47 protein-coding genes and 1 tRNA gene (1 of these 48 only partly in view) are annotated in these 57671 nt (G+C 50.2%); 33 read left to right on the top strand and 15 right to left on the bottom strand.

The window, feature by feature from the left end:
• The first annotated feature begins 4 nt into the window (after positions 1–4).
• Together AB1757_16440 and AB1757_16435 are read left to right on the top strand one after the other, a co-directional pair.
• Complete coding sequence (locus AB1757_16440) at positions 5–451, top strand: group 1 truncated hemoglobin (GenBank protein ID MEW6128629.1); 447 nt, start codon at positions 5–7, stop codon at positions 449–451.
• Positions 452–728: 277 nt separating this feature from the next.
• Positions 729–1697 (top strand): DUF5700 domain-containing putative Zn-dependent protease, encoded by a 969-nt coding sequence (locus AB1757_16435; protein MEW6128628.1) that lies wholly within the window; start codon positions 729–731, stop codon positions 1695–1697.
• Positions 1698–1813: 116 nt separating this feature from the next.
• Here the strand turns inward: AB1757_16435 and AB1757_16430 are convergent, their stop codons facing one another.
• Entirely contained in the window at positions 1814–2557 is a 744-nt protein-coding gene (locus AB1757_16430; protein ID MEW6128627.1) for a DUF420 domain-containing protein, read from the bottom strand.
• Between the two features lie 145 nt (positions 2558–2702).
• On the opposite strand from AB1757_16430, the gene AB1757_16425 reads away from it, so the two are divergent.
• Positions 2703–3536, top strand: a complete 834-nt coding sequence (locus AB1757_16425) for a lysophospholipase (GenBank protein MEW6128626.1) — start codon at positions 2703–2705, stop codon at positions 3534–3536.
• Positions 3537–3888: 352 nt separating this feature from the next.
• On the opposite strand, the gene AB1757_16420 is transcribed toward AB1757_16425, so the two are convergent.
• The 11 genes from AB1757_16420 to AB1757_16370 all read right to left on the bottom strand — a co-directional run bounded on the left by AB1757_16420 (position 3889) and on the right by AB1757_16370 (position 15838).
• Positions 3889–6606 (bottom strand): hypothetical protein, encoded by a 2718-nt coding sequence (locus AB1757_16420; GenBank protein ID MEW6128625.1) that lies wholly within the window; start codon positions 6604–6606, stop codon positions 3889–3891.
• 337 nt (positions 6607–6943) lie between these two features.
• Positions 6944–7315 carry a roadblock/LC7 domain-containing protein gene (locus AB1757_16415; protein ID MEW6128624.1) on the bottom strand — a complete coding sequence of 124 codons (372 nt, stop codon included), beginning with the start codon at positions 7313–7315 and terminating at the stop codon, positions 6944–6946.
• Between the two features lie 141 nt (positions 7316–7456).
• Positions 7457–8038, bottom strand: a complete 582-nt coding sequence (locus tag AB1757_16410) for a 4-vinyl reductase (protein MEW6128623.1) — start codon at positions 8036–8038, stop codon at positions 7457–7459.
• 616 nt (positions 8039–8654) lie between these two features.
• Positions 8655–9173 carry a DUF1877 family protein gene (locus tag AB1757_16405; protein ID MEW6128622.1) on the bottom strand — a complete coding sequence of 173 codons (519 nt, stop codon included), beginning with the start codon at positions 9171–9173 and terminating at the stop codon, positions 8655–8657.
• Between the two features lie 62 nt (positions 9174–9235).
• Positions 9236–9775, bottom strand: a complete 540-nt coding sequence (locus AB1757_16400; GenBank protein ID MEW6128621.1) for a DUF1801 domain-containing protein — start codon at positions 9773–9775, stop codon at positions 9236–9238.
• Positions 9756–10109: a hypothetical protein gene (locus tag AB1757_16395; GenBank protein ID MEW6128620.1), complete on the bottom strand. Its 354-nt coding sequence runs from the start codon at positions 10107–10109 to the stop codon at positions 9756–9758. The genes AB1757_16400 and AB1757_16395 overlap by 20 nt, the downstream gene beginning before the upstream one ends.
• A gap of 143 nt (positions 10110–10252) precedes the next feature.
• On the bottom strand, positions 10253–10669 hold the full coding sequence (locus AB1757_16390; GenBank protein ID MEW6128619.1) for a hypothetical protein: 417 nt from the start codon (positions 10667–10669) through the stop codon (positions 10253–10255).
• A gap of 186 nt (positions 10670–10855) precedes the next feature.
• Entirely contained in the window at positions 10856–11287 is a 432-nt protein-coding gene (locus AB1757_16385; GenBank protein MEW6128618.1) for an ester cyclase, read from the bottom strand.
• A 28-nt stretch (positions 11288–11315) separates the two neighbouring features.
• Positions 11316–13046 (bottom strand): sulfite exporter TauE/SafE family protein, encoded by a 1731-nt coding sequence (locus AB1757_16380; GenBank protein MEW6128617.1) that lies wholly within the window; start codon positions 13044–13046, stop codon positions 11316–11318.
• Positions 13047–13122: 76 nt separating this feature from the next.
• Positions 13123–14454: a tetratricopeptide repeat protein gene (locus AB1757_16375; protein ID MEW6128616.1), complete on the bottom strand. Its 1332-nt coding sequence runs from the start codon at positions 14452–14454 to the stop codon at positions 13123–13125.
• A 154-nt stretch (positions 14455–14608) separates the two neighbouring features.
• The gene (locus AB1757_16370; GenBank protein ID MEW6128615.1) at positions 14609–15838 is read right to left on the bottom strand and encodes a DUF4331 family protein; all 1230 of its coding nucleotides are present in this window, start codon (positions 15836–15838) and stop codon (positions 14609–14611) included.
• Between the two features lie 768 nt (positions 15839–16606).
• Here AB1757_16370 and rpsL point away from each other — a divergent pair.
• The 14 genes from rpsL to rpoC all read left to right on the top strand — a co-directional run bounded on the left by rpsL (position 16607) and on the right by rpoC (position 34303).
• A complete protein-coding gene (gene rpsL / locus AB1757_16365) occupies positions 16607–17005 on the top strand; it encodes a 30S ribosomal protein S12 (protein MEW6128614.1) in 399 nt (132 codons plus the stop codon).
• A gap of 48 nt (positions 17006–17053) precedes the next feature.
• The gene (gene rpsG / locus AB1757_16360) at positions 17054–17527 is read left to right on the top strand and encodes a 30S ribosomal protein S7 (protein MEW6128613.1); all 474 of its coding nucleotides are present in this window, start codon (positions 17054–17056) and stop codon (positions 17525–17527) included.
• 88 nt (positions 17528–17615) lie between these two features.
• Positions 17616–19715, top strand: coding sequence for an elongation factor G (fusA, locus tag AB1757_16355; protein MEW6128612.1), 2100 nt, complete (start codon positions 17616–17618; stop codon positions 19713–19715).
• A gap of 158 nt (positions 19716–19873) precedes the next feature.
• Positions 19874–21061: an elongation factor Tu gene (tuf, locus tag AB1757_16350; GenBank protein MEW6128611.1), complete on the top strand. Its 1188-nt coding sequence runs from the start codon at positions 19874–19876 to the stop codon at positions 21059–21061.
• 82 nt (positions 21062–21143) lie between these two features.
• The gene (gene rpmG / locus AB1757_16345; GenBank protein MEW6128610.1) at positions 21144–21296 is read left to right on the top strand and encodes a 50S ribosomal protein L33; all 153 of its coding nucleotides are present in this window, start codon (positions 21144–21146) and stop codon (positions 21294–21296) included.
• A 5-nt stretch (positions 21297–21301) separates the two neighbouring features.
• Positions 21302–21377 (top strand) — tRNA-Trp (locus AB1757_16340).
• Positions 21378–21439: 62 nt separating this feature from the next.
• A complete protein-coding gene (gene secE / locus AB1757_16335; GenBank protein ID MEW6128609.1) occupies positions 21440–21730 on the top strand; it encodes a preprotein translocase subunit SecE in 291 nt (96 codons plus the stop codon).
• 9 nt (positions 21731–21739) lie between these two features.
• Complete coding sequence (gene nusG / locus AB1757_16330; protein MEW6128608.1) at positions 21740–22306, top strand: transcription termination/antitermination protein NusG; 567 nt, start codon at positions 21740–21742, stop codon at positions 22304–22306.
• A gap of 150 nt (positions 22307–22456) precedes the next feature.
• On the top strand, positions 22457–22882 hold the full coding sequence (rplK, locus tag AB1757_16325; GenBank protein MEW6128607.1) for a 50S ribosomal protein L11: 426 nt from the start codon (positions 22457–22459) through the stop codon (positions 22880–22882).
• Between the two features lie 176 nt (positions 22883–23058).
• On the top strand, positions 23059–23742 hold the full coding sequence (rplA, locus tag AB1757_16320) for a 50S ribosomal protein L1 (GenBank protein ID MEW6128606.1): 684 nt from the start codon (positions 23059–23061) through the stop codon (positions 23740–23742).
• 94 nt (positions 23743–23836) lie between these two features.
• Positions 23837–24361 (top strand): 50S ribosomal protein L10, encoded by a 525-nt coding sequence (gene rplJ / locus AB1757_16315; protein ID MEW6128605.1) that lies wholly within the window; start codon positions 23837–23839, stop codon positions 24359–24361.
• A 212-nt stretch (positions 24362–24573) separates the two neighbouring features.
• Positions 24574–24966 (top strand): 50S ribosomal protein L7/L12, encoded by a 393-nt coding sequence (gene rplL, locus AB1757_16310; GenBank protein MEW6128604.1) that lies wholly within the window; start codon positions 24574–24576, stop codon positions 24964–24966.
• 496 nt (positions 24967–25462) lie between these two features.
• Positions 25463–29992 (top strand): DNA-directed RNA polymerase subunit beta, encoded by a 4530-nt coding sequence (rpoB, locus tag AB1757_16305; protein ID MEW6128603.1) that lies wholly within the window; start codon positions 25463–25465, stop codon positions 29990–29992.
• An 84-nt stretch (positions 29993–30076) separates the two neighbouring features.
• Positions 30077–34303 carry a DNA-directed RNA polymerase subunit beta' gene (rpoC, locus tag AB1757_16300; GenBank protein ID MEW6128602.1) on the top strand — a complete coding sequence of 1409 codons (4227 nt, stop codon included), beginning with the start codon at positions 30077–30079 and terminating at the stop codon, positions 34301–34303.
• A 70-nt stretch (positions 34304–34373) separates the two neighbouring features.
• Here the strand turns inward: rpoC and AB1757_16295 are convergent, their stop codons facing one another.
• Positions 34374–35252, bottom strand: a complete 879-nt coding sequence (locus tag AB1757_16295) for a hypothetical protein (GenBank protein MEW6128601.1) — start codon at positions 35250–35252, stop codon at positions 34374–34376.
• Complete coding sequence (locus tag AB1757_16290) at positions 35185–36312, bottom strand: hypothetical protein (GenBank protein MEW6128600.1); 1128 nt, start codon at positions 36310–36312, stop codon at positions 35185–35187. Before AB1757_16290 ends, AB1757_16295 begins: the two co-directional genes overlap by 68 nt.
• Before the next feature lie 146 nt (positions 36313–36458).
• On the opposite strand from AB1757_16290, the gene AB1757_16285 reads away from it, so the two are divergent.
• On the top strand, positions 36459–36758 hold the full coding sequence (locus AB1757_16285) for a hypothetical protein (protein MEW6128599.1): 300 nt from the start codon (positions 36459–36461) through the stop codon (positions 36756–36758).
• Here AB1757_16285 and AB1757_16280 read toward each other — a convergent pair.
• Positions 36742–41769 (bottom strand): BACON domain-containing carbohydrate-binding protein, encoded by a 5028-nt coding sequence (locus tag AB1757_16280; protein ID MEW6128598.1) that lies wholly within the window; start codon positions 41767–41769, stop codon positions 36742–36744. The two genes, AB1757_16285 and AB1757_16280, sit on opposite strands and share 17 nt — an antisense overlap.
• A gap of 546 nt (positions 41770–42315) precedes the next feature.
• Between AB1757_16280 and AB1757_16275 the strand changes: the two genes are divergently transcribed.
• From AB1757_16275 to AB1757_16205, 15 genes are all read left to right on the top strand, one after another.
• Entirely contained in the window at positions 42316–42504 is a 189-nt protein-coding gene (locus tag AB1757_16275; GenBank protein ID MEW6128597.1) for a hypothetical protein, read from the top strand.
• Positions 42491–42985, top strand: a complete 495-nt coding sequence (locus AB1757_16270; GenBank protein MEW6128596.1) for a Rieske (2Fe-2S) protein — start codon at positions 42491–42493, stop codon at positions 42983–42985. Before AB1757_16275 ends, AB1757_16270 begins: the two co-directional genes overlap by 14 nt.
• 5 nt (positions 42986–42990) lie before the next feature.
• The gene (locus AB1757_16265) at positions 42991–44310 is read left to right on the top strand and encodes a cytochrome b N-terminal domain-containing protein (protein ID MEW6128595.1); all 1320 of its coding nucleotides are present in this window, start codon (positions 42991–42993) and stop codon (positions 44308–44310) included.
• A 124-nt stretch (positions 44311–44434) separates the two neighbouring features.
• Positions 44435–46234, top strand: a complete 1800-nt coding sequence (locus AB1757_16260) for a c-type cytochrome (GenBank protein ID MEW6128594.1) — start codon at positions 44435–44437, stop codon at positions 46232–46234.
• 85 nt (positions 46235–46319) lie between these two features.
• Complete coding sequence (locus AB1757_16255) at positions 46320–47750, top strand: cbb3-type cytochrome c oxidase subunit I (GenBank protein ID MEW6128593.1); 1431 nt, start codon at positions 46320–46322, stop codon at positions 47748–47750.
• A gap of 18 nt (positions 47751–47768) precedes the next feature.
• Positions 47769–48338 carry a cbb3-type cytochrome c oxidase subunit II gene (locus tag AB1757_16250; protein MEW6128592.1) on the top strand — a complete coding sequence of 190 codons (570 nt, stop codon included), beginning with the start codon at positions 47769–47771 and terminating at the stop codon, positions 48336–48338.
• A 77-nt stretch (positions 48339–48415) separates the two neighbouring features.
• Positions 48416–48598: a hypothetical protein gene (locus tag AB1757_16245; GenBank protein ID MEW6128591.1), complete on the top strand. Its 183-nt coding sequence runs from the start codon at positions 48416–48418 to the stop codon at positions 48596–48598.
• A 14-nt stretch (positions 48599–48612) separates the two neighbouring features.
• Complete coding sequence (locus AB1757_16240) at positions 48613–48918, top strand: hypothetical protein (GenBank protein ID MEW6128590.1); 306 nt, start codon at positions 48613–48615, stop codon at positions 48916–48918.
• A gap of 65 nt (positions 48919–48983) precedes the next feature.
• Positions 48984–49469, top strand: coding sequence for a hypothetical protein (locus AB1757_16235; protein MEW6128589.1), 486 nt, complete (start codon positions 48984–48986; stop codon positions 49467–49469).
• Positions 49470–49488: 19 nt separating this feature from the next.
• Positions 49489–51444 (top strand): FAD-dependent oxidoreductase, encoded by a 1956-nt coding sequence (locus AB1757_16230; GenBank protein MEW6128588.1) that lies wholly within the window; start codon positions 49489–49491, stop codon positions 51442–51444.
• A 231-nt stretch (positions 51445–51675) separates the two neighbouring features.
• On the top strand, positions 51676–52383 hold the full coding sequence (locus AB1757_16225; protein ID MEW6128587.1) for a sulfite exporter TauE/SafE family protein: 708 nt from the start codon (positions 51676–51678) through the stop codon (positions 52381–52383).
• Between the two features lie 79 nt (positions 52384–52462).
• Positions 52463–53833: a 4Fe-4S dicluster domain-containing protein gene (locus AB1757_16220; GenBank protein ID MEW6128586.1), complete on the top strand. Its 1371-nt coding sequence runs from the start codon at positions 52463–52465 to the stop codon at positions 53831–53833.
• Between the two features lie 159 nt (positions 53834–53992).
• Positions 53993–54904: a hypothetical protein gene (locus tag AB1757_16215; protein ID MEW6128585.1), complete on the top strand. Its 912-nt coding sequence runs from the start codon at positions 53993–53995 to the stop codon at positions 54902–54904.
• Between the two features lie 71 nt (positions 54905–54975).
• Positions 54976–55161 carry a hypothetical protein gene (locus AB1757_16210; GenBank protein MEW6128584.1) on the top strand — a complete coding sequence of 62 codons (186 nt, stop codon included), beginning with the start codon at positions 54976–54978 and terminating at the stop codon, positions 55159–55161.
• A gap of 13 nt (positions 55162–55174) precedes the next feature.
• Positions 55175–57671 carry the 5' portion of a cation-translocating P-type ATPase gene (locus AB1757_16205; protein MEW6128583.1) on the top strand. It continues 53 nt past the right edge of the window, so the window shows 2497 of its 2550 coding nt (coding positions 1–2497); it begins with the start codon at positions 55175–55177; its stop codon lies off the right edge, out of view.

Below are 57671 nucleotides of genomic sequence, written 5' to 3'. Positions count from 1 at the left end.
GAATATGAAAAGAATATTGACAGTGATGATGGTTGTGTGTGCCTTGGCGATTGGTTCGGTGTTTGCAGAAGACGGAATGAAAAAATCGTTGTATGAGCGTCTGGGCAAGAAAGAAGCGATTACCGCAGTGGTCGATGAATTCCTCAAAAATGTTGTCGGGGATGATCGCATCAACAAATTTTTCGCCGATACGGTTAAGGATCAGAAACAGGTTGCCAAATTGCGCAACAACCTGATTGACCAGATTTGCGAAGCCACCGGCGGACCCTGCAAATACAAAGGCAAAAACATGGAAAAAGCTCACAAAGGCATGAATATCAGCGATGCCGATTTCGGCGCACTGGTTGAAGACCTGGTGAAAGCTTTAGACAAATTCAACGTTCCGGCAGCCGAAAAGAATGAATTGCTCGGCGCGCTCGCTTCATTGAAAGGCGACATCGTCGGCAAATAGTTCGCAAAGCAAATAACTTTAAACTCGGTTCTTCAGCCTGAAGGGTAAAAGCCTTTCAGGCTTTTTTATTTGACTAGCGAATAACTCAACCGTTCCAACTAACGTCTCGTCTCAATTTTTAAGGGAACAAAGATTCGCGCAAACCAGTTTGTGGTTGCGAGGTGAATGTATGAAGGTCAGAGCTTTTCTATTTAACAAATTATTTGCAAGTTTTTGCCTGTTTCTTGCATTAAGCTTACAAGTTTTTGCAAATGCCCGGAGCCAGACGAAGGTCAATGTGAAAATCGATACAGCGGAAGCCGAAGCGGCGCTTGCCATCATCGAAAAAAAACAACGGAATCAACCGCTAAGCGAAAGCGATTGGTCGAGACTGTTTAACAGTGAAGGTTATGTGCGGTTGAAAAAACGTGAAGCGCAATTCAAACGTCCGTTTACCGACGAAGAGTTCAAAGAGTTTATGCTCTCGGATGCGCTCGCGCAAAAAGCGACGGCGCTTGCTGAAACCTTAAAGAGTTGGCAAGGCGCAGACGTGCAGGCGGTTGCCGGTCGCGCGCTCGCCTATTTGCCTAAAAATGCCCGAATTCAAGCGAAAATTTATCCGATGATTAAACCGCAGGAAAACAGTTTCGTTTTCGAGGTCAATAGCGACCCGGCGATTTTTCTTTATCTTGACCCAATGGTGAGTCAAAGCCGCTTTGAAAACACCCTGGCGCATGAACTCCATCACATCGGTTATGGCAGCAGTTGTCCGACCCAGCAAATGAAAGCGGTGAATGCCAAACTCCCAGCGAAAACCCAAGCGGTTGTGCAATGGCTGGGGGCATTCGGTGAAGGTTTTGCGATGATTGCGGCAGCCGGTGGCGCGGACGTTCACCCGCATGCGGTGAGTAACGATGAAGAACGAATTCGTTGGGATAAAGATGTCGCGAATTTTAATCAGGACTTGCGAACGGTTGAAAAATTTTTCTTCGATGTTCTGGAAAATCGCTTGAATGAAGAGGAAGAAAATAAGATGGGCTTTTCGTTTTTCGGTGTGCAGGGTGCCTGGTACACCGTCGGCTGGAAAATGTGTGTGGTGATTGAAAAGACCTTGGGGCGGGAAAAATTGATTGAGGCATTCTGCGACCAGAAATTATTGCTGCCGACCTATAACGCGGCGGTTAAAAAATATAATCAAGCGCATAACCAATCGCTGGTTGAATGGTCGCCAAAACTGATTCAGGCAATAAACGGCGCAATAAAGTAGCGGGTAAATGAATTGTTTGAATGATTCGAGTGGTAGAACCTTTTAGGTGAATTGAAAAAAGCGGCACGAAAGGATGCCGCTTTTCATTAGAAACAATTGGTTGTTGCGCTGATTTTTTAAGGCTCGACTTTCACTACGCCTGCCATGTCGTGCCCGCCTTTTTCGCCGTGCAATCCGCAGAAATAAGGAAAGGTTCCCGGCGCGTTGAAGGTATGTTCAAAACGCCCGCCCACCGGAAGCACCTCGGATTTGAAGGCATCGTCATCGGCTTCAATGGTGTGTTTGCCGATTTCATCTATCCATTCAACCGTGGTTCCCGCTTTGACGGTTATCTCTTTCGGTTCAAATTTGAAATTGGTGAGTTTAATGGTGACTTTATTGGGCGCAGTTTTTTGCGTCTCGGTGGTTGTCATCGACGTTGTCGGTTGAACCGGGGCTTGATGAACATACCAGTAATAATAAACCCCGAAGCCGAACAGCAGGACAGCCCACCACAAAGCGAGTTCGGTGCGCATCCAGGGTTTGTAATTATCGAAGCGTAATTTTTTCGGCACCAGATTGGTCGCCGCAACCAGCACGATGTAAAGCCCCAGCAGTTCGGCAATCGTTCCCAATCCCGCGTGAATCAACGCGACCAGATAATAGGGGTCATTCAAGCCTTGCGGAATTTGCGGTTGCACCTGCCGATGAAACGAAGGTGACATCACCAGAAAAATCATCACCAGATTCAGCAGCATCACCGACGATTGGCAATATTTATGCGCCGTATAATTTTTTTTGCGCGCCAGCGCCCAACCGACGAGCAGCGCCAGCCCCATCACGATCTGCACAACGAGATTGAGATTCGGGTAATTCATCATTCGCTCCTGATTATGGTTATTGAATAAATATTTGTGAAATACCGCACATCAATACGCGAAAACTCATCTGCGCGGATTGATGTTGCAAAAAAATCAGCTGGCGCATAACCTGTGCGACACTTTGAAAATTTACTGAGGGGAATCAATGAACTACATCGAAGAACAGAGAGTCGTTGCGGATAAGACTAAACTCTACCTGCGGCGTTATGCATCGGCTAACTCACCAACCGAAATTGTCATTGTGCATGGATTCGGCGAACATTCGGGAAGATATGAACTGCTGGTTGAACATCTGTTGGCGCAGGGATTTTCGGTCACTACTTATGACCATCGCGGGCATGGTAAATCCGCAGGGCTTTACGGGCATGTGGATGGGTTCGCGGATTACGAAGATGACCTCGAATTCATCGTCTCGGCGATTTACGCTGAACAGCAACCGAAAAAACTTTTTCTCGTCGGGCACAGTATGGGAGGACTTGTGGCGCTCAGGTATTTAATGAAGCCGCGCGCCAACATTAGCGGCGCAGTGATTTCCGCGCCGCTAGTCGAGATTGCCGCCAAGGTTCCGGCAAGCAAATTACTGATTGCCAAAATCAGCGCCAAATTATTGCCGCGAATGCGTATGCAAAATGAAATCAATCCGGCGGTCTTGAGCCGCGATGCCAGCATCGGCAAGGCTTACGCGGCAGACCCGCTGGTTGGCAAAATGGTCAGTTCGCGATGGTTCGTCGAAGCGGTAAAAGCCATGAATGAACTGCAATATCAGGCTTCACAGATTACTTTGCCACTACTGGTCATGCATGGGACAGAAGATAAGCTGGCAAGTTGTGAAGCGACGAAAAAACTATTTTCACAAATTCGTTCGGCGGATAAAGAGTTGAAAATCTACGAAGGCTACTACCACGAGTTGTTCAATGAACCCGAAAAGCAGGAGGTTTATGAGCGGGTTTCCGAGTGGCTCAATTCACGGTCAGGTTGAGCGACAGGCGGGAATTTCAATGGCGCATTTGCAACCTCGCCAAAAATCGAGCCTTCGACTTATCTTGGGTTGCATCGTTTGGCGCTGTGCAACTCAGGAATAAAAAATGGTGGTTTGCAAAACGATTTACTGAGGTTGAGAGAGCAGTCTCTGACCGCGATAAAGACCTTAAAGTAAACGCCATCGCAAATTGCTCTGGAGGCTCACATTGATTTTATTTTTATATAGCGCCAGACATCAGGGAAATTGCTTATCACCGCAAAAAACACAAACAGCAACAAGATTCCTGATACGATATACCATATGTTCATTATGAAAATCTCCTTCACAAGTCCTCAGGTTTAAGGACAGGTTAATCACCGTTTGCCATCCGGGTCACCGGCAGAGTTTTTAAATTTGAAATTTCGTCGCCCAGGCGATGGCTCAGAAATATCTGGTTAATAATAATCATTGTGCCAACGATGACTAAAAACAAATTCACCGGTTCGCCCGATTCGCCAAATATCAACAGGTAGACAGCTCCTTGAACAAAAATCAGGCAGACGAGATAAATCAGCAACGCCGGTTGCCGCGATACCATGAACAGGTAGAGCAACAGAATGGTGGCAGCGCCGAGGTAATACACATGTCCGTTGTGTAAGCTTTCGGCGAACGCCCAGACCGGGTAGCCCAACATCATCACCATAATGGTGATGGGCAATAAATTTTTCCACACGAAACGAATCCCACGTTTGAACCGTCCGCTTGCGGGCGCTTGGCGATTGACGGTGGTTGATTGGTGAGCGGGCGTTTGCGCTTTACGCAACAGCCTGAAACATAAATAGAGTCCAAACAGACTCAGGTAATATTCGGTCATCGCAATTTTTAAATGCATGCCGAGCAGATAAAAGGCTGCGATGAAAGCGAAAGCGGTTATGTCCTGTAATAATCTTCGCTTGTGAATAAAGTACAGAAACAGGTAAAGCGCGGCGACCAGAAACGCCGCAATAACCGGCAAGGAATTTTCCAGGCGATTGATGATTGCCAGCAATAGCGATAGCAATGCCAGACCGTGAATGATTTGTCGCAAAGCGGTTCGCGCGAGTTGTTCGGATGGTCGATTCGGCAGCAGAAAATTGCCGCCAAGATGTAACCAAGCCCAGAGCGCCAAGGTGAGGGCTTCATAGCCAACCGGTAAGCCTAGCGGTTGAAGCGCAGCAATCACAAAGGCTGCGCCCGCCAGATGTGCTACCCAGTAACCGACCATCTTCAAGCGTTTGAATTGTATGATGACTTGTCTGTCAATCACCTCTCTGCCCGGCTCCCAGGCGACGGGCGATTGATTTTCTCCAAGCCCGATGAGCAACCCCAACCAGAGCGGCAGAAAAACGACAGGCGAAAATTGTCCCCATCCCCAATCGACAACGGCTACGGTGACGCTGAGGGCAAATCCCCAGAACAGCGTCAAGCGAGCTTCAAAATGCATCTTGGTGGCAAATCGCAACCAGCGATAGATGCCGACCAAACCGACGGAAAGCAGGCTGAGCAACAACAGGCTGATTCGTTCAGGAAGCCGGACGGTCGCCAGGCTTGCGGCGGCAGTGACCATAAAGAGAAAACTCAGATGCATCCAGGATGAACGTTCACTAACTGACCGCCACAAAAACAGCAGCGCGCTACAGAAGATAATCATCATTGCGAGGTCTAGGCTGTAAACTGCCGTGAATGCCGAAAGCAAGAGCGCGATATAACCCGCTACTTTGAGGGTCACCATCGGATAAAGCGGGTTGGGGTTTTTGCTGATGATTAAATAAATGACCGCGAAAATAAACGGCACCAGCGCCGCGCCATACACAGTTGCCGACATCGCCAACCAGAATCCTGTGCCGGCGGCGACCAACAATAAAAGCGGCAGATAAGCAGTAATGGTGATGAATGAAACATTGAATACCAGCCCGAATTGAGTAAAGGCAATGCTTGGATGGCGACGCTTCCAATAACTCCCGCTTAAAAAGGCGACGCTCACGCCAATCAGCGAGATTGGCGCAAGTAAAGAGATTTGATGGGGGAATTGAAACGTAAATGGCAATGCCAGTGGTTGCGTAACCGGCAATTGAAAATGGATGTGGGTCAAGACCAACCAGAAAGGCGTCCAGAAAAATATCAGAGCCAATCCGAGAAATACGGATAGCCAGTGAGCGGCTTCCTGGAAGGGATAGAATCGATAGGCTCTCAGATAAATTCCCATCAGGGTCAGCAGGCAAACCCAAAGCGTCGTGGCGACGATATAACCGGCGATGGGTGAGTTAAAGTAATAAAGGCAAGCTGTGAAAAATGTGGTCAACGCCAGGAAAAATGCCAAGCCGAAAAAGCGATTGGCGTGACCGAAAGCTTTGGTCGTCCAGGCAAGCCGGAAAAGAATGACCGCGATGATAAAAAGCGCCAGCAGGTATTCACCTCTGGGTTCGGCGCTGAAAGCCATGACCGTCACAAGCGTATTGGCGAGCAGCACGCCGACCGTAGAAAAAGAAAAATGGTTGTCGGGTTGCAGTTTGCCATAGGTCGTGATGGCTTGATACGCAAGCGCAAATCCGATAAGTAACCAGACAATCGTGTTGGAAGACCAGTTCAAGGTGAAGCGCGTCAGGTAAAGTAATGTCGCAATCGAGCCGGCGAAAAAGTATGGATAAAACACTACGGAAAATCGCCTTCGTTCGCGACGCAAATATCCCATCAGGTGATAGGTCACGCCGACCAATAACACCGTCGATGCGCTGTGAAAAATGTTCCCTTTGAGCAACACGGTATAGAGAAAGAAGGGTGCATAGAGGTTGAGCGGAAAGATGACATCTCCGAGAACCAGCAAGGTTGTGCCGAATGCAAAGGTTTGCGGGTTTCGACGGGCAAAATGACCGGTCGTCCAAGCCACGACGTTGATGGCGCAAAAGGTCAGCGCGAGTACGCCGGTTGCCGCATTGGGATTTAGGGTGACTTGAATCGAATAGGCGGCGCTGGATAGAAAAACAATGGCTACGCCGATATACCCGACGATGGCGGTAAGTTTACTGAAGCGCAATTGGTAAATCTCCATAACTTTTTCCTCTTCATCCCCAGCCGTCAAAGTTTGTGCGTTGCTGAGTAAGCCCTGGCTTTTAGGTTATCGGGGTTACACAAAATTGTTTGTAATTTCGCTGGGGGACAGAGGCGGCTCAAAGAAAATCCTGAGCGGTCGTTGTTAATCGAAGGGCGCGTATTGACAATTATCTGAAAGCTCATCAAGGCAAAGTCACCGGTTTAAATCTGAAGCGACAATTGGCTGCGACCTGGTGTGCGAGTTGGCAAAGCCCCGATATTTTCAAATGCAGACTTCCGACAATCGGAACTGGCGGTTATAACGGTCATCGACGTTTGCTTAACAAACCACACCTTTACACGAGAACCGATAAGCGGCTTGCCAGACGAAAAGCTTCTGCGGATATCGCTTCAAGTTTTGTCTCTCCATTAATGATGACTGCGAGAATGGCGCTTTTTCCGACGCGAAACAATAGAACCGCGCCGGTATCGCCTTTCAATTGGATTTGTTTGGCGTCACCCAGCCGCATGTAGGTACACATCTTGTTTGCAATCGCCAGCAGTGCGGCGCTGGTCGACCCTACCTGTACTTTTTCGACCATTGAAAGTGACGTGCTTTCCAGGACACTGCCTTCGATTCTGGCGAGCGCGACCGCCTGAATGTTGGGGTTGGTTTCCTGTAAAGATTGGAGCGCATGAACGATTTCGGTATTCGATGAACTAAGCATTTTCACCCCTCTCCCTTGACAATCTTGTTTTAAGAATTGCCTGCAAAAACCTGTCTGCCAAAAATAAAAAACCAGGAACTCGCAACCTGGTGCGCCCGACCAATGGGAGGTTGAATCAGCGGGCAGGGGAAATTGATTTGACTACAGCAAGCTGACTTCGACTTCACACCACTTATCGCCCATCGCGATACATTTTGTCTCTTGAGTCTTCACCCGCAGTCCCATAAAAATGTCGGCAAATTCGGTGAGCAACCCTTGATTGAGATAACAAAACGGCGTGTTGCGCCTGAGTTCCCGACACTCCGGGCAGTTGTCGATGGTGATGACCAGCAAGGATTCGCCGCGCATGGTCGCCCGCACCACGCCCGGATTATCTTTGGCTGCCAGCACTGCCGCCTGTCCGATAGCCGGTAATTTGTTTGCTGCATATTGAAATTGTTCAATCAGGCGTTTGATCTGACCGGCTTTCTCCTCATTCATTTTTTTCATTAATATCTGCCCGGTTTGAAAAGCCACCATGCTGAAGCTTTCTTGTAAAAACTCCAACAAGGTATCGCGATAACGCAGATATTCATTAAGCGGAATCTGTTCCGGCAAGGTTTCCGGGTGGGTGAAATCCATCATTCCGGGCTGCCCCAAAAGCACCTGTACGAGCGTCTCCCCGCCGATTTGCTTTAAGGATTCCAACCCGGCAACCACCAGACTTTTTTCTAAAGTTTCCATGTCCTCCACGATTCACTTTCTCCTTACAAAGTTGGAACAATTAATGTCCGGCAATTTGTCTGTGCCGAAAGGGCTGAATTTAATTAGGCTGGGTGCTGATACCGGTTGCTCTCTGCCATCGCGATTGAGCGATCATCGGACTGACTACAGCTTTGCTGCAACCTCCAATCAACCGAATCCCCAGGTGAATTTAAGTGCGGTGTGAGTTGAATTCGGATTAATCGGGTGCTCGCCTTGAGGAGTTGCGTTTGCGAGAGCAGGTATTGAAGAACAGACAGGCGAACATCGTAAGCATCCGGTCATTAATAAATTCGCAATTTATTCAAATAAAAAAACTGTCATTTGACAATTTATTACGATTTTCTCTGGTTCGTCATTCTTATATTGAGGAAAGATCCAGAGACTTTGTCGTCAATTTAATGGTTCCCCTATATGTTTATCAACTTCGTAGTTTAACGCCGAGCCTATTATCTGCCGCTCAAAGCGGAAGTCAACAGTTTTTTAGGTTGGATTCCGCTGCCGGTGCAGACTCCCTCGCCTATAAAAAACTCAAGATTGCCAGAGACGAACGGCGCTGTGAAAGAAGCCTTTGGCGCATTTTCGTGAGCCTCTCGGGTTAATCCTCATCCTCAAAATAAAGCTCGGTATTTTGATAAGCGATGACTGCGCCTTTGCCTTGCTCGGCGGTGCGCTTGATGAAGAGTTGAAGATAAAAATACAGCTCGCGAATATTGCTGAGCAGGTCGTTATCTTCGCCGTCCGCTTGCCAGCGTTCAGGGTAGATATGATTTGCGTCAAGCGTTTTGAGGTCATATAACTCTTCGCCGAAATCATCAGGGCTGATGTTGGCGATGGCGGCATTGAAGCGAGCCACCTGTTCGGGATTGAGATAGCGCACCTCTCCCATTTCGTTCTGACCGATGGTTTCACCGCCTTTAAACAAATAGCAGAGCGGTTCAGCGCCACCATCGCTTATGCCTGTGAGCAGATAGGTCAGGGCCTGCCAGTAGAAATGAATATCGACTTGCGAAGGCGCAGCTAAAAAAACCTTTAACGCCTGCGGGTCGACTCGTAGTTCGGCGACATCGCTTACCGACCTGAGACTACAGGTTTTGCCATACACCGATTTTCGCATCGCATTCTCCACAGGTGATTTTTATAGGTGGTCGTAGAGCAGAACATACCTGATAGCAGCTATCATTTTTTGCCTTTTGCCGCAGCTTTTTCAAGATTTTCTTTTACTCTGAATTTCACCATTTTGCTGATCAGAGCGAAAGGTATCGGTTTATTCAAAGGAAATCTCACTGCGCCTTTTGAATTTTCGTAAGCCGATAATTCCGCTTTGAATTGCTCAATCGCGCCTGGCGTTGGATAAAACCCGATATGATTTTTGAACGCCGCAAAATGCACCAGATTGCCGTTTAAAGTAAAAGTCGGCATACGATATTTAATGGCTTCTTGGGCTTTCGGCGCAGCTTTGCGAATAGTCTGTCTGATGTTTTCGAGAAGCCGCTGAATATCATCAGGGAAGCCGGCAATATACTCATCAATGTTTTTAGGCGTTGTTTGATTCGTTTTCATCATAATTCCCCATAATTCCGAGCAATACTTGAACCATTCAACCAGACAATCAAAGATGGTGTGAGCTACTTCAATTCCTTGTTGTAGTAGCCCACAAAATCGAAGTAAGTTAGCCCATCTATAGATAGATTGTCTTCTATTTCCTGAACTCGCCAATAATGCTTTGAATAATCATCAGAAGCCAACCGTCAAATTGCTTGAGTAATTCGATTATAAAAAGCTTAACTTCCGTAATTCCAGGAACTCTTCCACTGACATCTGCGACTATGGTTATAGAGGGTTTGTTGCCAAGCTTACTTAAAAGGTTTTGATAATCCTCGGATTCAAATTCCGTTTGATAGTCATGGTAAAACTCAATATAAAGAACGGGAGTTTTTTCATTTGGATAGCGCCACATTCCATCAGCACTACGCATACCAACAAACGAGGTTAGCCACTCAATAACTTCTTCTTCAGGTGCATTCTTGAGATGTCCGAAAACTGATCTCATCTGTTTGTGTATAGAGACTGAATGGCTAATGGGTGTTTAACAGCTATTCCGTAAGTCGGGATTGTTGATTTGGAGTAAACCACAATTCCCACTAACCCCATGTCTGAGAGGTGATGTTCGATCCCTCTAGCTCCGGAATATCTTCAATCCTCAGTCAAAGATTCGTCAGGAACCCAATTGAAATAGCCGAATGGTTCAAGCTTGCCACCGCAAAAGCACCTTTGCTCTGCATTGTAAGCACAAGGAGTCTGACACGATTGGCACAACAGGCTATCTCTATTCGGTGTCAGTGCTCCGTAGCGGCGTTGATTAAATATTGCAATGGAAAAAATGATGAGAAAGAAAAATACAAAAATGATTAGTGCCCTTATCCCGGAAGTTGAAGACTCTGAATAAAATATGAATCCTCTGAAACTGCCGCGATAGCCTAATAAATAAACAATAAAACTCGCCGTTGAGATACCAAGCGAGACTAGAAATGGTCGAAGCTTATCATTGCATTTTTGCGCTTGAAGTTTCTGCCAATTTTCAATCTCTTTTTCTGATTTGCGAACCCACATATTTATCTGGAGAAAAAGGAAAATAAGTCCTCTAATAAAACAGCCTTATGCTAAGCGAATCAATTTTTAATTTCAAGCAAATGAGTTTATCGCATAACGGCTTTTATATCCTGCAACCGATGGCAGGATGAAATCGGCTGCATAGGATGAACGGATTTGCTGAGCAATGCTTATGAAATGAAATATCTATAATTTTGCGAAATGCGTATCAGGGGCGGAGATGGCACCGAGTTGTTGCATTAAACCTAAGAAATCGGACTGGCTCCAACGCTCGACGCATTTGCCGTTGGCAAAACGCAAAATGGTAATGCCCGGAAGCGCAATGGCTTTGTCGGTTGCCGCCAAGCCGTTGAAATCGCCTTGATGCGTCGCGTACATCACGAACCGGCAGGCTACTTTGTCGCCGCTTGCAAACACCTCTTCGACTTCGACACGCGCATCCGGGAAAGCCAACCACAACTGTTGATAGAACTGTTTGATACTTGCAAGTCCCGGTTCGACTTCCGCATAGCTTTGCAACACGGCGTTGTCGTCGTAAAGCGCAAAATAGCTTTCGCGGGTTGCCGGATTGTTGAATTGTTCCAGTGCGCGATGAAGAACTTCAATATTTTTTTTCAACTGACATGACAGTTACCCTTTCCAATTTTTATAAAGTGAATCCGTTGCTTGCGAGGGCTTGGTAACAAATCACTGCGCCAAGTGTGGCGATAACTAAAGAACTGATGACCGGCAACACATAAACCAGTTTGCTTTGTTGTACGGGGCGTTTTAATAAACGTCCGGCGTAAAGGAAAATCAAACCGACCGCGGTCAAGGTTGCCGCCAGTCCCGCGCTGAACGCCATCACTAAAAACAACCCATATCCGACGCGACCAAGTGAAATCGCGGTGAGCAAGACGACCAGCGCCGAAGGGCAGGGAAGCAAACCGCCCGAAATGCCAAGCGCCAGGAGACTCCGCCAGGTGATGGGCGACCCATCGGTTCCCGGCGGCAGATGCGTATGGGTGTGCCCGTCGTGCGTGTGGGTAAAAGTCTGGAGTCTGGAGTCTGGAGTCCGGAGTCCGTGCGCCAAGTGTTCGTGATGGTGTGGTTGTTGTTCGCGGGTATGTGAATGGGTGTGTGGTTCATGAGAATGATGTGAATGCGCGTGTGCGAGCGCCGGTTCGTGATGATGCTCATTATGCGAATGCTGGTGATGTGAATGATGATGGTCGTGATGCCGTCCGTCGATTGAATGCGAATGGTGATGATGTCCATCATGCGAATGCGTGTGTTGCTCATCGTGTGAGTGATGGTGCGAGTCGGATTTGTAGCCGAGCGCGACCGCCAGACGTTTGAAAAAAAGATTCAAGCCTAAAAACAGCACCATCACCCCGGAAATTAAACTGATAATCGGAAATAATTTTTCCGGCAGAATGTATTTTGAGGCAAACAGGGTGACAAGCCCCAGAGCGAATACGCCTAAGGTATGGGTGATGGTAACCGTCATTCCCAAAAACATGGCGTGGCGCGCGGTGCCGCGTGAGCCAACCAGATAAGCCCCAACCACGGTCTTGCCATGACCCGGCGACAAGGCGTGAATGGCTCCGAGTCCTGTGGCAATGAGTAAGCCAAATAGCGCAACCGGCAGCGTCAATTCCTTCACGGTAATCAATTCAACCAGGTGGTCGCGATTCGGTTTGATGGCGCGACCTTCGCGGGTCATCAAGATTTGCGCGTTTGCAGGCACGGCGGTTGTCGTGAAAGCGAGTTCGGCGCTGCGTTCATCGAGCGGCGCTGCAAGCCGGTCTTCGGGATAGGCTCTGAGTTCATCGGTAATGCCATTGGCAAATGCCGTGCTATCGAAAACTGCCAGCCCCGCGTCAGGCGCGATGACGATTTCATGCCACCCTGAGCGTTCGGTGTGGTTGCTATCTCGATAAACTAATCGTTGTGTGTCATTGGTGGTTTTAATGTTTGATGAAAACTCGCATTCAATCCTTAACGTCGGTAGTCCACCATTACCGTCGGGCGTTGAAACCGTTTGCGAAAGCGTTTTGAGTTCAAGCGGTTCACCATCAAGCAAGAGACTCAGCCCCTTGGCATAAAGCTTTGCGGTTTGCTCGCCGTAAGCCGTCAATGCCGCTTGCGAAGGCTTGCCGTTATTATCCGTGTCGAGGGTTGCGAGCGTTTGAAATGCCGGGATTTCCGCCATATCGACAACGTAACGAATATTGATGCGGTCGCGATGTATCTGAATGCGCGAATAGTGATTGACCGTGAAATTGCCGAGCGGGTGGGCTGATAAGCTTTGATTGAACACCGAGAAAACCAGAATCAATAAAATCCCTGTGAAATAAAATGGTTGAATGCTGGTGAATAATTTTTTTTTCATCATAAACCTTCGATTTTTAAACTGAAAACCAACCTGCGCTTTCCCTACAGCGCATTTCGTTTATATGGATTGGCGCAGGCTAACGGATTTCGGCAAGCGCGCGCTTCGCCTGCAAAGCCTGTAGCGCGTCGAATTCAGGATTAAGGATGAGGGCGCGATTTAAAAAATCACGCGCCGCCGCCAAATCGCCCGCCGCTTTGGCAATCATACCCGCGTGATAAAAAAGCCTGGCGTCGCGTGTGCCTAAGTTTAAAGCCGCTTGGATGGCGCTTTGCGCTTCGGCAATTTTCCCGGCTTTCAACGCCGTCCACGCCAAGGCATCTGCGCCATAAATATCGCGGCGCGTTTCATATTCCAATTTTGCTTGCTGGTACGCCGCTTCGACATGCAAATCGTGGTCAGCATAAAAGAGCGCGATTTGCCGATTGTAAAGCGTCCCCTGGGCTTGATTGAGTTTGTTGATTTGTTCGACCAGCGCGTACTGCGCTGTGGCTTCTTTGTCGCGCCCCGCGAGTTTGTATAAATCGCCAAGCGTCGCCACAAAACCGGGGTCGGGCAAAATCCGGGTTGCCTGTTCGAGATTTAAAATCGCACTGGCGAAATCGCCTTTAGCGGCAAGCGCGCGACCGAGTGCGGCAAGGGCGCGAAAATAATTGGGGAAGGTGATGAGCGATTCGCGAAACTGTTGTTCTGCGGCGTCATAATCGCCGGTTGAAAAATAGACTTCGCCGAGTTGCCAGCGATTCCAGGCAATCGCTTCACGCGAAGGCGAGGGCTGATTTTGAGCAAAGATAATTGCATTGGTGAAATGGATTTTTGCGGCTTCGGTATTGCCTGCAAGCCAGGCGAGTTTTGCCAGGCGGCTTTCAATACTTGCGCCATCCGTGCGTTTATCAAGTTGGTGAAAGACGGCTTTGGCTTTTTCGTATTCGCCGAGTTCGATGAGCGTATCGCCAAGCAAGAGATGGGGAGAACTTTTTTTCGCGTCGAGTTGAATGAGTTGCTCGGCATGTTTACGCGCAGCGACGAATTCGTGCGAAGTGAATTCGACCTGGGCAATGGCTGCAAGTCCGCCCGCGTTTTGCTCTGCCGGTAAAATGTTCAATGAAGCCTTTGCCGCTTGCGAAGCCAATTGCAAGAAGTTGAGGTTGCCGGTTTCACGAACTTTTTGCAGGTAATAACCGGCAAGTTTGTTGTAGGCGATGAAATCTTCATTATCCATTTTGACGCGGGCTTCGAGGGCGCGAATGGTGGCATCGGCGGATTCCGCTTCGTTAGGGATGGCAATTGCCGCAGGAATGGGCGGGGCTGTAGGGTTTGAAGTAATGACTTCACCGCCGCAGCCCTGCAATAGCAGTGTGAAAGTAAAAACTGAGAAAGCGATGAATAAATTAGCAGGCAACTTTTTCATAAACTTCACCAAGTAAGCGCGACATCGTGTTGTGAATGATTGAATCATCTGGATGCTGGCTTCATTTTCGGAGCCAATAGAATTTTTAAATGATGAGCTTTGATTGAATTAATTCAATCAAAGCTCATCATTAAAGAAAAATTACAACGTCTGATCAATTGCGGGTGTTGTCGTCTGTGGTTCCGCTGGCGCGCGGTTGTTGCGGCGGCGCGAGGAATGGGAACGTATTGGTGAAAGCGACATCGTTGACGTTGACATTGTCGCCGGTGGTTAATGCTTGATTGGTGACAAAAAACAGGAAGGTATCAACCACGTCATCCGCAAGACGCCGCCCGTTCGGAAAACCTGCGCCCGCAGTTGTCCCGCTTCCTGTGCCGGTATTGGGTATCGAAACATTCAAACGCAGGGAATCGCCTTTGGCAACATAAACGCTTGCGAGAATGCCGATATTGGTGTCATTGGTGCCCAGGGCTTTCAACGTTGCGACAATGTCTCCGGCAAATCGGCCTTGGGCATCATCAAAGGTGGTCGCGAAGTTGTATTCATCTTTGCGCAGGAAGGGAATCACCAAAGCATTGAGTCCGGGGTTGCCGCTGCGGTCAAGAGTTTGAAAGCCGCCGGTCAGGTTGATGGAACCATCTTTGCCAATCACGGTTCGACGCGGTCGTTGCGTGACACTGTCTACGCCGATAACGTTGCCGCCGGGATTGTTGCTGGTTGTAACCAGACGAAAGTAGGTCGTTGGGATGCGCAAAGCAATAGACATAATGTTATAGCCGGCGAAAGAGTCGCGACCTCTTTGCAGTTGCGTCGCATCAACGTTGCCCGCGAGTACCGAAGCGCGAAATCGCGAAAAACCCGGAATGTCAAAAAAGAATGGGTCATCGGTAATGCCTGCAAAGAAAGAAACGCCGGTTCCGGGGTCTGTCGTAACCACAAATGATGGCGGAGTGGCTGCCAGTGAAGCAGGCGTCGTCGGCGCGGTGAAGGTTTCACCGAATGGCAAAACCACGGTGGCGGTTTGCGGAGTGGTCGGACCGGTGCGCGGCGTAAACGTAACGTCAAGGGTCTGGTCGGGGCGCGCGTCGCCGGTGGTTTCAATATTGAAACGATAACGAACATTCGGGTCGAAAAAGCCGAAGTTTGTGTTTTCGCCCGCAGCAATAAAGCCGCGAACCGTGAGAATCAAGACCACAAATTTATTGTCGTTAGGATCAAGGAACGCATAAGTGTCACCCTGATCGATGCCTTGGTCGCTGGCATTGATTGGCGCATCGGCATGGTCTGAAGCGTTGGTGTTTGATATGGGGATGATAAACATGGCGAGGGCAATGGTGATCGCCAGCACCATAAGCGCAATTCTTTGGTTACGGATATACGTCATCTTACATTCTCCTTAATTTTAGGAATAATTGTTAAGGGAGTTAAAGTTTTGCCGGAACGAGTCCGAGTGATTTAACCCCTGATCATCTTGTGAGACTGGAAAACATCTGTAATGATTCATCCTGCGATAACAACCGGTGTTCGGGTTTTAGCAAGAATCATAAACTTCCAGCCTTTCGCAATTGGTTTAGTGTGATTACAACCCCTCCTACGAAGCGACGCTTGCAGATGGATGTCACAGGAGAATTTATTTTTTAATTTTGGTAAGCCACCGGTTGATTGAAAACAAACGATGAATGAGTGGCGGAAATCGCGTACCGGTTACGAGGTCTTGTGAATTGCAAAAAGGCAGCAAAGGAGTTGAAAAATTTTCAGGAAAGATTTGACACCGGTAGTATCGAGTGCTAGTATCTGCAATTTCGCAGAGACGCTAGAAAGTGTTCTGACCATAACGGAGGCGTCGAGGCGATTGTTGAGTTGAAAAACTTGATTTGAAATAGCAGCGGAATAAACGCTATTGTGGCGTAAAAGGACGCAGGTCAACACTGCGTCCCGAATTGATGTCAAGAAGTTCTACACTGGATCACGCCACAGATAAGTTGGGCAAGGGGAAGCCCGTATCCGAAACGACTTGTCAGAACGTCCCCAACAGTGAATATAAAACCCATTGTGGGATTGGCGCAGATGTTTAAGCGTACCGAATATCTTGCGCTCCAAGAACCGGTTTTAATCCGAACCTATTTCGGACGAATTTTGTAAGGAGTAAAGCGTGCCAACACTGAATCAATTAGTTCGCAGAGGACGACAGGCAGTGAAATATAAAACCTCAAGCCCGGCGCTTGATGCCTGTCCGCAACGTCGCGGCGTCTGCACCCGCGTTTATACGCAGACCCCTAAAAAGCCGAATTCGGCTTTGCGTAAAGTTGCCCGTGTCCGTTTAACCAATCAGATTGAAGTGACCACTTATATTCCCGGCATCGGTCACAACTTGCAGGAACACTCCATCGTGTTGATTCGCGGCGGTCGCGTCAAAGATTTGCCGGGTGTGCGCTATCACGTGGTGCGCGGCACTTTGGATTCGGTCGGCGTCGCCAATCGCAAACAAGGTCGTTCCAAGTATGGTGCTAAACGCCCGAAAGAAGGCGCAGCGCCAGCTAAGAAGAAGTAAAGGATTAGCCGCGGGCAACCCGGTTGCCTCATTAGCAAGAGTGAAACTATGCCAAGAAGAAGAGTAGCAGCAAAACGCGAAATCCTGCCTGACCCGAAATATAATTCGATGATGGTGACCAAGTTCATCAATTCGTTGATGTGGGATGGCAAAAAGTCATTAGCCGAAAGCACCTTTTACGGCGCGATGGATGTGATTCAAAACAAAACTCAGGAAGACCCGCTCAAGATTTTCAAAAAGGCTATCGATAATGTGAAGCCTCGTGTTGAAGTCAAATCGCGTCGCGTGGGCGGTTCTACTTATCAGGTGCCGATTGAAGTTGACCCGAAAACGCGCGGCAACAGTCTGGCGATTCGCTGGCTGGTTTCTTATTCAAGAGGGCGCGGCGAAAAGACCATGATTGACCGGCTCGCTGGAGAAATCCTCGATGCCGCCAATAATCGCGGCAATGCTGTGAAGAAGAAAGATGATACGCACCGTATGGCAGACGCCAATAGGGCATTTGCTCATTATCGGTGGTAACGAATATAGGATTCAGGAATCAGGATTCAGGATTCAGTTCAACCACTTTTCTGAATCTTGAAGCCTGACTCCTGAATCCTGGAGTGTTATGTCGAAGCAAGTACCATTACAACGATTCCGCAATATCGGAATTATGGCGCACATTGACGCCGGTAAGACCACCACCACAGAACGCATTCTGTATTACACGGGGGTGTCTTATAAAATCGGCGAAGTCCACGAAGGCACAGCCGTCATGGATTGGATGGAACAGGAGCAAGAACGCGGCATCACCATTACTTCTGCCGCAACTACCTGTTTCTGGACGCGCAATAACGAAGAGTATCGCGTCAATATCATTGATACGCCGGGACACGTTGACTTCACCATTGAAGTCGAACGCTCCTTGCGTGTGCTTGATGGCGCTGTCGCGGTGTTTGATGCGGTGGCTGGGGTTCAACCGCAATCGGAAACGGTCTGGCGTCAAGCCGAAAAATACGGCGTTCCGCGCATCGCCTTCATCAACAAGATGGATAGACCGGGCGCGGATTTTGAACACGCCATTCAAACCATGCGCGAAAGACTGGGTGCCAATCCCGTCGCCATTCAGTATCCCATCGGTGCGGAAGATAAATTTGAAGGCATCGTCGATTTGATCACCTTGCAGGCATCCGTCTATAGCAAAGAGGACAAAGGCGCGGCACCGGACATTGTTGAAATTCCGGCTGATATTAAAGATGAAGTGATGGCATCGCGCGATAAGCTGATTGAAGCCTTAGCGGATGTCGATGACCAGATTGCCGAAAAATATCTGAGCGGCGAAGAGGTCAGCGAAGATGAAATTCGCGCCGCTTTAAGACGCGAAACCATCGCTTTGAAACTCACCCCCGTGGTTGCCGGCACAGCTTTTAAAAACAAAGGCGTCCAGCCGCTACTTGATGCGGTCATTGATTACTTGCCAAGTCCGCTTGATATTCCGGCGGTCACCGGCATCAATCCGAAAACTGATGCCGAAGAGACTCGCGCTGCCGACCCGAAAGACCCGTTTGCCGGACTGGTGTTCAAAATCATGGCTGACAAACATGTCGGTCAGTTGTCATTCGTGCGCATCTATTCAGGCACCTTGAAATCCGGCTCTTATGTGTTGAACACTGCAAAAGGCACAAGAGAACGTGTCGGTCGCATCATGCGTATGCACGCCAACAAACGCGAAGATATTGACGCGGCATCCGCCGGTGAAATCGTCGCGGTCGCCGGTCTCAAACAGGTCACCACGGGCGACACGGTTTGTGAAGAGTCGCGACCGGTTGTTCTTGAAGCGTTGGAATTTCCCGCGCCGGTCATCTCGCAAGCCATCGAACCTAAAACCCGACAAGACCAGGAGAAACTGGGCATCGGTTTGCAACGACTGGCTTCGGAAGACCCGAGCTTTAAAGTCTCGACCGATCAGGAAACCGGACAGACGATTATTGCCGGTATGGGCGAACTCCATCTGGAAATTCTGGTTGACCGTTTGAAACGCGAATTCGGCGTTGAAGCCAACGTCGGTCGCCCGCAGGTCGCCTATCGCGAAACCATCACTAAAGCGGCAGAAGGCGTCGGCAAATTCGTTCGTCAAACCGGCGGTCGCGGTCAGTATGGACATGCCGAAGTCAAAATTGAACCGAATGAAGCCGGTAAAGGTTACGAGTTCGTTAATGCCATCGTCGGCGGCGTCATTCCACGCGAATACATCAAGCCGGTTGACGAAGGCATTAAAGAAGCGCTCGAAGGCGGCGTGCTTGCCGGTTATGAAATGGTTGATGTCAAAGTGACGCTCCATTTCGGCAGCTACCACGATGTCGATTCATCGGAAATGGCTTTTAAGATTGCCGGTTCGATGGCATTCAAAGATGCGGCGAAGAAAGCCGCGCCGATCTTGCTTGAACCGATTATGAAGGTCGAAGTGGTCACCCCGGATGAATATCTCGGTTCAATTAACGGCGACATCAACTCGCGTCGCGGACGCATTGAAAGCATTGATGCGCGTCCCGGTACGCAAGTGATTACCTCTTATGTGCCGCTTTCGGAAATGTTCGGTTATTCAACCGAGTTACGTTCGATGACGCAAGGTCGCGCCACTTACACGATGCATTTCCATCGTTATGAAGAAGCGCCGCGCAGCGTTCGTGAAGAAGTCATTGCAAAGGTGCAAGGCACCGCAAAATAAGTTAAAGGGCAAAAGTAAAAAGGCAAACGGCAAAAGTTCTTTAGATTAGCTTTTGTCATTCAACCTGCCACCAAACTTTTGCGAAGGTATTAAAAATACTTTTTTCTATCTCAGGTGAGCGCATCCGGCGCTCACGGAAAAAGGAGTTAAGTTAGAAAATGGCAAAAGAGAAATTTGATCGCAGTAAACCGCACGTCAACGTCGGCACCATCGGTCACATCGACCACGGCAAAACCACTTTGACCGCCGCCATTACCAAAGTGCTTGCCAAACATAATCCCAAAAACGCTTTTCGGTCATTCGACTCTATCGATAACGCTCCCGAAGAGAAAGCTCGTGGTATCACGATTGCCACCGCTCACGTCGAATACGAAACCGCCAATCGCCATTATGCTCACGTCGATTGCCCGGGGCACGCCGACTACATCAAAAATATGATTACCGGAGCCGCACAGATGGATGGCGCTATCTTAGTCGTCGCCGCTACCGATGGCCCCATGCCCCAAACCCGTGAACACATTCTCCTGGCACGCCAGGTCGGGGTGCCGGCGATGGTGGTGTTTATGAACAAAGTCGATGCCGTCGATGACCCGGAACTTTTAGACCTGGTCGAACTCGAAGTGCGCGAGTTGCTCACCAGTTATGGTTTTCCCGGTGAAGAAATCCCGGTGGTGCGCGGTTCGGCATTGCAGGCATTAAACAGCGAAGGCGATGGCGAAAAACAGATTGATGAGTTGATGGAAGCCGTCGACAGTTACATACCGCAACCCGAACGGCAAACCGACAAACCGTTTTTGATGCCGGTCGAAGATGTGTTTTCGATTTCGGGACGTGGCACGGTGGCGACGGGGAGAATCGAACGCGGAGTGGTGAAGATGGGCGAAGAGGTCGAGATCGTCGGCATCAAGGACACTCGCAAGACGGTGGTGACAGGTGTGGAAATGTTCAAGAAGTTATTGGACAGCGGGATGGCAGGCGACAATGTGGGATTGTTGTTGAGAGGCGTCGACCGCAAGGAGATCGAACGCGGACAGGTGATTGCCAAACCCGGAAGTATCACGCCACACACCAAGTTCAAAGCGGAAGTATACGTGTTGAGCAAGGAAGAAGGCGGACGGCACACGCCGTTTTTCAATGGCTACCGGCCACAGTTTTATTTTCGGACGACGGACGTGACGGGAGTGGCGACGTTGGGCGAAGGAGTGGAGATGGTGATGCCCGGAGACAACACGGCATTGACGATTGAGTTGATCACGCCAATCGCGATGGAGAAGGGGTTGCGGTTTGCGATTCGCGAAGGCGGGCGCACGGTGGGCGCGGGCACCATCTCGGAAATTATTGAATAGTCCCTGCTAAGGCAAAGGGGAAGGATTATTGATTGCAATTCGCCTTTGCCTTACTTTAAGGTAAAAAGTTGTAGAGGAAATTATGCCAAGAGATAACATCACATTAGTTTGTCAGGAATGTAAAAATCGTAATTATGTGACGACCAAAAATAAAAAGAAGACGCCGGATCGTCTGGAATTCAAGAAATTCTGTCCGCGTTGTCGCACACATAAAGCGCATAAAGAGACCAAATAATTTTTAGGGGTATGGTGTCAACGGCTAGCACAGCGGTCTCCAAAACCGTTAGTCCGGGTTCGAATCCTGGTACCCCTGCCAAGATTTAAAGTTCATTAAAGTAGATTGGGTATTTTAAGCTTGTATTTGAGGGTATGTTAACCATGAGTATTACGACAGAATACACCGAAGACGAAAAACCTTTGCGGGAAGACAGTTCGCAAGGCGAAGAAAAGAAGGGCGTGGTAAAAACGCCTTCATTTATTGGCAGACTCGGCGAGTTTTATCACAACGTCAAGCTTGAAATGCGCAAAACTTCCTGGCCGACGCGCAGTGAAGTTTGGAATACCACCATCGTTGTTCTCATTGCAGTCGTATTTTTCGGATTTTACCTCTGGGGAATTGATTTACTCATCACCCTTGGATTTGAAGGTTTAGAGAAAACAATTAAGTAGGCGCTTATTATGGGCGATAAAAAATGGTACATCATTCATACCTATTCCGGTTACGAAAAGAAGGTTCGTGAATCTTTGCTTTCGCGCATAAAAGCCTATGCAATGGATAGCCAGATACTTGAAGTTCTGGTGCCCACGGAAACGGTTGTTGAAATGCGCGGTTCAAGGCGCGTGGAAACCCCGCGAATGATTTTTCCGGGCTATGTGCTGGTGCAAATCGTCACCGATGATAAAGGTGAGGTCGGTGAACGGGTCTGGCATTTGATTAAAAATACCCCCAAAGTCACGGGCTTTGTCGGCGGACAAAACCCGACTCCGCTAACCGAAGAAGAGGTTGATCAAATCGTTCACCACGTCACCGAAGCTGCCGAAAAGCCGAAACCCAAACATACCTTCACGCATGGCGAACAGGTACGAATTCTTTCGGGACCGTTCAGCGGATTTACCGGACAGGTCGAAGAAATCAACGCCGATAAAGGCGTTTTAAAAGTGATGGTCACGATTTTCGGGCGTTCGACACCTGTGGAATTAAATTTTCTGGATGTCGAAAAGCTCACATTTTCAGACGAAGAATAAGATTTTTGACAACTCGGTTGCTGATTTCTGGTTTTTAGTTCTCTAATTTAATCAGAGACTCAAAATCAGAAATCAGCAACCAGAAACTTAAATATAGAAAGGGGAGAGTTATTGGCTCGATGACGAGCCAACCTCGTAAGATACCCAATTATGGCAAAGAAAATAACAGGTTATATCAAGTTACAAGTTCCAGCCGGAAAAGCCAATCCCGCACCACCAATCGGTCCCGCACTCGGTCAACACGGCGTCAATATTATGGAGTTTTGTAAAGCGTTCAACGCCAAAACCGCAAATCTCGGCGATGTTAAAATCCCCGTGGTGATTACGGTTTACGCGGATCGCTCGTTTACCTTCATAACCAAAACGCCGCCGGTTACAGACCTGATCAAAAAGGCTATCGGGTTAGACAAAGGTTCGGCGACACCTAACCGCGACAAGAAAGGCACGATTTCGCGCAAACAGGTTGAAGAGATTGCGCGCACGAAAATGCCTGACTTGAACACCACGTCCGTTGAATCGGCAATGCGAACAGTCGAAGGTTCAGCCAAGAGCATGGGGCTGGAAGTCGTAGACTAATCACTTAACGCGCTGCGCGCCTTCGACGGTCAACCCGAAATCTTCAACATCGTTTTCGGTTAAGTCTTGAAATCGGCTACCAGAACCCGTTTCAAGGTTTCGACAAACTCGATCTCGCGCAGTTTGAGGGAGTGGCTTGCAAGCAAGTCACGCTACTTACCTAAGGAGGAAGAAAGATGGCAGGTAAAAAGTATGCAGCGGCAGCCGAAAAGGTTGACCGTAACAAACTTTATTCAGTCCCGGAAGCCGTCGAACTCGCCAAGCAGATCGCTTATGCGAAATTCGATGAAACGGTTGAAGTGGATATGTGGTTGGGCGTTGACCCGCGCAAGGCTGACCAGATGGTTCGCGGCACTGTCGTATTGCCGCACGGTTTGGGTAAAAACAAGCGCGTCGTGGTGATTGCCGGTGCCGAAAAAATCGCCGAAGCCCGTGATGCCGGCGCTGATGAAGTCGGCGGTGAAGACATTGTCAATCGCATCAAGGGCGGCTGGCTCGATTTCGACGCCTTGATTGCCACACCGGATATGATGCGATTGGTCGGTCAACTCGGAAAGGTGTTGGGACCTCGCGGTCTGATGCCGAATCCGAAAACCGGAACCGTAACCGCGGATGTGGCTCGCGCCGTGACGGAAACCAAAGCCGGTAAGGTTGAATTTCGCGTTGATAAAACCGGTGTCATTCACGCGCCGGTCGGCAAAGTCAGTTTCGATGCCGAGAAACTATCGGAAAATGCCAAAGCGTTGATCGATGCGGTGATGCGCGCCAAGCCGCAAACCGCCAAGGGCAAATATGTGAAGAATGCAACGATGTCAACCACTATGGGTCCCGGCATCAAGCTGAATTCAGGAGAATTCTAATTGCGGATTGCAGAATGCGGATTGCGAATTGAAGTAAGCTAATTTTTCAATCCGCAATCCGAAATCCGCATTCCGCAATCGGAAGGAGACAATCGTGAAAACAAGGCAACAGAAAGAAAGCGATATTGAGGTTCTACAACGCGATTTTCAGGAATCGCCGCACGCTTTGCTTGTTGGCTTTCAAGGTATCACCGTAGCCGACGACGAATTGTTGCGGAGAGATTTGCGTACTGCGGGTCTCACCTACCGCGTCGTGAAAAACACTTTGGCGATTCGCGCCGCTCAGGGCACTGCCCTTGAGCAGGTCACGGATAGCTTCAAAGGAATGACCGCTGTTGCTCTTTCTAAAAATGACCCGGTGACTTTAGCCAAGGTCATGTCAAAGTGGGCAAAAGAGAAGCCGATAATTTCATTCAAAGCTGCCGTCGTTGAAGGCAAGGCGATGGATGTGAAAAATGTCGAGGCGCTCTCGAATATGCCTTCCAAGGAAGAGCTGATTTCAAAGATGATGTTTGTCATCAACAGCGGCGCACAACGCCTGGCTGTGGCAACCGCAGGGGTCGCGCGCAACCTGACAATTGTTGTAGACCAGATTCGCGCTCAAAAAGAGGGCGCATAACCCGATTAAACTCAAGTCAGGCTTTGTGGAGAGGTTGACTTGATGGACACGCTTTTATGAGAGTTGCCTGGTCAGTAGGCGGCTCAGGTGAGGCAGCAAAAGTTGAAGATGCAACCAACGATTGAAGCCATTTACGCACACAGGCGCAGCGGTTAAGCCCGGCTTCCCTGCTCTGTCACTATCAAAGAAAGATATTTTAGGGAGATAAAAAAATGTCAGAGAAACTTCAAGGTATCGTTGATCAAATTAAAGAACTCACACTGCTCGAAGCTTCCGAACTCGTCAAAATGATGGAAGACACGTTTGGGGTTTCCGCCGCAGCCGCAGCCGTCGCCGTGGCTCCCGGTGGAGGTGGCGCTGCCGCCGCGACTGCTCCGGTTGAAGAAAAGACCGAATTTGATGTCATTCTCGCGAGCGTCGCCGATGCATCCAAGAAAATTGGCGTCATTAAGGTAGTTCGCGAAATCACCGGACTCGGTTTGAAAGAAGCCAAGGACCTCGTCGAAGGCGCTCCGAAACCAGTTAAAGAAGGCGCCGCAAAAGACGAAGCTGAAAGCCTCAAGAAAAAACTGACGGAAGCCGGTGCCAACGTCGAACTCAAATAGGTTTTTTGCACTCGAATTTTAATCAGGCGCAGGGTGAAAGCTCTGCGCCCGATTTTATTAAAACCTACTTGACCGTTCATCGGACAACTGTGTAGTATTACCACTTAATTGCGATTGCAGGGACGGCAAAAATATAAGAAAGTTTAATTAGCACTAATAATCACGCGAAGTTCGCGGATGGATGAAGTCTATCCATCCGCGCTTCGCGTTTGTCTGTCTACTGAAAAAAGGGGCTAAGTGGTTGCCATTAAACGTTGCAGCGTTATGAGACAGGGAAAATTTATATTCAAAAATGATTTTCTGAAAAAGAAAACAGATTGACTGAAACACAATGAATTTTGAGGGTACATCGATTAATTCCATTTCCATTTATACTGCATCCTCATAATTTTTTGTGTGCTGATGAACAATTCAATTCGTCTCAAACCGTGAAATCGCGCTACAACTCACCCCTGCAATTGAGGCAACTGTTTAACCCACGTCAACCAGGAGAACTATGTCGGCAACAAAAAAAACTTACGGCACAACCCGCGAGCGATACGATTTTTCAAGAATCAAAACCGCAATCAGAATTCCGAACCTAATCGAGGTTCAACGACAATCGTACAATCGGTTTCTCCAGATGGATTTGCTTCCGGCTGAACGCGAAAATATCGGTCTTCAGGCTGTCTTTCGTTCGGTCTTTCCGATCAGCGATTTCCGCGAAACCTCACAACTTGATTTCGTCGAATATGCCATCGGTAACTGGCAATGCAAGTGCGGTCAGTTGGAAGGTCTATACCACCTGCGCACCAATTGCCGTTCCTGCGGCAATATTTTACGGGTCAACCCTTATGCTGCTGAAGATATAACCTGTTCGCAATGCGGCACGCTCAATACCGTGTCACCGGTGCTTTGCGACAACTGCGGCGAACCGGTCACCTTGCAACACAAACATTCGGAAAAGGAATGTCAGGAAAAATCCATGACCTATGCGGTGCCGCTCAAGGTCAAAATCCGCCTGACCGTTTGGGATACCGATGAAGATACCGGTCAGAAATCCATTCGCGACATCAAAGAGGAAGAAGTATTCTTCGGTGAAATTCCGTTGATGACCGAAAACGGCACCTTCATCATCAATGGCACGGAGCGCGTCATCGTCAGCCAATTGCACCGTTCGCCGGGAATCTTCTTTGAGAAATCGAATAACAATCAGGATTTCCTCGCGAAAATCATTCCCTATCGCGGTTCCTGGGTCGAGTTTGAATATGACACCAAGAGTTTGTTGTATGTGCGCATTGATCGCAAACGTAAATTTCTCGGCACAGTCTTTTTGCGCGCCCTCGGTTTGATTGACAAGATTGACCTCGAACGCATCGGCTCCGACGCCCATCTTGAAGATGAAATCAAACGCGCCCATTTTTCCGATGCAGACATTCTCAGAATGTTCTACACCTCGCTTACTGCCAATGTCTCCGAAGGTCGCCTTAGCTTTGAACCGGGTCTGGGTCTGGTCGGCTTAAAACCTGCCGAAGCCATTGAAGACAAATCCGGTGAAGTGTTGGCGCGTGGCGGCGCGACTGCCAAAAAACTGACTCGCCGCGACATTGATCAAATCATCAAGGCGAAGGTCAAAGCCATCGCCATTGACCCGCAGGAACTCGAAGGCGCATATCTGACCGACGACGTCATCAATACCGAAACCGGTGAAGTGATTGCCGAAGCCAATACCGAAGTCACTGCCAAAGAGTGGCAGGAGATTATTGAAGCGGGCATTCCCAGCGTCGAGATTTTCTTCCCGGAACGCGATAATGTCGGAACCGTTATCAGCCAGACGCTCAAGAAAGATTCCGTAAAAACGCCGCGCGATGCGATACTTGAAATCTATCGCAAGATGCGTCCGGGCGATCCGCCGACCATTCTGACCGCGTGGAATCTGTTCCGCGGCATGTTTTTCGATGACCGCAAATTCGATTTCTCGCGCGTCGGTCGTTTGAAATCCAACATCAAACTCGGTAAACCCGAACGCGACCGTCTGGATCATCAAACGCTTTCCACTTCCGATTTCGTTGACGTCATCGGTTACGTCCTGAAGATGCGCAAAGGCATCGGTGAAGCCGATGACATCGACCATCTTGGCAATCGTCGCGTGCGCGCAGTTGGCGAACTGCTCGAAAACCAGTTCCGCATTGGTCTGGTGAGAATGGAACGCGCCATCAAAGAAAAGATGTCCATCCATCAGGAAATGCAGACCGCTATGCCGCGTGATTTGATTAATGCCAAGCCGGTGACCGCGGCGGTGCGCGAATTCTTTGGTTCATCACAACTCTCGCAGTTTATGGATCAAACCAACCCGCTTTCGGAAATTACTCACAAACGCCGTCTTTCGGCGCTTGGGCCAGGCGGGCTTTCGCGCGAACGCGCAGGGTTTGAGGTGCGCGACGTTCACCCGACTCACTATGGTCGCATCTGTCCGATTGAAACTCCTGAAGGACCGAACATCGGTTTGATCTCTTCACTTTCCTGCTTTGCGCGCATCAATGAATTCGGTTTCATTGAATCGCCTTATCGCAAAGTTGAAAACGGGCGCGTCGTCGATTATGTCCGCATTCACAATTCGGGCGATACGGAATTTAAGACCGGCGATCATTTACCGAAAGAGAATGTTGATAAAGCCAACAAAAAAGCTCAGGAAACCGGCGAAAAACCGGCAGAATACGAACTCTATCCGTTCTATTTGTCAGCCTGGGAAGAAGACAAATACACCATCGGGCAAGCCTCGGTTGAATTAGATAAGCAGGGACGTCTCGTTGGTGAGCGCGTGGCGGCGCGCGAAGCCGGTGAATTTCGTTCGGCGGATCGCGAAGAGATTCAATTCCTCGATGTCAGCCCGAAACAACTGGTATCAGTCGCCGCGTCGCTGATTCCCTTCCTCGAACATGACGACGCCAACCGCGCCTTGATGGGGTCAAACATGCAACGCCAATCCGTTCCGCTGCTGCGCGCTCAAGCGCCGCTCGTCGGTACGGGAATGGAGCGCGTCACGGCGCAGGATTCCGGCGCCGTGGTGATTGCCAAACGCGATGGCGTGGTCGATTCGGTTGACTCCGAACGCATCATCATTCGCGCCGAACACGGCATTGCAGGTGGTACGACGTCGCGCGAAATCAACGCCGATATTTATGCATTGACCAAATTCAAACGCTCGAATCAGAACACCTGCATCAATCAGAAACCGATTGTCCGCGAAGGTCAGGAAGTTAAAAAAGGCGATGTCATCGCTGACGGTCCCTGCACACAGGGCGGCGAACTGGCTCTCGGTCGCAACGTGCTCGTCGCTTTTATGCCCTGGCGCGGCTACAACTTTGAAGACGCCATTCTGGTTTCCGAACGTCTGGTTAAAGAAGACGGCTATACCTCGATTCACATCGAAGAGTTGGAAGTTGAAGCCCGCGACACCAAACTCGGACCCGAAGAGATCACCCGCGATATTCCGAATGTTTCGGAGTCGGCGCTTCGTGACCTCGATGATTCGGGCATCATCCGCATCGGCGCGTATGTCAAGCCGGGTTCAATCCTCGTCGGCAAAGTCACACCGAAAGGTGAAACCCAACTCACGGCTGAAGAGAAATTGCTGCGCGCCATCTTCGGTGAAAAAGCCGGTGACGTGCGCGATGCCAGTTTGACCTGTCCGCCAGGCATCGACGGCATCGTGGTCGATGTCAAAGTCTTCACCCGTAAAGGTGCGGAAAAAGATGAACGTTCAATGCAGATTGAACAGAGCGAAGAAGAGAAACTGTTAAAGAATTTACAGGACGAAATCCGCATCCTTGAAGACGAGCGCAACAAGCGCATTTACGAATTGCTCGAAGGTCATAAGCTCGCCGAAGATTTGACCTACAAGAATAAAAAACTGCTTGGCAAAGGCACCAAACTCACCCGCGAAGAATTGGAGCAACTGGAAATCGGCGCGCTCAAACGTGTAGAGGTTGCCGGTACACGCCTCGACATCTCGGCGGAAATTGCCGATATCGAACGTCGCACCGAACGCCAAATCAATGTGCAGAAACAACTGCATCAGGAGAATGTCGAAAAACTTCGCAAAGGCGATGAGTTGCCGCCCGGGGTTATCAAGATGGTCAAGGTCTTTGTCGCCATGAAACGCAAACTTTCGGTAGGCGACAAGATGGCAGGTCGTCACGGTAACAAAGGCGTGATTGCGCGCATCCTGCCCGAAGAAGATATGCCGTATTTGCCGGATGGCACACCGGTTGAAATCGTCCTCAATCCGCTCGGCGTGCCTTCGCGTATGAACGTCGGGCAGATTCTCGAAACCCATCTCGGTTGGGCTTCAAAAGCAATTGGCAACCGACTCGAAGAGATTATCAATGACAGTCGCGCCAATACCGCCAATGAAATTCGCAAAATCTATCGCGATGTGTTTGACACCGCCGATATGAAAGAGCGGGTTGCGGAAATGACGGATGATGAAGTCATCGAGCACGCCAAACAGCTTGTCGATGGTATTCCATTCGCGTCGCCGGTTTTCGACGGCACCCGCGAAGCCGACATCAAACGCCTGCTTGAATACTCAGGCTTGCCAACCAGCGGCAAGACGGTTCTGTATGACGGTATCACCGGCGATGCTTTTGAACAGAAAGTCACCGTCGGTTACATCTACATCATGAAACTCTCGCACCTGGTTGACGATAAGATTCACGCGCGTTCGATTGGACCCTATTCGCTCATCACCCAACAACCGTTGGGCGGTAAAGCGCAATTCGGCGGACAGCGATTCGGCGAAATGGAAGTGTGGGCGCTCGAAGCTTACGGCGCGGCGCACATCCTACAGGAATTGCTCACCGCAAAATCCGACGACGTCGCGGGACGCTCGAAGATTTACGAAGCCATCGTCAAAGGCGAAGCCGATTTCGATCCGGGCGTGCCCGAATCCTTCAACGTTTTGATTCGCGAATTGCAATCACTTTGTCTCGACGTTGAATTGATGCGCCGCAGCGAAGAAATTGAAGAAACGGTCACCGAATAGCAGTAGCCGGTAATCAGTAGTCGGCAGTCGGTAAAGGAAATTCTTACCGGCTACCGGCTACCGGCTACCGACCACGGAGGGAGAATGTTTAGAACACCAGAGAAAACCAATCTCGCACCTGATTTCGAGGCTATCAGAATCAGTCTCGCATCACCTGAAAAAATTCTGTCATGGTCACACGGTGAAGTCACTAAACCGGAAACCATCAATTACCGCACGTTCAAACCGGAACGTGACGGTCTGTTCTGCGCCAAAATTTTCGGTCCCGTCACCGATTGGGAATGTCTCTGCGGCAAATACAAACGCATGAAACATCGCGGCGTAGTTTGTGATAAATGCGGCGTTGAAGTCACGCAATCGAAAGTCCGTCGTGAGCGACTCGGACACATCAAACTGGCAAGCCCGTGCTCGCACGTCTGGTTCTTTAAAGGTTTGCCGTCACGCATCGGTCATTTGCTCGACATTCCGCTGCGCGAACTTGAAAAGGTTCTCTATTTTGAATCCTACATCGTCATTGATCCCGGCGATGTGCCGGACATCGAAGAGAAAGAGTTAATCACCGAAGAGCGTTACCGCGAATTGATGGGACAATACGCCGGACGCTTTTCCGCCAAGATGGGCGCGGAAGCCATCAAAGAACTGCTCAAGAGCGTCGATGTTGACGAACTCGCAACCGAACTTCGTCAACGCATGCGTGAAGAGACTTCGCAACAGAAGAAACTCAAATTCTCGAAACGTTTGAAAGTCGTCGATGCGTTCCGTCGTTCGGGCAATCACCCGGACTGGATGATTCTAGATGTCATTCCGGTGATTCCGCCTGAACTTCGCCCGCTCGTGCCGCTCGATGGCGGACGTTTTGCGACTTCGGATTTGAATGACCTCTATCGTCGCGTGATTAACCGCAACAATCGTTTGAACAAACTGATTGAACTCAAAGCGCCTGAAGTCATCGTGCGCAATGAAAAACGCATGCTTCAGGAAGCGGTTGACGCTTTGTTCGATAACGGTCGGCGCGGTCGCGTGTTGCGCGGCGCAAACAACCGCCCGCTCAAATCGCTTTCCGATACCCTGAAAGGTAAACAAGGGCGTTTCCGCCAGAACCTGTTAGGTAAACGGGTTGATTATTCAGGTCGTTCGGTTATCGTCGTCGGTCCCGAACTCAAACTCCATCAATGCGGTCTGCCGAAAAAGATGGCATTAGAGCTTTTCAAACCGTTCATCTACAACCAGCTTGAAAAGCGTCAATATGCAGCGACCATCAAGCAGGCGAAAGAGATGGTCGAGCGCCAGGACGGGGTGGTTTGGGATATTCTCGAAGAGGTCATTCGCGAGCATCCGATTCTTTTAAACCGCGCGCCGACGCTGCACCGGCTGGGTATTCAGGCATTCGAGCCGGTGCTGGTTGAAGGCAAAGCCATCAAGATTCACCCGCTGGTTTGTACGGCGTTTAACGCGGACTTTGACGGCGACCAGATGGCTGTGCATATTCCGCTGTCGCCCGAAGCGCAGATTGAAGCGAGCGTGTTGATGTTAGCCTCGAACAACATTCTGTCACCGGCGCACGGTCAACCGATTGCCGTGCCGACGCAGGACATCGTTCTTGGTAGTTTCTACCTGACCAAAGCGAATCCCAAAGATGAGTTCGCGGGTCGCAAGTTCGCTTCAACCGAAGAGGTATTATTCGCGCTCGATGCCGGTGAATTGAATACGCAAACGCCGATCAAAATGATGTACAGCGGCGATTTGATTGACCTCGAACACGAGCGCGATGATCAGGATTTATTGAAAGCGACGGTTCGCAAAGTCAATTCGCGCGTCATCGATACGACCGTCGGGCGCGTCATCTTAAACGATGTGCTTCCCGATGCGATGCCCTACATCAATGGCACGATGAAAAAGAAGGGACTCGGTTCACTGGTCAATTATTGCCATCTGCGTCTCGGTCACGCGGAAACCGTGAGGATGCTCGATAAGGTTAAAGAACTGGGTTTCCTTTACGCCACCAAAGCGGGCATCTCAATCGGTATTGATGATCTGGTTACTCCTCCGAAAAAGGTTGACCTCGTCGGTGACGCCGATAAAGCGGTCATCGATGTCGAGCGTCAGTACGAAGAAGGCATCATCACCAAAGGTGAACGCTATAACAAAATTATCGCCATCTGGTCGGATGTGACCGAGCGCGTCGCCGACGAAATGTTCAAAGAGATGGATCACAAAGAAGAGTCGTCGGGCGAAATGAATCCGATTCTGATTATGGCGGATTCCGGGGCGCGCGGTTCCAAACAGCAGATTCGTCAGCTTGCCGGTATGCGCGGGCTGATGGCGAAACCATCTGGCGAAATTATCGAAGCGCCGATTCGCGCCAATTTCCGCGAGGGGCTGAACGTGTTGCAATACTTCATCTCGACGCACGGCGCGCGTAAAGGTCTGGCGGATACGGCGCTCAAGACCGCCGACTCCGGTTATCTCACACGTCGTCTGGTTGACGTTGCGCAAGATGTCATCATCAGCGAAGACGATTGCGGAACCACACGCGGCATCTGGGCAACGGCAATCGTCGAAGGCGGTGAAGAAATCGAATCCCTGCGTGACCGTATCATCGGTCGCGTGGCGCTCGAAGATGTGTACGACCCGATTACCGATGAATTGATTGTCGGGGCGAATGAGGAAATCACCGAAGACCTCGCCACGCAGATTCAAAATGCCGGTGGTATCGAGCGCGTTCGCATTCGTTCGGTGCTCACCTGTGAATCGCGTCGCGGGTGCTGCATCGCCTGTTACGGCAGAAACCTGGCAACCGGCAAACTGGTTGAACTCGGTGAAGCGGTCGGCGTCATCGCAGCGCAATCCATCGGTGAACCGGGCACACAGTTGACGATGAGAACTTTCCACATCGGCGGTGTCGCGGGTGGCGTCAGCGAAGTCACCAAACACGAAGCCCGGGTTGCCGGTACAGTGAAGTTTGAAGAACTGCGTCACGTTCGCAATCGCGAAGGCGACCTTGTGGCGATGAACCGCAACGGCTCGATTCTGCTGATTGACGAACGCGGACGCGAAGTGGCGCGTTATCAAATCGTCTATGGCGCAACCCTCAAGGTCACAGATGGACAGCATGTTGAAGAAGGTCAGGAACTGGCGGAATGGGACCCGTATACGTTTGCCATTCTCACGGAAGAAGCCGGAACCATCAACTTCAAAGATATGATTGACGGCGTGACAGTTAAAGAAGAGGTTGACGAACAGACCGGTCTATCACACATCGTGGTGATGGATTCGCCGGATGAAAAACGTCAGCCGCGTATTGAAATCCGCGATGCCAAAAACAAGGTGTTGAGAACCTATCAAATGCCGGTTCGCGCAAACCTTTTGGTGTCGGATTACGAAGACTGGAAAAAACGTCACGGTGCAACTGTGGCGATGACCCATGAGCAGGAAGAAAAAGAGCATGTGCGCGTCGCGCCCGGCGACATCATCGCCAAGATTCCGCGTGAAACCACCAAGACCAAAGACATCACCGGTGGTTTGCCACGCGTCGTCGAACTCTTTGAAGCCCGCAAACCGCGCGAAACCGCGGTGATGACCGAAATCGACGGCAGCGTTAAATTCGGACCCATCGTCAAAGGTTCGCGTCGCATCATCATCGAAGCAGTTGACGGTGAACAGCGCGAATACGCCATTCCGCGCGGCGTTCATGTCAACGTTCAGGAAGGCGACACGGTGCGTGCCGGTGAACCCTTGATGGACGGACCATTGAATCCGCACGACATCCTGGCGGTTCGCGGTATCGAAGAATTGCAACGCTACCTGGTGAACGAAATTCAAGAGGTTTATCGTTTGCAGGGCGTCAACATCAACGATAAGCATATTGAAATCATCGTGCGACAGATGCTCCGTTGGGTGCGCGTCAAAGAAGTCGGCGATACCGAATTCCTGCTTGAAGACATGGTTGATCGTTTCCGCTTCCAGGATGAAAACGAGCGTGTGCTTGCAGAAGGCGGCGACCCGGCGCAAGCCGAACCGATGCTTCTGGGCATCACCAAAGCCTCGCTTTCTACGGAATCGTTCATCTCGGCGGCATCGTTCCAGGAGACCACCCGGGTGCTCACGGAAGCCTCCATCAGCGGCAAGGTCGATTACCTGCGCGGCTTGAAAGAGAACGTGATTATGGGGCGATTGATTCCCGCCGGAACCGGTATGGAATACTATCGCAGCATGAAACTGGAAACCGATGCGGACGAAGAAACCGCGATGCAGGAAGAGGACGATGTCTTTGACCTTGACCTCGGCGCTAGAGCCGCCGTCGAAGAATAAACTCCGATTCACCAATTAACTTGAAAGGGATGGCGTGACTCGTCACTTCATCCCTTTTTTGTTGTCGAGTTCATCCTTTTTTTGGTTGCCGCGCGGGCGGCTGCATCGCGAGGGTTTCCATCAGCCCTTTACTGATTGCCAGATGTGACAGGGCACGAAGTCCCGTATGCGTGATGCCTACCGATATTTCATAAGCAGTGTCGGGATTCTCTTTTGCGAGTTCTTTAAACACCTGGGCGGTCATATCCGTAAGCGCCAGAACTTCATCAGGTCTGTATGAATATTCAGGGTAACGAATCCAGGTTCCGATGACCCCGCCGATACTCGATTCGGCAAATTTTTCATCCTTTTTCGCAAGCCCGTTCAATACAGAGACGGCGCTGTTGATGGCTTCGCGTTTTAATTCCGCATCAATCGCAAGCTGACCTCTGGCAATCAACAGAAAGGCTTTGGCAACTTTATCGGTCGGTTCATCTGAAGCGAGTTGATTTAAAGTCGCAACATAAATTTCTCTGATGCGATTTTTTTCTTCGCCCGCTTTCGCCATACGTTGCATCAAGGTATCGAGTATCAGTGTGCGACCGAGCGGGTCAGAAACTTTAAAGGCGTAAGCGCGCGCCAGCAGCCAGTTCTTATCATCCATCGCTTTGCGAACCAGCGGGCTATAAACCTTCAAGGTGGTTTCTTTCCTGATTTCATCGTCGGTGATTTTTGCCATCAATTCTTCCGCCAATCGCGCGTCGGCTTTGTATGCGGCTTTGGTCGCCAGTTGTTGATACTCTCTGTCACGCGCCTGTACGTCATTCATGGATTCGACGCGGGGTATCTCATCACGTATGTCCTGGGTGTCCACCTCGGCAGCGGAATTGAGAACCGACATATCAACCGTGATGTTTTTGCGCGGCGCGGGTTGAGCAAGCGCGCGCTTGAAGCGCACTGTTAAATTCATCGGCGATATTTTGAAATTCAACCTGCCACTGCGGAAGCGAGCGAGGAATGTAGCGATTCATTTTTTGTGCAAGTTCCCACCCGTATTGCAGGTCGGCATTTGCAGTTTGGGCAATCAAATCACGCCTGAACCGTGTGGCTAACGCCAGCAAATAATAGTCTCGCAGTTTTGCAGAGTTATTTTCATATAAAAAGAACGAATACATATTCATCAAATTAACCGTCGGAACGGCGCTGTCGCGAAAGCGGTTGATGACGAGGATAGCTAAACGCTCGGCTTCCTGAGCGTCATATTTCGCAAGATTCCTGATGAAAATATCATACGCCGCCAGTCCCAGCGGAAAAATTTGTTCGGCAATGCGCGCTGCCAGTTTAGGGTCTTTTTCGATCAATTCGGTGGCAACGCTCAGTAACGACAGTCCTTCCTGAGTCCATTCCATAGACATCTCAGGCGCTCGACCATCGGCAGTTTTTTCCAGAAAGAGTTCGTTTACGAGGTCTGGGTTGACCTGAGCAATCTTACGAACCACTAAAAATCTGAGCTGTTGCAAATAGGGGTTGCGGGGTTGATTATCGGTCAGGGATTTTTTCTCATCATTGATTAACCCGCGCAGGGTTTTCACGGCTTCTTTGAGAATCGTGGTGGCGCGATATTTATCGCTTTTCCAAAGCATCATCGCGCCCTCGACCTCAGTTAAAATAGCGTATTCAACGGGTCTGATGCTCGGCGCATAAGCCAGCACCTCATCGAGCATCTGCAAGGCTTTTTTTCGCTTTTCTTTTTCGGCTTCTCCTGAACGTTTTTGGGGGTTTAAATCTTTAGCGGGTTGCGTTGTTGCGGGTTTAGTTGTCGGCGTCTGGGGTGCGGTTGGTGACTGGAGGTCTGCCGCAAAAGTAAAAGACCGCTGTGGTGATGATTGCGGATAAAAAATATTGGCAGGCGCAGTTTGAGCGATCAATACAACAATTACCGTGAAACATATCAAATGCGGAATAATCTTTTTCAGGTCTGAAGATTGCTCACCGATAAAATCCAGCAGCGCTTTTGACAGGTTGTTCATTGCTCCTCCTGAATGCTTCATCAAGGTTACAGTATGCAATAGCCGATGAAGCCGTTTGAGACGAATTCACCAATTGTAATTTCAGCGACTGCGTATAGCTGCCTGACCCGGCTATACCCATTGGTATCTCAGTTCCGTTCAACTGAGTGGCGAGAGTAAGAAATTTTGATAGCGGAATTTTAAAGCGGTCAATCGGTTCACGCAACTGGCGAAGCCGGTTCACACCCGGCACGGTCAAAGACCGCTTACTCAACCTCGAACAAGATGAGGTAAATCGCTGCAAAGGTCTTCGCTTGCAGATGGCTCAGCAAATATTTCGATTTCAAAAATTATTCAGACCTAAAAAAATCAGGCTGATTGCGCGAACAATCAGCCTGATGAAATTGATTAATCATACAGTCATCGAACCGCCATTCGATGACCGGACGATTATGGATTTTGTTTGACGGTGTGAACCTTACCGTTGATGACAATCGTGCCGGTTCGCAAGACGCCCGACGAATTATTCAACACCGTATAACTCACCGTTCCATTTCCTGAACCGCTGCCGCTGGTGATGATAATCCACCCCGCAGAGGTCGTCGCCGTCCAATCGCAGCCGGTCGTGGTCGTCACGGTTACGGTGCTGCTGCCACCGACATTGGTGAAGGTGCGACCGCTCGGTGAAATCAGGTAGTTGCAATTGCCGTTCTGCATCACCGTAAACGTCTGTCCGGCAATCGTCATGGTTCCGGTGCGCGAGGACGGATTGGGATTGGCTGCCACACTATAACCTACGGAGCCGTTTCCTGAACCGCTTGCGCCGCTGGTGACAGTAATCCACGCATCATTGCTCACCGCCGTCCAATTGCAACCAACACCCGCCGTCACATTTACCGTGCTGCTGCCACCCGAAACGCCAAACGTTTGACCGGTCGGCGAAATCAAATAGTTACAACTGCCCGGAGCCGCCGCCTGATTGACCGTGAAGGTATGACCGGCGATGGTGATGGTTCCAGAGCGCGGCGAGGCATTGGGATTTGCCTGCACCGAATAATTCACAGTGCCGTTGCCGGTGCCGCTTGCGCCACTGGTCACCGTAATCCAAACCGCATTACTGATGGCTGTCCAGTTGCACCCGGTTCCGGCAGTGACATTAACGCTGTCGGTTCCGCCGGTATCGGCGAAGTTCTGACTGGTCGGATTGATGGAATAACTACAGGTATTCGGGGCTGCCGCCTGCGAAACCGTATGCACGAATCCGCCAACCAGAATATATCCGGTGCGCGGCGTCGGGTTGGGATTGGCGGCAACCGTATATTTGACTTTTTGCGAACCCGAACCGAGGCTGCTGGAGGTGATGGTGATAAAGGAATCAAAGGTCGTCACGGGCCACGAACAGTTCGCTAAAGCTGTAACGGCGAATGTGCCGCTGCCGCCTGAGAAGGTGAACGATAATCCCAGAGGACTAATCGTCGAAACACAGGAGGTTCCGGCTTGATTGACCGTGAAGGTAAGACCGGCGATGGTAATCGTTCCGCTGCGAACCGCATTGGTCGGATTGGCAGCGACGTTAAATCCGACAACCCCATTACCGGTTCCGGCTGCGCCTGAAACTACCGTGATAAAGGCGCTGTTGCTGACGGCTGTCCAGTTGCAGGTTGCGCCGGTGGTCACGGCAACCGAACTGCTGCCACCGCCAACAGGAAATGCCTGACTGGTCGGCGCAATCACATAGAGACAGGGATTGGTGCCGTCCTGCGTAACCGTAAAGGTTTGTCCTGCGACATTGATGCTGCCGGTGCGATTGCCGGGGTCGGTCGAAGTATCAACCGAAAAATTGACTGTGCCATTGCCGGTGCCGCTTGCGCCGCTGGTGATATGAATCCACGCATCATTGCTCACCGCCATCCAGTCGCAAACTCCCGGCGTGGTTACAGCGATTGAACCTGTGCCACCGGCGACCGGGAAATGTTGGCTGGTTGGCGCAATTTGAAAAGTGCAATCGGTGCCCGATTGATTGACGGTAAAGGTTTGATCGGCGATGGTAATGGTTCCGGTGCGCGGGCCCGGGTCGGTCTTTGCGGCAACCGAATAGCCAACCGTGCCATTGCCATTGCCGCTTGCGCCGCTGGTGACAGTAATCCACGCATCATTGCTCACCGCCGTCCACGCACAACCTTGCGCTACCGTTACACTCACGGTGCCGCTGCCGCCGGTTGAAATAAAGCTTTGACTGGTCGGCGCGATGCTGAAATTACAAGGCGCCGGGTCTTGAGTTACAGTGAAGGTTTGCACCGTGATGCCTTGACTGGCAACCGTAATGGTTCCGGTGCGCTGACTTGCGACATCATTGGCGGCGACCGTGAAATTCACGGTGCCGTTGCCGGTGCCGCTTGCGCCACTGGTGATGGTAATCCAGCTTTGTGTAGTGGTCGCTGTCCAACTGCAACCGCCGGTCGCGGTCACATCGAATGAACCGCTGCCGCCTGCCGGCGCGAAATTCTGACTCGTGGGATTGATACTATAAGCGCACAAAATGACGCATTCGGAAAATTCCGAAGTATTGCCATTCGGGTCGGTCGCGGTTGCAGTGATGGCTTGTCCCGCTGATAACGAAACCGGGAAATTGACATTGATGGTCGCATTGCCGCTGGCATTGGTGGTGACATTGGCTGTGCCTAAAAACGTCGCGCCCTGACGATCACAGTTTGAACTGGTGAAGAAATCCAAATCGAAAGCGGTGTTCGCCGTGCTGTTGAGGGTTCCGGTAATCGTGGTACTCGCGCCGCCAATGACGGTCGAGAGCACAGGAAAATTCTGCAAGGTGTTGGCACCGGCGTCGGGGTCTAAAGTGTCGTTCGCGGTGACACCATCATCGCCGAGGTCAATGCCCATAGCGGTATTGGCGGTGATGGAATTTTGCCGTATGCGATTGCTGGTGGCTGATGCGCCGACCACCACCACACCTTTGTTGTTATTGGTAATCGTATTGGGCGAATTGATTACCGTGCCGCCGACGGTGTTGCTCAAGGTGAGATTGATGAATACACCCGGTCCGCCATTGGCGAGCGTAGCGCTGCCAATCATATTGCCCTGAACCAAAATACCTGTGGCTTTATCATTTTGAATCAGGATGCCATAACCGGTATTTCCGGCGATTAAATTCCCAGCGCCGGTCGTGGTGCCGCCGATGGTATGCGTGGGCGAGTTGAAAATCGCAATACCGCCCGCCGTATTGGGAACCGCGGCAGCGCCTGCGGCATCGGTGCCGATATAATTTCCCTGCACCCGATTACTGGCATACAACACATCATTGAGCAAGCGCACGCCGTTGGTTGTGTTACCGGAAATAATATTGCGGTCATTGGCAGTGGTGCCGCCGACGATATTGTTTTTTGCGAGAATATAAACGCCGTTGCTTTGATTCGGCAAAGCCGCCGCGCCTGTAACCTCAGTGCCGATATAATTCCCTTTAACCAGGTTGTTACCGGCTGAGGAATTGGAAATATCAACGCCATTGTCGTTATTGCCGGAAATCAGGTTGCGAGCCGCTGCGGTGGTTCCGCCGATGGTGTTATTGGAAGCCGTGACCTGAACGCCGTCGCCATTTGGCAGAGCAGCCGTACCGGCGGGGTCGGTTCCCAAATAGCAGCCTTCGAGTTTATTATTGCCAACCAGGACAAATTGAACTCCGGTCAGCGTGAAGCCATGAACGTTGAGACCTTTAATTAACGAAGTGCCACCAGACACTTTCAAACCGATGCCCGAAGTCGCTCCCGAACTGTTGATTTCAATCACCGGTGTGCCCGCAAAACCCGGTTGCGTGGTTCCGTCAACGGTTACGGTTTCCGTGAGCGCCGGTAAATCGGCAGTTAAATTGATGGTTTGCAAACCGGAGCCAATAGCAAAGTTGATAGTGTCAGCGCCAACAGTGAGATTGGCATCAATAATCGCCTGTCGCAATGAACCTGCGCCGGTGTTCGCCGTGTTGGTTACTGTAAAGGTCGCGCCGAGTGCCGTCGGCACTACTGAAGGCGCGGTGCTCGTGCCTCTGAATAACACATAATCGGTCAACGCATCGCTGTTGATTTGTACAGGCAAAAGCGCCGCAACGCCGCCATCAACGCCGATCACCGAACTCACCGTCGCCGGAACGCTGACGGGCTGTTGCGCTTCTCTGCGCGACACCGTCGCGCCATCGACAACGATTTGAAATTCGTCGCCGCCAAATAAAGCCAGTCCATCTGCCGGTAAACTGGATGAGCGGGTTTTGAATAACTGGGTCGCCGCAGGCATGGCGCTGGCGCCGAGTTGTTTGACCTGCAATCCGGCTAATCCGTCAATCACTTTTTTCTTGGTGGTGGTATTTTTGGTGAGCAGTTGTACTGCGCCGTTTCCATCCAACAGCGCAATATCATTGGCAGTATCGCCGGTGAAATCCCCTGCGCTGACGGCTTTGATAGCAAAAGCAAACTCGCGTTGTTCAACGTTTGCGGCGGGAACTTTGGCTCTTACCTCATAAGATTCGGAAATTTTTCTATCGCGTCCATGAATAATGGCGAGGTTTTTTCCGCCGCCCACAACCACGTCGGTAAAACCGTCTGTGTCCATCTGCTCAAGACTGATGGAGGTGACCTCAAACGGCAGATTGAAGTTTTCCGCAGGTTCGTTAATCGCGCCCCGAACGCCTTCAAAAACCAGTAGATTTCCGGTTCGTAAACCGACCAGCAAATCGGCAAGCCCATCGGCGCGATTCACATCGCCGGTGGCAAGCGCGGTGACGACATCGGGTAAATCAAGCCAGTATAACTCTGCAAATCCACCTTTGCCGGTTCCCGGTAAAACAAACAGTTGATTGCTGCCGCGATTGGTAAAGGCAACATCCAAAAAGCCGTCATTGTCGAAATCACCCGTAACCATGAGTTCCGGCGCATCCGATACTTCAAACACCTGAGCTTTACCTAAGTAGGCAGCATCGGTTGATTCCCCGTTTTGTTTACGGGCTTTGGCTTCTGCGGTATTCGGATGCTGCGCATCAACATTGCCGCGCCAGAGGGCAATCAAACCGCCGTCGGGTCCCTGAAAACCACCGACTAAATCATCAATCCCATCGCCATCGAAATCACCCGCAGCCAGCGCCAAAGGTTTAGCCAGTCCTTTTGCCAAGGCTTCACCGGCTTTGGCGTTTCCTGAAAATTCGCTGGTCACTTCTCTGCCAGCCGCTAAATTGATCCACGCCCCGCTTGAAGATTTGGTGCGTGTGGTCACTTGCTCGGCAGCCACTTGCCGGGGCTTGGCTTTCGATTTCGCGCTACCGGCGCGAGCTACAATCATCGGAATGGCTTTGATTGAGATCGCTCCGAGAATCAAGAAAACCAGAGCACTAAGGCTCAACAGTTTTTTTGACATTTTCAGATTGAACAGGGACTTGATTTTCAAACTTGAGAGTCTGGGTTGATTTCTCCGGTTAAGCATTATTTATCCTCCAAGAAAAGGCAGAAGCCGTTTTGCGTACAAAAGGTAAAGCTATGATTACAAAAACTACTTGATTGTGTGTGGGCAATTTCTAGGGAGCTTAGTTAGACAAGCGTCATACTATCTTTGCCCTTATACTTTGTCAATTATTTAGTCCGTTCGATTAAGCAAATTTTATGCAGTTTTACGTTGGCAATGCGCAATTGCCGATTGCGCATTTTTACATTCTTCAATAATACGCGCTGGATTAAGTAAGTTCGGTTAATAAAAGGCGTAAAGATGCGCAGCGAATTGCAATCCGCGCTTGTGAAAATTTTCATCTCTTTTCGACTGCCATTTCCGGTGGGTAATTTCTCTCATTTTATGCGAAGGAATACACAGCATTTTTTCCTGCGAAATTGGTTTTGCGAAGAATAACACGCTTTCACCGCGAAAACCGCTTGGAACGATGATTGCCATAGTTTGCTTTAAGCAAGAAATTGCCTAGCTTTTGCTGTGTAAATTACGAGCGGGTGTTACTCAAATTTAAAACGTTTAAAAAAAATTATGGTGCTGACTTGGGTTGCAATTATTGCCAGTTTGTTGATGGGCGTGGGGGCAATGTTGATTTTTATCTTTGCCGTTCGCCGCGATTATTTCCGCAACCTCGAAGAAGCCAAATACCAGGTTTTCTGGTCAGATATTGAAGAACTTGTTGATTCATCTGTGGAGGAAAAATCGGATGACCGTCGCTAAAAAGCCTGTAAAAAATTCCGAAGCCGTCAGCGAAGAAGTGATGACCCGTCGCCGTTTGCTCACCTGGCTGAGCAGTTTCGGACTTTTCGGTTCGGCAATTATCACTGTGCTATCGAACCTCATCTTTATTAAACCGCGCGCCACCTACGGACAACCGCAACGCTTTGCGATTGGCAAACCCGATGAGTTTGCGCCGGGAACCCGCATCGCCATCGATACCGAACGCATTTGCATTGTGCGCGAAGGCAATCGTTTCGCGGCGCTTTCGACCACCTGCACGCATCTCGGTTGTATCGTCGGGGTCTCGGAAACCGGCTTTGCCTGCCCATGTCACGGTTCGCGTTTCGACCAGGATGGCAATGTAACCGGCGGTCCCGCGCCGAAACCTTTGGCATGGTATCAAGTGAGCCTCGCGCCGAACGGTGAACTTGAAGTTGATAAAAACGCTGAGATCAACGCCGGAACCTACTTCGAGGTATAACCAGTATGAACAAAATGCTGCTTTCGATTAAGAACCTTCCGGGCACCATCTGGAATTCCATTTTTCGCAATCCGTTGCCTGCGACTGACCTCGGACGCGCGCAAACCAGTTTCACCAATTTCTTTCTGCATATTCATCCGGTCAAGGTCAATCGCCACACCCTGAAGCCCTGGTACACCCTGGGACTTGGGCTGATGTCATTTTTTCTATTTGCCATTCTGGTGGTGACCGGCATTTTGCTGATGTTTTATTACGTGCCGTCAACCACACAGGCTTATGACCGCATGCTGGATTTGCGCGGCACCGTGGCTTTCGGCATTTTCTTACGCAATATGCACCGTTGGGCGGCGCACGGCATGGTGGCGGCAGTATTTCTGCATATGTGCAGAGTGTTTTTCACCGGCTCGTATAAAAAGCCGCGTGAATTCAACTGGCTGATTGGCGTGGCGCTTTTTCTGTTAACCCTGTTTGCCAGCTTCACAGGTTATCTGCTGCCCTGGGATCAACTGGCATTCTGGGCGATTACCGTCGGCACCTCGATTGCCGCTTATGCGCCGGTCATCGGCAATGATTTGAAATTCCTGTTGCTCGGTGATGCCACCGTCGGTCAGGAAGCGTTACTGCGGTTTTATGTTTTACACGTCGCGGTTTTACCCGTGCTCATCACCCTGCTGGTTTCCGTACATTTCTGGCGCATACGCAAAGATGGCGGCTTGTCGCGACCTGAAGCAACCGATGCGCCGGCAGTGGAAGAAGCGGCAGTAGCACAACCCGCTGTCGCAACAGTAGCCAACCCAGCCGTTGCTGTTGCGACAGCCTCGGTTGCCGCAAAACCATTGGTGATTGAGAAAAAACACTACGGCATTCAAGGTTTGGTTCGCGGCCCGTTTACCAAAGTCGGAAACGTTCCTGAAAATTCGGTCTTCAGTTGGCCGAATCTTTTACTGGCGGAGTTATTCGTTTTCATCCTGACGGTCGCTGGTGTGTTGGTGGTCTCTTATCTTTTCGATGCGCCGCTTGAAGAACCTGTAAACGTGATGCATCCGCCCAATCCCGCAAAAGCGCCCTGGTACTTTTTAGGTTTGCAGGAAATGGTCAGCTATTCGGCATTCTGGGGCGGCGTCGGCATACCGGGATTAGAAGTGTTGATTTTACTGCTGGTGCCCTATCTCGACCGCAGCGTGAAAGGTGTTGGTCGTTGGTTTGCCAAAGAACGACTGCTTGCCAATACCCTGTTTCTGATTTTCGTCATCACCAACATCATTCTGATGGTTATTGGCACCTTCTTCAGGGGCCCGAATTGGGAGTTTGTATCGCCCTGGTAAATCGGGGCAACGGTAAAAGGAGTTGACCAAAGTGACAAGGTTGCGACTACGACATTTTATTTAACTTATAGCCAACAAACTTTGGTCTCTCCTTTTACCGGTTCCTTTTTAGAGGATTGAAATTATGCAAATGCGATTAGCCTTAGCTCTGGCGAGTTTCGTTGTACTCATCGTTCACGGCATTGTTTTTTACGACCAGTTTTTTAATAAATGGGAACGCCATCAAACCGCCTATTTTGAACAAGCGCGGACGATGTCGAAAAGCGATGCCGAACGCAAAATGTTTGAGGGGCGCAAACCCAAAGTCGAACAAATTCTGGTGACCCAATTTGGCGGCGAACGGGTTGACCGCTGCACCACCTGTCACATTGCAGCCGACGACCCGCGTTTCAAAGATTTTGCTGAACCCATCAAAACCCATCCCTATTCCGAAGCTATGGGCGATAAGAATGTCGATGGTCGTTGGGAACGCCGTCATAAATTCGCCGACTTCGGTTGCACCATTTGTCACGACGGACAAGGGCGCGGCTTGGAAACTTTTTATGCGCACGGCGCAGACCATTACTGGCCCGACCCGATGCTCGGTTTCGTCACCCAAGCCAACTGGCGCGCCGATTACAAAGACAAACTCAAAGACAAAGATTTCATGCAGGTGAATTGTTCGCAATGTCACACCGAAGAAAATTTCAAAGGCACGCCGCTCGTTACCCGAGGCAGACAATTATTCTTTGAAAAAAATTGCTATGGTTGCCACAAAGTCGAAGGCTTATCCAACGGCACACTGGGTCCTGACCTTTCAGAAGTCGGCAAGAAATTCAAAGTCGATTATCTATGGGAATCCCTCGCCGACCCGCGCGCCAACTCCGCCACTTCGTTTATGCCCAAGTTCAATTTGAACGATGAAGAAACCAAAGCCCTGGTTATCTTTTTGAAGAGTCGTCGCGGATTGAATTTCGCTGAAACCTCGCTTGACCGTTATCGCGCCGCCTTGCTCAAGAAAGACGAAACGGCAATCGAACCCAAGCCTACGGGTACGCCGACAACGCCTGCCGCCACGCTGGTTTCACAAGGCGAAAAACTGTTCAATGACAAAGCCTGCGCCGCCTGTCATAAACTCGCCAATCGCGATGGCGGTATCGCGCCCGACCTCACCTATCAGGGTTTACTCAAAGATGAAAAATGGATGATGGATCATTTCAAAGACCCGCGTTCGCGCGTGACCGATTCCATCATGCCGACCTTTGGATTTACCGATAGCGATTATCAAGCCTTGACCGCCTATCTGGTCAGTATGAATAAACCGCCGACCGCGACTGCGCCCGCCGAAATTTATCAAAACCAATGCGCCCGTTGTCACGGCGAAGCCGGCGACGGCAAAGGAATGATTGCGCTTTATCTCGACCCCGCGCCGCGCGATTTAACCAAAGCTTCATTTATGAACAGCAAACCCGAAGAGCGGTTGTTGAAGTCCATTAAAGAAGGGGTTGCGGGAACTTCCATGCCGGCATGGGGTCGGGTGTTTAGCGATGATCAGATTCGCGGGGTTCTCGGTTATCTCACGCAAAATTTTGTCAAAGAGGCGCGCCGCGAATTGAAGCCGCGCAATGTGCCCGATGCCAATCCTGTAGCGATGAGCGATGATTCGGTGCGTCGCGGCGAAGAGATGTTCGTGCAACGGTGTTCGGGTTGTCACGGCAGAAAAGCCGATGGCAAGGGTCCGAACTCTCTGGACATCACGCCGCGTCCGCGCAATTTGCGCAACACCGATTTTATGAATTCGATTAATGATAAACGGTTGTTCGAATCAATCATGTATGGCGTACAAGGAACCGCTATGCCGCCCTGGGTTGATTACGGACTCTCACAAAATGACGTAGGTAATCTGTTGAATTATTTACGCAGTATCAATCAGGGCAAGAAATAAATATTTGCCGGGCTGAACGGTTGGGCAAAAGCCAGTCGCTTAGTCCGGCGAATGAATTTAACTGCAAATTTGCTGGGGAGGCATTATGCAAGAATCAAAAGAAGCGACTGCGGTTGGCGCAATTCCGGTAGCGGCAAATTACGCCGACTCGATTCACCAAGATACCACCGCCAAGTATTTTCTGGTCAGTTCTATCACCTACTTTTTTATCGTAGGAATTATAGCGGTTACGATTGCGGCGAAATTTGTCTGGCCTCAACTGCTTGGCACCATCCCGATGTTGACCTACGGCAGACTGCGTCCACTGCACGTCAATGGCATGCTGTTCGGATGGTTACTCGCCGCTGATATGGGACTCGCCTATTACGTCGTCCCAAGGCTATGCGGGGTCAAACTGTGGAGCGAAAAACTCGGTGTGGCAACCGCCATCCTCTGGAATGTCATTGTTCTGAGCGCCGTGGTCTGTTTACTGATGGGTTGGAATCAGGGGCTTGAGTACGCCGAACTGCCATTGCCGCTCGATGTTCTGGTGGTCATCGCCTGGATTATGTTTGGTCTCAATATTTTCATGACCGTGGCGACGCGCAAATATCAGGCGATGTATGTGACCCTGTGGTATACGATGGGCTGCATCCTGTGGACAGCGTTCGTTTATTTAACCGGAAATTTCGCCACCCTGTTTACCACCGGCGTCAATCAAGCGAATTTGAATTGGATGTATGTGCATAACGCGGTCGGCTTGATTTTCACGCCCATCGGCTTGGCGCTGGCTTATTACTTCATTCCGAAAGCGTCAAACAGTCCGTTGCACAGCCACAAACTTTCGATGATTGGTTTCTGGTCGCTCGCCTTCGTCTATGTCTGGACGGGGGCGCACCATATGCTGCACGGGCCGATTTCACAATGGTTGCAAACCATTGCCATCGTCTTTTCGGTCATGCTGCTGATTCCGGTGTGGGCGGTGGTCTATAACTTCGTGGCGACCATGAAGGGACAGTGGCATCAGTTGCGCGAAAACGTGCCGCTCAAGTTTTTAATGAGCGGGGTGGTCTTTTATCTGCTCACCTGTTTCCAGGGACCGATGCACAGTTTGCGTTCAGTGAATGCGATTGTATCAAAGACCGACTGGATTCCCGGTCACGCCCATATGGCGGTGCTTGGCGCGTTTTCATTCTTCGCGATTGCCGGTAGCTATTATGTAGTGCCGCGCATCTTCAAACGTCCGTTGCATTCCGATGCGCTTGCCAATTGGAGTTTCTGGCTCTTTTTGATTGGCGGTCTGGGATTTTTCGTGACCTTGTGGCTTGGCGGTTTCTGGCAAGGTTGGCAATGGAACAACCCGACGATTCCGTTCATCGATACGGTCGTGGCTTTGCAGCCCGTCTGGTTGGTCAGATTCTTCTCAGGCATTTTGATGTTTGCCGGAATCTGCGCTTTTGCTTACAACATTCTGGCAACCATGACCGGCACCAAGGGCAAATCTTCCGCCGGCAATGTTGCAACCGCGACGGCTTAATGAAGGAGGCATAATTTTATGTTGAGAAAAGCTGACACTAACGCTGCCTGGTTTATCGGCAGTTCTTTGCTGTTATTTTTCATCGGCGGCATTTTAACGACGGTGGTTCCGCCCTTGATTGATAAAAGCTGGGCAAAGCCCTTTGAAAACGCCGATGCCAGCAAAGGCATGACCGGCAAACTGAAACCTTTAACCGAACAGGAATTGCGCGGTCGCCAGATTTATATCAATGAAGGCTGTTGGTATTGCCACACGCAACAGACCCGCACCTTGCTTGCCGACACCAAACGTTCAGGCTGGCGCGGTGTGGATGCCCCGGTGTCAACGCCCGATGAATTTGTTTACGACAGCCCGCATATGTTCGGCACCAAACGCACAGGACCAGACCTCTCGCGCGTCGGTGGCAAATATGATGAGCAATGGCATCGCACCCATTTTCGCAATCCGCGCGATCTGGTTCCCGGTTCCATCATGCCGCCCTTCCCCTGGATAGCCAATAATGAACAGGATTTTCAGGCGGTGGTGGCTTACTTGCAAACCCTCGGTCGCGCCAAAGATTGGCGACCTGATAACGATTATGAAAAGTAGTCAGTAGCCGGGAGGTGGTAGCTGGTTAATCGTTGGACTCCTAACCGGCTACCGGCTACCGACTGCCGGAGACCGTTATGAAAGATTACGTTTATCCCAGCATCTTTTTCGCTTACTTCTATTTTTTCCTGTTGCTCTTCGGGGCAATCTATTTCTGCATTCGCTCAAGAAAAGATGGGTACTGGGGAGAAAACAGCGAAGAGGTGAAATATCAAATGCTCAAAGATGATGACGAATTCATTATCGACAAGCGAGATTAACCGGAGGTCACAGTATGGAATCATCTAAAGAAAATACCGAAATCAAAGAATATGCAGACGGCTGGATTACCGAGCGCAAAGGCACCGATGTACCGATGTTTTTGAAGTTCGCTTTCATCGTTATTGCCGGAGGTTGTCTCACTTACCTTTTCCTTTATATGAATGGCGAAGAGACGCACTCCGACAGAGGCACACTGGTGCGCGCTTTCAATGAAGTGACCGGCACGACCAATGGCTTTATGTATTTCGTCGCCGCGCTGGGAATTATTTATGGCGCGATTCTCGTGCGTTTCACCTTTAAAAAATTTCACGAAGATTGAGGCGAACCGCCTTGAGCGCAAGGGGCAGAGGACAACATCGAGTTGTAGCTACTTAGAGGTCAACCATGCAATGCCTGGCAAGTAAAATCCTACTTCTTCACTCAAAAAGTCCCGGTGAAGCCCATCAAGGCTGGGCTTGGTTGACGCTGGCTTTGGCGTTGGCGCTGCATATTACCGATGAAGCGCTGCACGATTTTTTAACCGGCTATAACGCCACGGTTTTGGCAATGCGAGAAAAAATTGCTTTTCTTCCTTTGCCAACCTTCTCATTTGAAGTCTGGTTGAGCGGGTTGATTTTCGCTGTCCTCCTGTTGCTGTTGCTTTCACCCTTCGCCTTTTCTCGCGCGAGGTGGCTCACCAGACTGTCTTACCCGCTGGGAATTTTAATGCTGGCGAATGGCTTGCAACATCTGGTGGGTTCGCTTTATTTCGGGAAATTGCTGCCCGGCGCTTATTCTTCGCCTTTATTGATTGCCGCCTCGATTTACTTATTATGGGCAATACGTCAACCAAACCGGAATCAACGCAACATTGCGCTTAATAAGGATTGATGAAGATTTTGGATTCGTTATGAACGATAACCACTTGGAATTTGAATTAGCCGACCAAACGACAGCCGAATACTGGACGAAGATGGTCAAGTGTCAGGATGCCTGCCCGGTGCATACCAATGCCTGCGGTTATGTGACGGCGATTTCTGAAGGTCGCTATAGTGACGCTTATAAAATTGCCCGCGCCACCAATCCCTTTGCATCTATCTGCGGACGGGTGTGTGGCGCGCCCTGTGAGGTCAATTGTCGTCGCGGCGATGTTGACGCGCCGGTTACGATTCGCGCGCTCAAACGTTTTGTCAATGAACAGTTCGGACCCGAAACCGGCAACTATGAATATTACATAGCCGGAGCCGACCAGCGCATGATTCCACCGACGCGCGGCGATTATGAAAAAATCGCGGTGATTGGCGCAGGGGTTTCGGGACTCACTGTGGCTCACGATTTAACCTTGCTCGGTTACAAAGTCACGGTGTTTGAAGCCAATGATGAACCCGGTGGAATGCTCACCGTTGGCGTGCCGGTTTTTCGTTTACCGCGTGATCTGGTGCGCAATGAAATTCAAGCGATTCTTTCGATGGGCGTCGAACTCAAATGCAACATGCGATTGGGGCGCGATTTCACCATCAGCGATTTGCGTCGCGAAGGTTACCAGGCGATATTCATCGGCGTAGGGCTGCCCAAAGGTCGCAAATTAAATATTCCCGGCACCGAGACGGAAGGCGTTTATGACGGCATGGATTTTTTGAAAGCGTTCAATGAAGGAAAGCCGCTGCCGATTGGCAAACGCATCATCGTCATCGGCGGCGGCAATGTCGCTTATGACGTGGCGCGTTCGGCAATTCGCCCGATGCAGGTGCCGATGGCTGACGCATCGTCGGATATGGAACGCACCCAGCGCATCGCTTATGACGTGGCGCGTTCGGCGCTCAGAATGAGCGGCGACAAAGAAGTTCATGTTGTTTGTCTGGAAAGTCGCCATGAAATGCCCGCCGATGAAATCGAAATCGTCGAAGGCGAAGAAGAAGGCATCAAGTTGCATACCTCGCGTGGACCGCAGGAAATACTGGTTGAAGAGGGTTATCTCAAAGGACTCCGAACCGTGAAATGTGTTTCGGTGTTTGATGAAAATCGCCGTTTCAGTCCGAAATTCGATGACTCGTTTATCGAAGACATTCATGCTGATACAGTGCTCTTTGCCATCGGGCAAACTTCCGATTTGAGTTTTTTGAAACCCGAAGACGGCGTAGAAATCGAACGCGGGTTGATTAAAGTTGACCCGGATACTTATCAAACCACAGCGCCGGATATATTCGCTTGCGGCGACATCGCCCACGGCCCGAGGCTTTTCATTCACGCCATCGCTTCGGCACAAATTGCCGCGCGTTCCATGCATGACTATCTGCGCGGCACGCGCACCGATGTGGTGGTTCGTAAACGCTGGTTGCCCGCCGAGTATACGATGGTCAAAGGTTGGGAACGTTTCGAGCGCGAAAATCCACCGGCATTGGAAAGCGAAACGCGCGCTTCAACGCTCAACATCACCGAATTGAACTTCGCGGAAAGCGAAGCCCGTCGTCAGGCGGCGCGGTGTTTGCGCTGCAATATCAACACGGTTTTCGATACCTCGATTTGCATTGCCTGTAATGGGTGCGTGGATGTTTGTCCGCAAAATGTCATCAAACTGGTTGGTCTTGACCAATTGCGCAATGATGATTACCTGATGAATCTGGCTTCGGAAACCTGGGATATTCAGGCTGAAGATTTGCAGGATTACACTGATGAAGAATTGCAGGAACTCGGCGCGGTGATGCTCAAGGACGAATCGATTTGTATACGTTGCGCCATGTGCGCGTCGCGGTGTCCGACACAGGCGGTCACCATGAAGCGTTTCGATTTTTATCGGGAGTGTTCGACAGTTGGGGTTGCGAATCCCAAAATCAATTACGCAAACAGAAGCTCTCTGGTAGGATAGTGGTTCTCAAAATCCGTCGTTGCCATATGCTTTGCCCTTTTTACTGGGAAGGAAGCATCATCCCTATATGAATAACGCGGGCGAGAACCTCCCTGCCCGATTATTTGAAGACGCGGATTGAACCGTCCACGCTCCCAGTAAAAAGACTTCTGAATGCATTCCTCTGTTCATCTCCCTTCCGGCTATTGCTCTGTCCACAAGGCACACGAATTGCACAATTAGAGATTCGTGATGAGCTTTGGGGAATTTTACCTGATTTTTGCATTAGGACTTGTGAGTAGTTTGCATTGTGTGCAAATGTGCGGACCGATTGTGCTGTCTTACAGTTTGCCATTGGGTAAGCACACGCGAAGACAGCAATTTTTTGCTCACCTCTCCTACAACGCGGGGAGAATTTTAACTTATACCGTACTCGGCTTGATGGCAGGTTTGGCGGGCGGCACAATCGGTTTTATCGGCAAACTCGCAGGCGTGGGCAATATTGCGGCAATCATTGGCGGCGCGTTAATGGTTATCGCGGGTTTGCTCATGCTTGATTTAATCCCCAGCCGCAACCTGCAAAGATTTGACCCGCTCAAAAGCTTATCGCGGTGGTTAAACCCCATCGGTTGGCGTCTCTCGTCGCCGACGATTCTCAGCAAATTTTCGCTTGGCGTGATGCTCGGATTTCTGCCTTGTGGACTGGTTTACGCAGCTTTGCTGAGGGCGATTGCAACCGGCGAGATGCTGGCAGGGGCGCTCACCATGTTGGCGTTTGGACTGGGCACAACCAGTGCTTTATTGGTGCTCGGTATGTTTTCGTCGGTCATCAGTTTGAAATTAGGCAGATGGGGGAGCCGTCTGGCAGCCGTCAGTGTCACGCTGCTTGGCGCATTTTTGGTTTGGCGCGGTGTGATGCCGTTCATATCGGGCAGCGCGCCAACCGAATGTCATCAGTAGCCCAAAAGTTAGCGCAGGCATTTGAGCGCCCTCCCTGACGGTCGGGCTACTGAACTGAAACTGAAATATGAGCCTTATCATGAAAAACCTCGTTACGACTGAACCCAAACCGCTTCCGGTTATCCAGTCGAAAAAACCATCACTGAAGCCTGCGGTGACTCCAGTTCCAAAGCAGAAGACTTATCACCGCAGCCGCCGAATCGTGCAGTCTTTATGTTTTATCGGATTTTTAATTCTTCCCTTTTTTAATGTGATGCGCTTTGACATTCCGCGTCAGCGTTTTTATTTCGCGGGTTACGAACTCTGGATTAATGAATTTGCCATTATCTTTTTCGCCATGATGTTTACCTTGTTCGTCATCGCCGCGGCATCCATGCTCTATGGCAGAATCTATTGCAGCTACCTCTGCCCGCAGATGATTTTCAGTGAAGCCTCGCTTGCCGTCGAAGACAAAATCCGCCGCGTCATCAACAAACGCTTCATCAAAATGGATGCCAAAAAACGCCAACTCCTGAGCCGCATCGGATTTTACAGCGTGCTCGGTCTGGCTTCGATATTTTTGGCTTTCGTGTTTATTTCCTACTTCGTCGAGCCGCGCGATTTATTCTGGCGTTTAGCTTCACTCGATATTCAAACCGCCGGGGGCATTGCGGGCGCGGCAACCACGCTCATCACCTTTTTGGATTTCACTTTGGTGCGCCAGAAATTCTGCACCACCATATGCCCTTACGGTTATCTGCAAGGCATCCTCGGCGACAACAACACGCTCATCGTGCATTATCGCGATGAAGACAAAACCTGTATCGAATGCAAAAAATGCGTGCGCATTTGTCATATGGGCATAGACATTCGCAAATCGCCTTATCAAATCGAATGTATTCATTGCGGCGAATGCATCGATGCCTGCGCGGACGTGCTCGGACGTTTCGGCAAAGAGAGTTTGATTCACTATACGTGGGGCGAAAAGGGCGAATATCTAAACGATAAAAAAGTGCCGTGGCTTCGCCGTCTGGGACTGAGAGATGCCAAACGCATGGTGGTGCTGTTGATTATTTTGTTTTATGCCTCCGGTCTGTTTGTGGCGCTTTCGATGCGCGATAACGTGCTCGTGAAAATTGCGCCGATTCGCACAACCATGTATCGCATCGGCGAAGACGGCAGAATTTACAATCAATTCCGCATGACGGTTGCCAATCGCGGTAAAAAAGATGCGCTGCTCACGCTGTCACTCAATAATTTACCTGATGCGCAAATCGTGGTGGCTGATAATCCCCTGCCGCTGCAAGCCGGTGAAGAGGTGCAAACCGAATTTGAAATTGCGCTGGAGCCTAATCAAGCGCAACCGGGCGTCAATTATTTTCAAATCGTCGGCGCAGTGACGCCCGACAATACCAGAGAAACCTTTGATATGACGTTCATCATGCCGACTGAGCGCCCGAAGACCAAATAAACGGTCAGTTGTAGTAAGGAGAAGTCATTATTTTTTCTTTCATACATACCGAGTCACATGGGTATTTCATTCGTGTGATTTAAACCATTCATAACCTTCGCCTCAGCAAATTGCCAGGCGAAGGACTAACCTCAATCTCAATTACTGGAGGATCAGGGAATGAATCAATTATCAACTCATATCGCTTCGCGTGGAGGTAAACTTTTTTCCCATATTGTTTTTGCCTGCGCTTTCGTCTTTGCCTTAACACTCTTCTCGGCGTCGACAACTTCGGCTCAGAGTTTGAACTGGGAAGGTCAAACGGGAGCGTTTATCACCCCTTTTGCCTATACCAGCGATTCGCCGGTTAAAGGCATCGGTCACCCGAACGTCAGCTTTCACTATTTAAATGCCGGCAGCGTGATTGGCAATCATTTTCAAGGCTCGATCACCGTCGGCATCGCCAAACGGTTGGAATTCGGTTACACGCGCAATGGCGCAGCCGAAGGCAGCACACCGGTTTTCAGTTCGCTTTTTAAAGAAGGCTTTAACATCTTTCATGGCAAAGCCAATCTGGTCACTGAAAATGCCGGTAAAAACAATTTTGTCCCGGCGGTTTCCGTAGGCTTTGTGGCGCGCACTCAGGTCAAACGTGTGGGCGGTGTGCTCACCAACAAGGAAACCAAAAACGGCGATGTTTACATCGTTGCAACCAAAACCATTACTCAGGTCAAACATCTGCCGATATTGATTAACGTCGGCTACAAAGGCACCAATGCATCGCTTATGGGGGTTGCCGGTAATGCGCCCGATTGGACTGGAAAACTTTTCGGCGCGGGCGCGTTCGTCGTCAAAGCGTCAAAAGGTTTATTGATATTCGGTTCCGAATTCGCCAAACAACCGAAACGCATCAAGGATTTGCCGGGCGCAACGCTGCCAACTTCCTTAACCTATTTCGTGCGCATCGTGCCGAAAGGCGATGTGCCCTTCAATATTGATTTCGGCGTTGCCCAGCTTGCCGGAAAGATTGCGCCGGGCGTCGATTTAAAAGCCCGTTCGCAATTTGCAATGGGCATGTCCTATCGCTTCTAGTTTGCTTTAACTCATCAGCAAGTGAGTCGATTATTCCCGGCTCACTTGCGCTTCATTCAAAGGAGAGTGCTGTGAATATTCAATCAACTCATCCCGCATCAAAAACAGGGCACCCGGTTTTACTCTACGTGTTGCCGCTGGTGATGGTCTTGTTTATCGGAATTCTGGTTGTGGTTTATTACGTTTCCAAGAAAGCCAATCCCATCATTCTTGATGAACAAGGCAAACCCGTAAACGCCGAACTATCACATCATTGAAAAGGGTCATTGCATGAAAGAAGAGCAGGCAAACTATCCGTGCGACCTGTGTCAATTACCGGTCGGACGCCATCCATTTCAACGACAATTTAACCATGAAACCAAATGGTTCTGTTGTCTGGGTTGCACAAATGTTTATGCCATATTGCTGGAAAGCGGCGTCATCGACAGCGGTGAAGACATTCGCGAAACTGAAATTTTCAAACGCAGTTTACAGCTCGGACTGATTTCCACCGGCAGAACCCAATCAACTAAAAAATCAACTCTTGAAATTCCCCAAGGCACACCAACCGAAGAGGCATTGATTCAGGTTTCAGGCATGTGGTGTTCGTCTTGCGCCTGGCTTATCGAGCACGCCTTATCGAATGAACGCGGCGTGGTTTCCGCTGAAGCGTTCTTTGCATCCGATTTAGTTAAAGTTCGTTACTGCCCGCAATATCTGCCGCCCGACCGCATCACTCAGCGCATCAAGCAACTCGGTTATCAAGCCAGCGAATACACCGGCGACAATGAAGCAGCGCAGACGGAACGGCGCGATTTAATTTTGCGACTCGGCATTGCGGGTTTTCTGTGGCTCAACATCATGACGTTGAGCACGGCGCTTTATGTTGGATATTTCGAGCAAATCAATGAAAGTCTGGCGCGTTTCCTGCCCTTTGTGTTGATGGCGCTGGCTGCGCCTGTCATCTTCTTTTCTGCAAAAACGATTATGCAACTCGCCTGGCAAGGCTTCATCAATCGCACTGTAAGAATGGAAACGCTCCTTGGTTTAGGCATTCTTGCGGCTTATGTTTACAGTTCGATTCAAGCCTTTCGCGGCGAAACCCATGTCTATTTCGATACCGCTTCAGCAATCGTCACCTTGGTTTTACTTGGCAAATTAATCGAACGCGGCGCAAAAGAGCGCACCAGCAAAGCCATCACCATGCTTTATCGGTTAATGCCGAAAAAAGTTCGACTGTATGCCGGTGGCTTGGAAAAATTTGTTTCCATCGAGGCGCTCAGTGTCGATGATATTTTTGTCGTCAAAGCCGGTGAACGCATACCGGCTGATGGTGTAGTGGTCGAAGGCGCATCGCATACCGATGAATCGTTGCTCACAGGCGAATCGTCGCCAATCGCTAAAGGGATTGATAGCCCTGTGGTATCGGGCAGCGTCAATGTCAGTAGCGTCCTGCACATTCGCGCCACCAAGGTTGGCAATGACACGACGCTGGCGCAAATCATTCGCCTGGTAGAACACGCCCTGAGCAGTCGTTCGGCAATCGAGCGCACGGTTGATAAAGTGTCGCGCATTTTCGTGCCGGGCGTCATTGTCGTTGCCGTTTCAACTTTTGCGATTTGCTGGCTCGGCGGGTTTACCAACCTGGGCGATGCCTTGATGCGCGCCATCACGGTTCTGGTTATCGCTTGCCCCTGTGCGTTGGGGATGGCAACGCCGCTTGCCATCACCGCCGCCATTGGCGCGGCTTCACGTTCAGGCATACTCGTTAGCGACAGTCGGGTACTGGAAACCATTCGCAAAGTTGATGTGGTGATATTGGATAAAACCGGAACCATCACCGAAGGCAACTTCGCGCTCCTAGATTTCGACATTCAACCTGAAACGGTGATGCTCGAAAATTTCATTCCAACCATCGCCCTGCAATTGCAGAACTCACTACAACCGCCTGTAAGTGAAAATTTATCCGACGGGATTTTTAAAACCCATTACTTGCCGATGCTCGCTGGGCTTGAACGCTGTTCGGAACATCCCTTGGGACGCGCGGTCATCAATTACGCCGAGCATGAAAATATCGATATTACGGAAGCCCGCGAGGTGCAAATTCATAAAGGGCTTGGCATCACCGGCAAGATTTCAAACAAACGCATTTTCATCGGCAATCGCAAACTCGCCGAAAGCGAAGCGCGACTGTCGGGTTCGCAATTTCTGGAAAGCGCCAATCAGTGGGAGCGGCAAGGGCGCACGGTGGCATTTTTCGGCTGGCAAGGCGCAATCAAAGGCGTGCTCGCCTTCGGCGACCAGGTTAAACCGGAAGCCCGCCAGGTCGTGAATGATTTAAGAGCGCGCGGCATCAAAACCTTGATAGTTTCGGGTGACGCGCAAGACACGACCGCCTGGATTACCAAACAGGTTGGCGCAGATGAATTCATAGCCGAAGCCCTGCCCGATGATAAAACCCAGGTGATTGAGCGATTGCAGCAACAGGGCAAAGTCGTCGCCATGATTGGCGATGGCATTAACGATGCGCCGGCTTTGGCGAAAGCTGATTTAGGCATCGCTGTGGGGTCGGGGGCAGACCTCGCGATGCGCGCCGCAGCGATGGTGTTAATGAGCAATTCACTGACGAAAGTTATCGAAGCGTTCGAGATTTCGCGCAAGACCTGGCGCGTCGTCAGACAAAATCTGTTCTGGGCATTCGTGTATAACACCTTGAGCATCAGCCTCGCAGTCACGGGCGTGTTGAATCCGTTGCTTGCCGCCGCCGCCATGTTGCTATCGAGTTTAT

It is taken from the genome of Acidobacteriota bacterium (genome assembly GCA_040754075.1).
Classification (GTDB): domain Bacteria; phylum Acidobacteriota; class Blastocatellia; order UBA7656; family UBA7656; genus JBFMDH01.
The sequence above is the reverse complement of the archived record's forward strand: the minus strand, read 5'-3'. Positions and strand labels throughout refer to the sequence as shown.

What these genes read in the sequence shown, in the direction of transcription:
- AB1757_16290 (MEW6128600.1), bottom strand. Translation starts at nt 36,312, where the DNA reads ATGAACAACCTGTCAAAAGCGCTGCTGGATTTTATCGGTGAGCAATCT.
- AB1757_16375 (MEW6128616.1), bottom strand. Translation starts at nt 14,454, where the DNA reads ATGAAAAAGTTGCCTGCTAATTTATTCATCGCTTTCTCAGTTTTTACT.
- rplK (MEW6128607.1), top strand. Translation starts at nt 22,457, where the DNA reads ATGGCAAAGAAAATAACAGGTTATATCAAGTTACAAGTTCCAGCCGGA.
- secE (MEW6128609.1), top strand. Translation starts at nt 21,440, where the DNA reads ATGAGTATTACGACAGAATACACCGAAGACGAAAAACCTTTGCGGGAA.
- AB1757_16440 (MEW6128629.1), top strand. Translation starts at nt 5, where the DNA reads ATGAAAAGAATATTGACAGTGATGATGGTTGTGTGTGCCTTGGCGATT.
- AB1757_16275 (MEW6128597.1), top strand. Translation starts at nt 42,316, where the DNA reads ATGGTGCTGACTTGGGTTGCAATTATTGCCAGTTTGTTGATGGGCGTG.
- AB1757_16370 (MEW6128615.1), bottom strand. Translation starts at nt 15,838, where the DNA reads ATGACGTATATCCGTAACCAAAGAATTGCGCTTATGGTGCTGGCGATC.
- AB1757_16295 (MEW6128601.1), bottom strand. Translation starts at nt 35,252, where the DNA reads ATGAATTTAACAGTGCGCTTCAAGCGCGCGCTTGCTCAACCCGCGCCG.
- rpoB (MEW6128603.1), top strand. Translation starts at nt 25,463, where the DNA reads ATGTCGGCAACAAAAAAAACTTACGGCACAACCCGCGAGCGATACGAT.
- AB1757_16240 (MEW6128590.1), top strand. Translation starts at nt 48,613, where the DNA reads ATGGAATCATCTAAAGAAAATACCGAAATCAAAGAATATGCAGACGGC.
- AB1757_16405 (MEW6128622.1), bottom strand. Translation starts at nt 9,173, where the DNA reads ATGCGAAAATCGGTGTATGGCAAAACCTGTAGTCTCAGGTCGGTAAGC.
- AB1757_16395 (MEW6128620.1), bottom strand. Translation starts at nt 10,109, where the DNA reads ATGAGATCAGTTTTCGGACATCTCAAGAATGCACCTGAAGAAGAAGTT.
- AB1757_16250 (MEW6128592.1), top strand. Translation starts at nt 47,769, where the DNA reads ATGTTGAGAAAAGCTGACACTAACGCTGCCTGGTTTATCGGCAGTTCT.
- tuf (MEW6128611.1), top strand. Translation starts at nt 19,874, where the DNA reads ATGGCAAAAGAGAAATTTGATCGCAGTAAACCGCACGTCAACGTCGGC.
- rplA (MEW6128606.1), top strand. Translation starts at nt 23,059, where the DNA reads ATGGCAGGTAAAAAGTATGCAGCGGCAGCCGAAAAGGTTGACCGTAAC.
- rpsG (MEW6128613.1), top strand. Translation starts at nt 17,054, where the DNA reads ATGCCAAGAAGAAGAGTAGCAGCAAAACGCGAAATCCTGCCTGACCCG.
- AB1757_16255 (MEW6128593.1), top strand. Translation starts at nt 46,320, where the DNA reads ATGCAAGAATCAAAAGAAGCGACTGCGGTTGGCGCAATTCCGGTAGCG.
- AB1757_16235 (MEW6128589.1), top strand. Translation starts at nt 48,984, where the DNA reads ATGCAATGCCTGGCAAGTAAAATCCTACTTCTTCACTCAAAAAGTCCC.
- rplL (MEW6128604.1), top strand. Translation starts at nt 24,574, where the DNA reads ATGTCAGAGAAACTTCAAGGTATCGTTGATCAAATTAAAGAACTCACA.
- AB1757_16260 (MEW6128594.1), top strand. Translation starts at nt 44,435, where the DNA reads ATGCAAATGCGATTAGCCTTAGCTCTGGCGAGTTTCGTTGTACTCATC.
- AB1757_16215 (MEW6128585.1), top strand. Translation starts at nt 53,993, where the DNA reads ATGAATCAATTATCAACTCATATCGCTTCGCGTGGAGGTAAACTTTTT.
- AB1757_16265 (MEW6128595.1), top strand. Translation starts at nt 42,991, where the DNA reads ATGAACAAAATGCTGCTTTCGATTAAGAACCTTCCGGGCACCATCTGG.
- rpoC (MEW6128602.1), top strand. Translation starts at nt 30,077, where the DNA reads ATGTTTAGAACACCAGAGAAAACCAATCTCGCACCTGATTTCGAGGCT.
- AB1757_16390 (MEW6128619.1), bottom strand. Translation starts at nt 10,669, where the DNA reads ATGTGGGTTCGCAAATCAGAAAAAGAGATTGAAAATTGGCAGAAACTT.
- AB1757_16380 (MEW6128617.1), bottom strand. Translation starts at nt 13,046, where the DNA reads ATGATGAAAAAAAAATTATTCACCAGCATTCAACCATTTTATTTCACA.
- AB1757_16420 (MEW6128625.1), bottom strand. Translation starts at nt 6,606, where the DNA reads ATGGAGATTTACCAATTGCGCTTCAGTAAACTTACCGCCATCGTCGGG.
- AB1757_16245 (MEW6128591.1), top strand. Translation starts at nt 48,416, where the DNA reads ATGAAAGATTACGTTTATCCCAGCATCTTTTTCGCTTACTTCTATTTT.
- fusA (MEW6128612.1), top strand. Translation starts at nt 17,616, where the DNA reads ATGTCGAAGCAAGTACCATTACAACGATTCCGCAATATCGGAATTATG.
- AB1757_16225 (MEW6128587.1), top strand. Translation starts at nt 51,676, where the DNA reads ATGAGCTTTGGGGAATTTTACCTGATTTTTGCATTAGGACTTGTGAGT.
- AB1757_16430 (MEW6128627.1), bottom strand. Translation starts at nt 2,557, where the DNA reads ATGATGAATTACCCGAATCTCAATCTCGTTGTGCAGATCGTGATGGGG.
- AB1757_16410 (MEW6128623.1), bottom strand. Translation starts at nt 8,038, where the DNA reads ATGGAAACTTTAGAAAAAAGTCTGGTGGTTGCCGGGTTGGAATCCTTA.
- AB1757_16220 (MEW6128586.1), top strand. Translation starts at nt 52,463, where the DNA reads ATGAAAAACCTCGTTACGACTGAACCCAAACCGCTTCCGGTTATCCAG.
- AB1757_16415 (MEW6128624.1), bottom strand. Translation starts at nt 7,315, where the DNA reads ATGCTTAGTTCATCGAATACCGAAATCGTTCATGCGCTCCAATCTTTA.
- AB1757_16280 (MEW6128598.1), bottom strand. Translation starts at nt 41,769, where the DNA reads ATGCTTAACCGGAGAAATCAACCCAGACTCTCAAGTTTGAAAATCAAG.
- AB1757_16425 (MEW6128626.1), top strand. Translation starts at nt 2,703, where the DNA reads ATGAACTACATCGAAGAACAGAGAGTCGTTGCGGATAAGACTAAACTC.
- AB1757_16270 (MEW6128596.1), top strand. Translation starts at nt 42,491, where the DNA reads ATGACCGTCGCTAAAAAGCCTGTAAAAAATTCCGAAGCCGTCAGCGAA.
- nusG (MEW6128608.1), top strand. Translation starts at nt 21,740, where the DNA reads ATGGGCGATAAAAAATGGTACATCATTCATACCTATTCCGGTTACGAA.
- rpmG (MEW6128610.1), top strand. Translation starts at nt 21,144, where the DNA reads ATGCCAAGAGATAACATCACATTAGTTTGTCAGGAATGTAAAAATCGT.
- AB1757_16230 (MEW6128588.1), top strand. Translation starts at nt 49,489, where the DNA reads ATGAACGATAACCACTTGGAATTTGAATTAGCCGACCAAACGACAGCC.